The organism is Brevibacillus laterosporus LMG 15441 (assembly GCF_000219535.2).
GTDB lineage: Bacteria > Bacillota > Bacilli > Brevibacillales > Brevibacillaceae > Brevibacillus_B > Brevibacillus_B halotolerans.
Genome location: NZ_CP007806.1, coordinates 30001 through 87671, shown reverse-complemented (window position 1 = coordinate 87671; position 57671 = coordinate 30001). Strand labels below are relative to the sequence as shown.

Below are 57671 nucleotides of genomic sequence, written 5' to 3'. Positions count from 1 at the left end.
CTCGATCTAACTCGTATAATGGTAGACGCTCCACGATCTCTTGACCCTCTATCCCAACCGCTGTAGCAACGATAACCTCATATTCGTCTGGAAGGACTTCCATTAAGGTGAGCTTCGCGTCTGAAGCAGACATTTGATCGTAGACCTGAGCTATAACTGTGTGTAGACCCGGATTTACTTGATCTGCTGTCATACTTGTGGCGTCTAACAAGGTAAATCCTTCGATCGGATCAATAGCCAGACGAGCGAAAAGTGGATCTAAGAAGCTTTGTCCGCCCAATACCTTGACCTCTATCTGCTCCTCTACCGCATGACTTAGTAGCAGTTGCACCGTCCGTTCTGCTACTAAAGGATGTCCCGGAACTGCATAGGTTACTTCACCTTCTGTTTTCACCTTAGATAACAGCTCACGTGCAATCTCTTGATATACCTGTTCAAATGAGTCATGTTTTTCGTAAATAGAATCAAAGGACGTGTAAGTAAGGCCCTCTTCAGCCAATTGATCTAATACTGGATGATCAGCTGTACGGACATACAAATGCGTGGTCTGTTTTAAGCGTTTATACATACCCAGAGGCATTTGATCTAGATTGCCTGCCCCAAGTCCTACGACATAAATGGTGTTCACCATGTAGGAATCCTCCGTTCTTTAATCCCTGACTATTTTCGAATCTGTAAAAGCTTATACCGCTCCAAAAGAGAGACTAGTCTCTTTCCTTTTGGCAAATACAAAATTTCATCGCGTTTCATGCCCCCTGTATATAAAAGGGAAAGCATATATACTACTAGTCCCACAGTAACTGCAAAAACTCCGACGATCGTTTGAGCCAAACGCTCGCTATCGAGCAGAGAACCCACAATTAGATTCATTAGGCCTTGAACGAGTAAAACCATGACTGACATAAGAGCGACACTTATCAAAGGCTTAGTCAGCATTTCCTTTATGTTAAAGGAAAGCCCCAGATAATGGCGAATCGACCTCATGTTTAAGCTCATTGATGTCACATAGGCAAGGACTGTGGCCACTGCCGCCCCCTGTATGCCCCACAAAGGCGTTAATGCAAGATTGGCCAACAATTTTACCAGTACACCAATCAGCAAATGTCGAGCTGGTAATTTAACATGCCCTAAGCCCTGCAAGATTCCAGAGGTAGCAATACTTAATGTCGCAAACACAATGACAAAGGCTTGAATAGCAAGTGACCAGGTACCCTTATCATTTCCATATACCATAATATTGACTGGTTCAGCTAACAAAGCCAGTCCGATTGAGGCTGGTAACCCTAGCATCAGGGTTAGGCGTAGAGCCATCTCGGTACGATTCATGATCATTTTATCCTGTTTTTGTGCTACAGCCTCACTAATAGCAGGAACTAACGCCAAGGAAAGGGATGTGGCAAAAAACGTTCCAAATTGAATGAGTGGTTGTCCACGGTCATAGATTCCTTTTAATTCTTTTGCTATATCAAGTTCATATCCGTTCCATTGCAGCAAATTAGAAACTGTCACCGAATCAATTAATGGAATCATCGGCAACACCAGAGCACCGATACAAATCGGAATTGCGTAATGTAAAATGCTGATCAGCACTTGCTTGTTCGTTACTGTATCGGTAAGCTGTTGGGCACGTAATTTTTTACGATACCCTCTGCGTCGATAATATCGTCTGGATTTCCGATAATAATAGTACAAAACCAAAAAGGCTGCTAATGCCCCTGGAAAGGCAGCAAATACTGCTCCTGTACCGGCAAGGTAAGCATCCTGATAGGCACTCATCATCCAGTAGGCTGAGACTAAAATAACGATTACACGAATAATCTGTTCGACTACCTGTGATACACCCGTAGGCACCATGTCTTGCTGTCCTTGAAAATAACCACGCAATATGGATACCAACGGAACTAATGGTAAAGACCATGCTACGGCTCGTAGCGGCAATGTAAGCTGTTCATCGCCCATAAATCGAGCTAATGCAGGAGCCCCTAGATACAAAAGGAGAAAAAAGAATACTCCTAGTATTCCTAGTGAAACGCTGGCTACACGGAAAGCCTTACGTGCACCTAGATGATCCTCGACTGCTAATCGTTCTGAGACGATTTTAGAAATGGCAATTGGAAAACCTGCTGTTGCCAAAATCAATAAGGCTGTGTACAACGGGTATACCTGCATGTACACATATAACCCAACATCACCTGTGATATTTTGATAAGGTATGCGATAGATCGCTCCGAGAACCTTGGAGAGCAAGCCGGCAATACCTAGAATAGCAGCACCTTTGACAAAATGATTCGCACTTCTCTCTCCTGCCATACAGTATCTATTTCTCCTCTTACAAAAAGTCTACGTTCAGAAACTTTGTCCATTATACCACACAGAGGAAGTGAGTAATCAAGGGGAATGAGACGTGGGTCATTCGTGGTTTACCTGCATGTAGTAGGGAAAGTGAAAAAAAAACAAGCCCCTTGTATAAGGCTTGTTTTTCACTTGCGTTATTTAATCACTATTATTGTTCCATTTGTTTAGCTAGGAATCCAGCGGCTGTTTCTGCCATTTTCAGCTCTAAATCGCCCATTTTGGCTTCTGCTTTGCTGACAAGGATCACTGCGCCAATTGGGTCTCCACCTGCTACGATAGGAGCTACTACATAAGATGAGTACTGCTCCGGCATATCACGACATAATTCATATTGACCGGAATTTTTTTCCACCTTACTCTTGCGTTCTTCCAATGATTTTTCTACTAGATTGCCAATTGGTTTTTCTAGGTATTCCTTCTTGGAAGCGCCAGCTACTGCAATAACCGTATCTCGGTCGGAAATAATGACAATATGATTTAAGCTTTCGTATAAAGAGTCAGCATATTCCTTAGCAAAATCAGCTAATTCTCCAATTGGAGAATATTTTTTAAGGATTACTTCCCCATCACGATCGACAAAAATCTCAAGTGGATCCCCCTCACGAATACGAAGTGTGCGACGGATTTCCTTCGGGATTACAACCCGTCCGAGGTCGTCTATACGACGAACAATTCCAGTTGCCTTCATAATCTTGTTGCCTCGCTTTCTTGAGAAGATTGATTTTGTAGTTTTTTGAGGATTTACTCCTATGATTTCCTATCTTCTCGCTTTTTACTAATATCTTGTATTTGTATTTGTTGCCAATTAACCTTGCTTTGTACTCTCCCCCGGGCGGTAGCGAGTGATAATAGTATTTGCCTTGGCAAGAAGAATATGCGATCAAAACAAAATTAAACCAGCTTTTTTTATTCCAAGATAACCTTTTGATGGCTCTGTCCTGCACTGACATTTTCCCAATAAAAAAGCTCCTCTTGTAATCAACCACAAACTGTAAACACAGTCCGCTTGGTTACAAAAGGAGCTACTTTTATTTATGCTATTTTGTTTCAGGAGTAGCCGCTGGAGCTGGAGCTTTTACCTCTGGAAGAGATTTTTTCGTAATAATCGCGTCCAGATCTTTGGTAGTGTATTGCTCGAAATTCTTCTCCAACACCTGCTGCTTCAACTGAGCTTTTACTTCATCAAAAGTTTTTACTTTACGGTCTTCTACTTTCACAATGTGATAGCCATATTCAGTCTTAACTGCCGGTTCACTGAGGACTCCAATTTTTTGGGTGAGAGCTGCCTTCTTAAATTCTGGCACCCAATTGTTCACGTCAGCATTTGCATATAATCCACCGTTTGCTTTGCTACCTTCGTCCTCAGACACTTGTTTGGCAAGAGTGGCAAAGTCCTCCCCTTTTTTCAAGCGGGCAAGATAGCCTTTTGCCAATTTGTCTGCTTCCTCTGGTTTACGGTTCTCGAACTTAACCAAAATATGACGCACAGAAGCTGTTGTATACGCAGATTTATCTGCTGTATCATAGGCCTTCTTCAAATCAGCATCTTTTACTTCACCTTCCATAACCTTCACAGAAGCGTTAATGTTTGCTAGTTGTTTCACAATCGCTTCTTTTGTGATGTTATGATTCTTCATCAATTGGTTAAATTTATCCTCGCTACCGAGAACTTGGATATACTGACCTTTTAGTGATTCAAAAGATTTATCCGCTTCTGTAGCTGCTGCTTTCTTAATCGCTTCGTCAGCCTTTTCCGCTTTTAGCTTCGTAGCTAGGTATTGACGTGCGTAGTTATCGACCATCTCTTGTGTAGAAACTCCAATAGCATAGGCTTGTGGAGGATTCATGAAGCCAAGTGCACGTAGGAAATCTTCAAACTCCTGGCCTGTTAGCTTCCCGCCCTGATATTCAAAAATAGCAGCATTTGGATCAACCGTAAAAGGCAATTTAACCGGCGGGAATTGCGCAAGCGTATCTTCCTTATCAGCCGGCTGTTCTGCTCCTGGTTTAGCCGGTTGTGCTGTTTCGGCTTTATTAGTCGTTCCGCAGCCACTCAAAATCGCTAGCGTTAATGCCGTGGTGGAAAGTAGGGCCAACATACGTTTACCCTTCGTAAATGTTGTCTTTTTCATAAAACAAAAGCTCCCTTCTCGGCACCTTTAGCACCTAGTGGATTTAGTGTAATGAGGGGTCAGGGCTCTTACTCTTTTCAATCAGATGGAAATCATTAATTAAGTCTACTACCATCTTGACCCCATCCTCAATCTTTAACCCCTTAACTTTAACAGTTACGATGATCTGTTGTCCACCTTGGGTCGTCGAAAGCCCAATCCGGCGATCATATTTGCTAGACAAGCCAAATAAAGCCCCACCATCAATATTGGAGGTTTGATGCTCTGCCAAAATGATTTTAATAACATCAGGATCTTTCTGACTAATCTCAACAATATGATGCTCCATCGCTTGAATACGTAAACGTGAAATCATCAGTAAATTATCTACTGGAGATGGGATATTACCAAAACGGTCGATCAGCTCATCAGCAAGATCATCCAGCTCCTCGATCGTAGAGGTTGCTACAAATTTTTTGTACATCTCGATCTTCTGACGACTATCAGTAATATAATCTGAAGGTAAATACGCATCAATTTGAAGATTAATTTCAACTGGTGGAACAGGAGCAATCTCTTCTGTCCTTACCTCACCACGTAAATCATCAATCGCTTCCTTCAGCATTTGTGTATACAAATCAAATCCGACAGTATTAATGAAGCCGTGTTGCTCTGCTCCCAATAAATTACCTGCTCCACGAATCGATAAATCTCGCATCGCAATTTTAAAGCCGGACCCAAGCTCTGTGAATTCCTTAATAGCCTGTAACCGTTTCTCCGCTACCTCTGTCAGTACCTTGTCACGTTGGTATGTGAAGTATGCATAGGCAATACGATTAGAACGGCCTACGCGCCCACGTAGCTGATAAAGCTGTGACAAGCCCATCCGGTCGGCATTATAGATAATTAGCGTATTTACGTTTGGAATATCGACACCAGTCTCAATGATCGTGGTACTTACCAACACATCATAATTGCCGTCTAAGAAATCGAGAATAATTCGTTCTAGCTCACTTTCATTCATTTGTCCATGAGCAACCGCTACCCTAGCATCAGGAACTAAGGCCGAAATATGCTCCGCCATTTGTTCTATACCTTGTACCTGATTGTACAGGAAGAACACCTGTCCTTCACGGGCCAATTCTCGCTCAATCGCTTCTCGAACCAGAGCCGGGCTATAGTCTAATACATAAGTTTGTACAGGAAAGCGATTTTCCGGCGGTGTCTCAATAACAGATAAATCACGAACTCCTAGCATAGACATATGAAGCGTACGCGGAATAGGAGTAGCTGTAAGCGTTAGTACATCTACATTGGTTTTTAATTGCTTCAGTTTTTCTTTATGGCTTACACCAAAGCGTTGCTCCTCATCGACAATCAGTAGCCCTAGATCACGGAATACAATATCCTTAGACAGCAATCGGTGCGTACCGATCACCACATCTACCGTTCCTTCCTTTAGACCCTTCATTGTTGCATTTTGTTCCTTTCGAGAACGAAAACGGCTCAAAACCTCTACTCTGATCGGAAAATCAGAAAACCGCTCCTTAAACGTTTCAAAGTGCTGTTGAGCTAGAATCGTAGTTGGTACAAGTAAAGCTACCTGCTTTCCGTCCATGACCGATTTAAAAGCAGCACGTATCGCTACTTCTGTTTTTCCATATCCTACATCCCCGCAAACCAAACGATCCATCGGACGCTTGCTTTCCATGTCAGCTTTCACTTCTGTGATGGCACGCAATTGATCCACGGTCTCCTGATACGGGAACATCGCCTCAAATTCTCTTTGCTCCAAGCTGTCCTTGTTAAAACTATAGCCTACAGCTTGCTCTCGTTGTGCATACAGCTTGATTAGATCCTCGGCGATATCTTTTACCGATGTTTCTACCTTGCTCTTTACACGTTTCCACTCATTTCCGCCTAAATTATAAATTTTAGGCTGAGCTTCTTCACTGCCAACATACTTTTGTACATGATCGATTTGATCAATAGGGACAAACAAGCTATCTCCGCCTGCGTATTGTACATGTAAATAATCCTTATGAATACCTAGGATTTCCTTTGTTTCAATTCCTAGATATTTACCAATCCCATGATTAATGTGTACAACAAAGTCACCAGGCTTTAATTCCATGTAGTTCTTGATGCGCTCAGCATTGCTCATGTTTTGATTTACTTTGCGAGCTTTGCGCTGCTTTGCTGTGAAGACTTCTCCTTCTGTAACAACAACCATTTTGCTTAATGGCATTTCAAAACCGCTTTGAATATTTCCAATAATAATAGTAGGTCGGCCTGGAGGAATTGTTCTTACCTCTTCTAGCAGCAAATCAGCTTCCATCTCATAATCATCTAAAACTCGCTCTAAACGCTTGGCGCGCTCCGCATCAGCAGCAGCGAAGATAATTTGATGTTGACCCTTTATCCATCGTTGCAGCTCGCTTTTTAATACGTTCATTTGCCCATGAAAATTTTGCATCGCACGACAGTTCATGTTGACGATATTTTGTGGATGCGTTTTTGGGGTTTGACGTAAAAATAGCGATAAATAAATTATCTGTCTCTTCTGCCCATGAATGAGCTCATCATACGACTGTGACAGAATAAGATTAGACATAAAATCGCCTTGTTCGATACGACTAGTAATCCATTCTGATTCGTCCTTTTGCAATTGTACCGCGGTATCAATGACACGGGACGGTTCATCAATAATCATTAACGTATCAGAAGGCAGGTAGTCTAGGATGGTTTCCATCTCAGGATACAGAACGGATAAATAGCTGTATAGATTAGCTGGTCGGCTACCCTGGCGCATTAATTCAATATCTCGCCCTATCTGCTCCATCAATCTTTCTTTTACAACCTCATCCTTGGTGTTACCTAATGTTTCACCTAGTTTTTTCTCTAAATAAGCAGCACTCTCTACTAGCTTCGACGAAAAAACAATTGTCTCTTTTACCGGGCCAATCACATATTGTTCTAAATGTTCTTGAGAACGCTGTGTACCCATATCAAATGTTCGAATGGAATCAATTTCATCATCAAAGAGTTCAATTCGAATCGGCCAGTCCGAATCAACAGGAAATAAGTCAACGATTCCGCCACGAATACTTAATTCGCCTTTACGTTCAACCATCTCGACTCGTTCGTAGCCTAATTCAACCATTCTCTCTAAAAAGTCTTGTAAATCTAAAGTTCCTCCACGACTTACGGTCATTTGAGCCTCTTTCCATACATTGTGAGGTACGGTCAAGCGGCGAATACCTGCAAAAGGAACAACCAAAATACCCGTGAAGCCATTCGCTAAACGGTTAAATACTTGAATACGTTGTGCTAATGTCTCTGGACTCGCAATGGCCATTTCTGACCCAATCAGCTCATTACCCGGATAAAGCATGACTTCCTCTGGGGAAAGCAGCTCTGCTACATCCTCATACACTTTTTGCGCTTGAAACATATTATGCGTCACGATACACAGGGGGCGTTTACTCTCTTGATAAACGGCAGCCATGAAAATATGACGAGCGGAACCAGATAGTCCGGCCATCAACTGTTCATGTAAGCCCTGTGACAAACCAGCAAGAATGGTTCCGAAATTGGAATCTTCTTTTATACGATTAATGATGACTTGCATCCCTAATCTCCTCTCCAACCTTACTCTCCTATTACTACATAGGTTACAGCACTAAAACTGCGGCGCAGATCAACCTTCCCACATCGCAGTTTGTACGAAAAAGTTATTTATTTATTCAATCGATAAAAATCCACAGGTAGCCTTAGCTTCTAAAAAACTAGGCTACCTTACTTTTCATGCCTTGTCATTTTGAAAGGTAAAAATGGCTTGCTATTGCAACGGATTACCTACAACCGACAAATCAGGATTTTGATCAAGGGCCTCTTTACAATAGTCACAAACAACGCGAACAACTGTATTCCCTATCTCATCCTTGGATATTATATGTTGGCGCTCCTGTTGGGTCAAGAATTGAAAGCCTAGCTGCCATTCGGAGACATTCGATTGCTGAATTTCCCCCACCTTCATGCCACAACACCGACATACATAGCGGTAACTCATATGATTACCCCCTAAGTGAAAATATAGTACTTTCTTCCACTTAGTATGGGCATATTATAGCTATTCGATACTGTACTGCTAGCCACGTGTTGGATTATAACGATTCATAACTGTCAGGAAGCTATCACCTTTGATCCAATCTTCACTGGCTTTTGCTGCTGATTGAATTGCATCTTGGATATGCGGCCACTCGCTTTTTGAAAATGAGTGCAGTACATAGTCACTCACACTTTTGCCCGGTTCTGGACGATCAATACCAATTTTGATGCGACTAAAATCTTGTGTGCCTAAATGAGCAATGATGGATTTAATCCCGTTATGGCCTCCTGCACTGCCCTTTTCCCGCAGTCTCAGCTTGCCTACCGGTAAGTCAAGATCATCATAGATGACAACGATATCCTTTGCTGTCAGTTTATAAAAAGAAACGATTTGCCCTACCGTTTCTCCAGATAGGTTCATGTAGGTTTGTGGTTTTACTAATAAAACCTTCTCGCCTTGTACATTTCCCTCTCCTATAATTCCACGAAATTTCATCGTGCTTAACGGAATTTGTAATTCTTTACTTAATGTATCTATTGCAAGAAACCCTACATTATGTCTGGTATCCTCATATTGTTTACCAGGGTTCCCTAACCCAATGATGACTTTCAATGAAATTACCTCCAAGCAAAATAACCTACTTAATTCCATTGTACATGAATGTAAGCCTTTTAAAAAGCAAGGGAAGTCGACTTCTTCCGTCAAAAAACGGCATGTCCATACATAAAAGAGCCTCCCAAAGGAATTGGGAGGTCACTGGTTATACTTTTTCCGCTTCGGCTACAGGAGCTTTTGCTTGTTCTGCAACTTCCATAGCGCTTTGCTGAGCTTCAATAGATTCATCCGATTTTGCTTTTGGCGGAAGTACGCTAATGACTACTTCCAGCTCGTCAAGATGCACGTCTACGTTTGGAGGTATTTGCAAATCTTTAACAAGTACAACATCTCCTATATGTAGCCCATCTGTATCTACAGTGAGTGTTGCCGGGATATCAGTAGGTAAGCAGGAGATTTCTACACTGTGACGAACCAATGTAGCAGCTCCCAATTCAGGATCTCCCGTCATCGTAATAGGCACAGACGTATGAATTTTTTCCTTCATGTCTATCTGTTTAAAGTCAGCGTGCAAAATCCTACCTTGAACTGGATGTCTCTGAAGCTCATACACCATCACGTCATATACATTTCCATCTACCTGTAGCGTAAAAGGAACGTTGGTGGTTTGCGCACGTAAGGCTTGATCCAGCTCAAGCGCAAGTATCTTGACTTCCTTATTTCCTACATCCGTTCCGTATAACACCGCAGGAACCCAACCCTCACGACGAATCGCTTTAGCTGTTGTTTTATCTTGAGCTGTACGTACCTCTGCTTTAATTGCTACCAATATAAAAACCTCCTCTGACCAAGTAGATCTAAGACAGTTCTAGCTTGTCCAGAGGAGGTAATGATTATCAACTATACTGTAATTTTAATCGAACAATTTACTAATTGACAATTCTTCGTGAACACGGATAATCGCTTCTCCAATTAATGGAGCCACAGATAATACCTTCACCTTATCAATTAATTTGTTCGAATCTAAAGGAAGCGTATTTGTAACAATCAATTCCTTAATCTTAGAGTTTTGGATACGCTCTATGGCAGGACCAGAGAGAACAGGATGTGTGCAACAAGCGTACACTTCACGAGCCCCTGCATCTACCAATGCATTAGCAGCTAAAGTAATCGTTCCGGCTGTGTCAATGATATCGTCAATGATGATAGCTGTTTTACCTTCAATGTTACCAACAATATTCATAACCTCAGCTACGTTTGGTTCAGGACGGCGTTTATCAATGATGGCAATTGGTGCTTCTAATCGTTCAGCCAGCTTACGAGCACGTGTAACTCCTCCGTGGTCTGGTGATACAACAACAACGTCTGAGAGGTTTTTCTCTTGGAAATATTTAGCCAAGATTGGAACTCCCAACAGATGATCTACAGGGATATCAAAGAAGCCTTGGATTTGTGTCGCGTGTAAGTCCATTGTAATCACACGCTGTGCCCCTGCTGTTTCGATAAGATTTGCAACTAATTTCGCTGTGATAGGATCACGAGAACGCGCTTTGCGATCTTGTCTTGCATATCCATAATACGGAATCACAACATTAATGCTTTTGGCAGAAGCACGTTTTAGAGCGTCGACCACAACCAGTAACTCCATTAGGTGTTCGTTAACTGGTGCGCAAGTAGGTTGGATAATGAATACGTCTGATCCACGCACACTCTCATTTAGCTTGATTTGGCACTCACCGTCACTGAATCTTGCTGTCTCCATGTTGCCCACGTTTAAGCCGATATGTTCAGCAATCTCCTGAGCCAATTTAGGATTGGCACTGCAAGTGAAAACCTTCAGCTTCGGGTCACGATAATTAGCCATCTTGTTAAAAGCCTCCCGTTATTCTTATTCGCTTTGTTTACGTGGTAGTTTTACCGCGTAGTCCAGTTTATTGGTTTGGCGTTCGCGCGCAATGGCAAACGCTCCATCTGGTACATCTTGATTAATGGTCGAGCCAGCAGCAACGTAAGCATCATGACCTACCGTCACAGGAGCAACTAAGTTAGAGTTGCATCCGATGAAGGATCGATCGCCTACTACCGTCTTATGCTTTTTCGCCCCATCATAATTCACGGAGATTGTTCCGCATCCAACATTAACACCCTGACCAATCTCAGCATCTCCTAGGTAGCTGAGATGAGGAACTTTACTTCCTGCACCAATTTTAGCATTTTTCAGCTCCACAAAATCTCCAATTTTTACATTTGAGCCAATATGTGTTTGTGGTCGTACATAAGCAAACGGACCAACTGTAGCCTGTTCATCCACTTGGCTGTCCACTAGTACGGAATAAGAAATGCTTACGCCATCCGCCACTTGCATATTGGTTAATTCAGTTTGTGGGCCAATTTTGCAGTCTGTGCCAATAACCGTTTTTCCTCGCAAATAGGAATTCGGTTCAATTATTGTGTCGGCGCCAATCACTACATCTGCTTCAATATAGGTAGAAGCTGGATCAATGATAGTAACACCGTTTTTCATGTGTTCAACAGCAATGCGTTTACGCATATAAGCTTCTGCCTCAGAAAGCTGAACGCGATCGTTAACCCCCATTGTTTCATCTGGGTCTTCGGCAGCATAAGCCAATACTTTCTCGCCCGCTTCTCGTAGAATACCCACACAATCGGTGATATAGTATTCATTCTGAGCATTATCATTCTTCACTTGGGATAATGTTTCCCAAAGCTTCCGATTATCAAAGCAATAAATACCTGTGTTAATTTCTGCAATATTACGTTCCTCGTCTGTTGCATCCTTGTGCTCAACGATGCGTAACACTTCATTTCGTTCATTTCGAACAATGCGACCATATCCGGTTGGATCGGCCATTAAAGCGGTTAAAACGGTAGCAGCCGCGTTCTGCTCTTCATGATAAGCCAATAGCTTGGTAAGCGTTTCCTTTGAGAGCAATGGCACGTCCCCATATAAAAGCAGAGTCGTTCCCTCTTGATCTAGTAAGATATCTTTGGCTTGCAAAGCTGCATGAGCTGTTCCCAATTGTTCTGCTTGCATGGCGTATTGAACACGGTCTTGTAGCGTTTCACGAACTTTATCAGCTCCGTGTCCTACTACTACAACTACATCGTTTACTTGCATGGAAGCCAAAGTATCCACAACATGCTGAACCATTGGCTTGCCGCATACAGGATGCAGTACTTTATATAATTTGGATTTCATACGTGTTCCCTGACCAGCAGCAAGAATTACCGCATGTATAATAGACATGTTAACCCTCCAACATACTGAAGTTCCATCATGACTATATCTTAAAATAGGTGTTCATTTCAAGACATGATGAAACTTTTCCTGTTTGATAACACTTAATAAAACAACTACTATTTAAATAACATACTCTATTTTATTCAAAAAACAAGGAGGATGAAATGAGTACAGATGTATATATATTGACAGGTTATCTAGGAAGTGGAAAAACGACTCTGCTCCAACAGCTCCTGGCTTATCTGCGTGATCAAAGCAGTAATGTCGTTGTTATGATGAACGAAATGGGAGAAGAGGATGTAGATGGGGAGCAAGTGGAGGGATTTGGTTTTCCCGTAAAAAAAATGCTCAATGGTTGCATTTGTTGCTCCATTCGTGGAGAGCTGACAGAAAATGTAAAGGAAATCATGCAAAATATAAAACCGGAGCATCTCATCATTGAAACAACAGGTGTAGCTGACCCCATTGAAGTAGTCGATGCCATGACGCATCCCGAGCTTTACGACAGAATGAATCTAAAAGGAATTATTAGCGTCATAGATGCTTCGAGGTATTTAGAGCTGACTTCTTTCTTTCAAGCTGGCGGGGCGTTGATTAAGACCATTCGCAATCAGGTAAAATATGCAGATCTTTTAATCATAAACAAAGTTGATTTAGTGGATGAAGACATCTTAACAAAAGTAAAAGCAAAGCTTCAGGAAACAAACTCTCATGCTTCTATGCATGTAACGATACGGACAGAGATGGATCTAGAGAAGTTGCTACAGGTAAAACGATTGGCTCAAAGCAAAGAGATGTCAAACACACCCTCTATCCCTGTACAAAAAACGATCGGCCGATTTTCTCCATTAGATAAATTAAAGCAAACACTAGGACTTAAAACAAACCAGCCTTCCCTTTTTCACTCGATTGATACTTTTTCATATCATTTCAAGGGACCCGTTGACGCTGAAGCCTTTGAAGATTTTTTGTATGATCTTCCCAAAACCATCTACCGGGCAAAAGGATACGTGCAATTTATTGGACAAGACGATCTGATTTCTTTCCAGCAAACTCAAACACAGGTACATTTATTTCCCTTTAGCAATTTCGGGCCAAAAATGGTAGCCGTTTTCATTGGAGAAGGAATTGATAAGGACAATATTATAGAAGCTCTCGAAAAATGCTACCGCACTTCATAAATCAACCATTTATGCCGAAAAAAAAATAAAAAAGCACCTAAAAAACAGGCGCCCTTTTATTTCATTTTTCATTAATTTCAGAATTATGACGTTTGTAAAATGCCTAGGCATTCACCGAATACAGGGCGAATGCCAGTTCTTCTTCATCATGCTCCCGCTTCAATTTGCGCTTCTTCTTCAACTCCGACACGCTCATATTCAGATAGAACTGCTGCCTGAATTTTTTCGCGAGTTGTTGAAGAAATTGGGTGGGCAATATCTCGGAATTCACCATCAGGAGTGCGTTTGCTAGGCATAGCCACAAACATTCCGTTGTTCCCATCAATTACGCGGATATCATGAACCACAAACTCGTGGTCAATGGTAATTGAGGCAATCGCTTTCATTCTGCCGTCCGTATTAACACGGCGAAGTCTTACATCAGTTACTTCCATCATGTTCACTCCCTTTATCTATGTCGGATAGCCTATATTTTCAACGTGATGGTTAAATATTCCTGCTTTGTTTTCCGAAAAATTGTAAAAAATATTTTTATCTGCCTTTTCTTTATTTTGATATAGAAAAGGGTCCCATGCATAGCTACGCTATCAGGACCCATTTATCTAGTGTTATTATTCTTCTTTATTGGAAAAATAACTACCTAATTCAATCATTATTTGTTTTTCTTTGACATCTACTTCTTGAAGCTTTGCAAGTGAAATATAATCTTCAATTAAACGATCTGCATCATCTGCTGTTTCTACAAACACACCACAGCCCACAACCGTAGCTTTAAACTCCTGCAATAAGTCCATCATACCCTGAATGGTTCCACCTGCTTTCATGAAATCATCCACTATGAGGACACGAGACTCCTCTGGGAGTGCTCGTCTGGCAAGCGACATCGTCTGAATACGTTTACTGGAGCCAGATACGTAATTGATACTTACTACTGAGCCTTCTGTTACCATATTGTTTCTTCTTACCACCACCACAGGAACATTCAAAAAGCTTGCGGTCGCATAAGCAAGTGGAATACCCTTCGCCTCTACCGTCATTACCACGTCTACATCGCTTTGACGAAAAGCTGAGGCAAGTAGCTTCCCAATATGATTTAAGGTTTTGGGATCGCCAAGAATATCAGACATATACAAATATCCGCCTGGCAGCAAACGCTCAGGTTTAGCCAATTCCATAATCAATGTTTCCATAAACGCTGCGGCATGTTCATGAGTGGTTCGCGGGATGTATTTAACTCCTCCAGCCGCACCTGCTACTGTGCGTAGGTCACCGATTCCCTGAGACTCAAATGCTTCTTTGATAATGGACAAGTCTTCACTGATAGAGGACTTGGCAGAACCATATTCTTCTGAGAAATATGTCAGGGGAATCAATGTGTGTGGATGAGCTAACAAATGCTGCGTCATATCCACTAACCTCGCGCTTCTGCGCAATTTTCTCATCAATTCTTCCTCCAAACAAAAAGCCGTATATTATTACCATAATGTAACATTAATGTACGTGTTTAATCAAGTATTTCCATCTCTGATTCGCCTAACATTCGGACTGCATACACATCTTTGACAAAACCACGTAATGCATTATAGATCCGATGCACTTTAGCTTCTTTTTGTACCAAAGCAAATACAGTGGGACCACTTCCTGACATCAGTACACCATCTGCCCCTGATTCTAGCATAAGCTCTTTAATTTGGCGGACTTGAGGATAACGATTAAGTGTAACCTCTTCCAAGACATTCCCCAAAGATCTTGCCATTAAAGAAAAATCCTGCTCGCTTATAGCTTGTAGCATCTCTTCTGTCTTTGGATGCTTCTTAATTTGATCGACCCGCAAATTTCCATATACATCTGCTGTGGAAACTCCGATCGGTGGTTTGGCCAATATCACCCAGCAGGGGGTGGGACTGATCATGTGTCTGAGTTTTTCTCCTCGGCCTTTAGCCAGGGCTGTACCTCCGTACACACAGAAGGGCACATCAGAACCGATCTCCTCCCCAATCAAAGCCAATTCATCCAGACTTAGCCTCAAATTCCACAAACGATTCAAGCCTCTTAGCGTTGCAGCTGCATCACTGCTTCCTCCTGCTAAACCTGCGGCAACAGGAATTTGTTTATCTATATAGATATGAACTCCTTTATTGACCGAATAACGCTCTTGTAATAGCTTGGCAGCCTTGTATGCATGATTTCGCATATCATTTGGAACAAAGCTTGCGGAACAATCGATTAGGATATCTCTTGACTCCAACAATGTCAGGTCAACGCGATCAGCCAAGTCAACCGTAGTCATAACCATTTCAACTTCATGATAACCATCTGGTCGCTTGGAGAGTACGTCCAGTGTAAGATTTATTTTTGCGGGAGCTTTGATTGAAACTCGCACCGTGTTCACCTCAGCTTATCCTAATCTCTTCTTCTGATTTTATCACAGGCAGAAATAAGCTTGCCACTTGCGAGAGGGAAAGTCAATAAGAAACAAAAAAGCCGGGGGGATTCCCCGCGGCTTTTGGTTGTCAGTAAGTTATTTCATCGATTGTCTAGCTAATGCTTCCTCGGCAATCTGAATTGCTCGTTTCACCATGTTACCAGCATCGCGGGTTGTGATACCACCCCAGCCTTCGCTTTTGACGGTGTCGTAAAAGCCCAGTTCCTTGGCCAATTCATATTTGAACTCCTCGGACATGATGCCTCTTCTTCGACTCATCGTGCTTCAGCCTCCCTTACTTACTGACAAGGTTAGTATGATCAGTAAAGGGTAAAACAAAACAGTAGAACATAGGCTCTACTGTTGAATAAAGGTAATCTTTATATGTGTATCGTCTCGACATACCATTAGTTCTACGGTTTCCGTCAAAATATCAGCATAGCTGTAAGAAACTCGTTCAAATAACTGGTCGTCATCAAGCTTAACTACAAATACTGAGGGGTATGTCTCTTCTAGGATGCCAGTCCTTTCGACGGTCTTACGACGACCGCCATTGGCCTTGAGCATGATACGTTCTCCAATGTGTCCGTCCAAACTGCGTTTAATATCAACTAACGCGTTCCTAGCCATTCCAATTATCCACCTCGCTTATGTACAAGTATAACAGCCTATACTTAGTTTGTCAAACAAACGAAAAATTATATCAACCAAAGGAGCTTTTTGTCAATGAATTTTTTAGGACATTTTTGTCAATTCTCATCGAAAAATATCTCCCCTTACATAAAAATGCCCTATCCTTTTCGTGAGGGATAGGGCATACACTTATTTTATCTGTAGGCGATGAATGGTATTGGCTAATGTCGCAAATTCCTGAATAGAAAGCGTCTCTCCACGTCTGCTCGGTAAAATATCGGCTTCTTCTAGCGCTTGCAGGGCCTGCTCCTTCTTTTCTTTACCGAAGTAGTTGGTAACTAAGTTATTCAGTAAAGTTTTGCGTCTTTGAGCAAAGGAAGCCTTTACAACACGGAAGAAGAGCTTTTCATCTGCTACCTCTACGATTGGTTGTTTGCGAATAGACAGCTTAATGACCGCTGAATCAACATTAGGCCTTGGAATAAATACGCTGGCTGGCACAATCATCTCTATGCTCGTCTCCGCATAGAATTGAGCTGCTACACTCAGCGAGCCATAATCCTTCGTACCAGGTTTAGCAGCAATGCGCTCTGCCACTTCCTTTTGGATCATGACAACAATATGATCAAGCTCGATACCAGATTCTAACAACCCCATGAGAATTGGTGTCGTTACGTAATAAGGCAGGTTAGCTACTACACTGACTCCGCTACACCCAGATAGGTGTTCTGCTATAAGAGCAGCTACGTCCAGCTTCAATACATCTCCATGTACCACTGTGATATTGTCGTAAGGAGAAAGTGTATCCTCTAAAATTGGCAGGAGACGTTGGTCGATCTCAATCGCCATTACTTTGCCTGCTGCCCGACAAAGCTGCTCAGTCAACGCTCCAATGCCCGGCCCTATCTCAATAACAGCTTTATCCTTAGAAAGCTCTGCAGCATCTATGATGTTATGCAAAATGTTAATATCGGTTAAAAAGTTTTGTCCCAGGCTTTTTTTGAGGGAAAAGCCGTACTTCTCAATGATCTCCCGCGTTCTGGTTGGAGTTGCGATATCTTTATATCCAGCCGTCATCTATTAGCTTCCCCCTTGTTCTGAATCAATCTGGTCCACAGCAGCATCAAACTCCGCCTTACTGATTTGAAACATGTTTAACCTTTTACCTAATTGTTTAGCGTTAGAGTAACCGATACCCAATATCTCTCCTAATCGGGTGCGACGATGCTTGGTATCCATTCCAGCTACCATTCCAGCTTGCACGAGGTGCTCCAAGGTAATTTCCCCTTGCCCCTCTAGGAACTCGGTCTTTACATCAGCCAGAGCCTGTCTAATGGCTTCCGGTGTTGCATGCTCCACACCAAGATTACTTCCCTTTTTTCTAGCATCCTCTTTTTTAATAAAAGCATGCTTGCATCCGGGCACAGATTGGCTGACAATTTTTCTAATGCGCTCACCCGGATAATCTGGATCGGTAAACACAATCACACCGCGTTTCTGTTGTGCCATCTTTATTTTTCGAAGGGTTACCTCGTTGATTGCGGAACCACCTGTCTCGATGGTATCAGCATCGACTGCCCGCTTAATTGCGGCCGTATCGTCTCGTCCTTCCACCACGATAACCTCTTTGATCTTCATCCGTTAATCCATCCTTCGTTCTTGTGTACTTGCTTGCAAAAAAACTTTTTTTATTTGTCCCAAAATAGGAAACGAAAGCAAGCTTACTTGCGTATAAGAAGTATAGAGATTCAAACAGCTTACCACATTTATGCCCAAAACAAAAGACAGGAGAAACTCCTGCCTTTTTCTAAAGTAGATGTTACGGCAACTTCGGGCCGATTACATGTACCTTGTATCCTTTTTTACGACCGAATCTCATTGCCTCAGATTCGCTGCCCAAATATACATCCATCTTGTGCCCTTTGATGGCCCCACCGGTATCCTCCGCACGACGATAACCGATGCCCTCAATGTAGACCCACCAGCCTAATGGAACCAATTTGGGATCAACTGCCACTGTTTTTCCGACTGTAGCTTTTACACCCATTGCTGTTCTTCCGTATCCGCCGCCAGCGTTCGGAGCATAGGCTGTAAGAGTTACATTATTCAAGACGCGTTTTGCGCGAATATCTTTTCCACCACGCGAAGGTAGGGAAGCCGCCATAACTTCTTGTTTCTTCGTACCCACTGCCAAAACGCGGTCTTGTTTTTCTGTTACCACGTCGGTTTTGACCAATTTGCGGGATACCTCTTTACCATTCTCAAAGACCACACTATAGTGCAAAATAGCTTTCCCAGCTTGACCTTTTTTTAGTTCACGCACTTCGCCATTGTTGAGGGAAGTGTCTTTTTGGCGTATTTCTCGAAAAGCGATATCTTTATTAACCTGAACTGCTTTTTCTTCTACCCTAATGACAGAAATTTCCGTATCTTTCGTCAGCTTTGAATCTACAGACGGATTTATTTTATCCTTCTTGCTTACTTTGACACCTGCATCCGCCAATGCACCGGCTACTGTACGTTTTATTGTATGAACCACTGTCTTCTGTCCGGCAATTTGGACAGGTATTGCCCAGCTCGTTTGCAAATCAACGGTCATGGCTTTTTCAACAGATGTGTCCAAGCCTGGTTTAATACTATCTTTATCAGTAATTTGAACTTGTTTTTCTTGTAATAATTGTTCAACCGTTTTTGCCGTAGTCGTGATGTCCTGGGATACCCCATCAATGACTAGCGTTACTTGCTTTGGCTGGGTAGATAGGTTAAAGAAGTAGATACCCACTGATAACAACACAAAGGTTGCAGCTCCTAAAATCGAGAGGAGCAATCGATTGTGCGGTACCCAGATTTTACCTAATTCCATTCCCCACACTCCTTTTTTAAGCCTGAGAAGGATATTATATCACTTTTTTTCTTTTGTCAAATTCTCCCCCTTTTCCTCTCCAGATTGTGCGGCTGATTTTTTTACGGAAAATCCAGCTATTTCTGTGTTTCTCAACATGTCTTTTACCTTACCAAATAAGCCACGGAGAATGAAAGCAGTTTTCTGTCGAGCAATTCTGTCGATTCCTCTTTTTCGTTCGACAGGACACTAATTTCGCTTTTAAAAACGAAAGAAAGGGAACCTACGAAAACATGTTATGTCAATATGCAGATTGATAGAACGCATATATAATTTTTACTCATCGCCCAGAGATCATGTGACAATCTTGTAACAAAAAAATAAAAACCCATTAAAAGTTTATATATAGTGATATTTTTTAAAATTTTAATAAAATATGCATTTTATGTATCTGCTTATATTTGATTTCACTACATTTTGTTTACCAATAATGGAAAATACACAGATAAAATTCCTATCATTAGTTTTAAATATATTAAAAATTCACTTCCACTAATCTAGTGAATTTTTATCGCTTTTTTTTACAAAAATAAAAGAATTTTCTTGAAAGCTTTTTCCAAACATTCTATATAAAGTACTTACTAGAAAGCTACTTTTTAATGTCCAAACGACAACTTCCCATAAAAAAACCTGATCAATTTCCAGTTGAAATCGATCAGGCTTACGCGTTTCTTCATTATAATACAGTTTCTCTAATGTTAAACAAACGGCGCGCATTATTAGCTGTAATCTTTGCCAATTCCTCATAAGGCAGTCCATGGATTTGAGCCATCTCTTCAGCAACAAATTTGACATACGCTGACTCATTTCGCTTACCTCTAAATGGATGAGGTGTTAAATATGGACAGTCTGTTTCAATCAAAATACGCTCAAGCGGGATCTTTGCTGCCACTTCTTTTGGACGTTTCGCATTTTTAAAAGTGAGAGGGCCGCCAAACGAGATATAAAAATTCATATCCAGGGCCATTTTAGCCAACTCATAGCTACCAGAGAAGCAATGCATAATACCGCCTACTTCCCCTGCTTTTTCTTCTCGCAGAATCTCGATAATATCCTGATGTGCATCACGATCATGAATAATAATCGGCATTTGTAATTTTCGAGCCAGACGAATCTGTTTACGGAATACCTCTGCTTGTACATCACGTGGTGACGTATCCCAATAATAGTCCAGCCCCATTTCTCCCAGCCCAACAACCTTAGGATGTTTACTCAATTCTTCTAACCATTCCAGGTCTTGTTCCTTCATAGTAATAGCATCTTGTGGATGCCAGCCAACAACCGCGTAAATAAAATCGTACTTCTCAGCCAGCTCCATTGTTGTAGGGATTGTCTCGCGGTTAAAGCCAACGTTTACGATCGTACTTACTCCATTCTCCTTCGCACGAGCAATTACCTCATCGCGATCCTCATCAAATTGTTCCGCATTCAAATGTGCATGTGTATCAAACAGCATAGATTTCCCTCCTTTATTTCATAACCTGTGTTGAGATCATCTGCCGTTAAGATCATAATCAAAAAAGGCAAGCAGCGCGAACGCCACACAAGGCTTCCGCACTGCTTTTAAACAACAATTCCTCTTATTTATTAGCTTGTGCTAGTGTTATTTTACAACAGAACCATTTGGCATGCTGGCATCAACCGTAGAAACAGTCAATTGGTCACCATGAGAAGCTGCTAAAATCATACCCTGAGACATTTCTCCACGTAATTTTACAGGCTTCAGGTTTGTTACTACGATAACCTTTTTACCAACCAATTCCTCTGGCTTGTAATATTTCGCAATACCTGAGACGATTTGGCGTTGTTCATCACCCAAATCAACTTGTAAAACTAGTAGCTTATCTGCATTTGGATGCGCAGCGCATTCTTTTACCTCTGCTACACGTAATTCAACTTTTGCAAAATCATCAATGCCGATCAAATCTTTTGATTCGGAAGTCTTTTCTTTTGCTTCAACTGCTTCTTTTTTCTCTTCGTTCACTTTGCCTTCCCCTTTCAATGCATCCTGTTTCTTTTTATTCTCTTCTGCTTGCTTGCGAGCTTCTGCTGTGCTTGCATCAATAAAAGCTAGCTCCTGTTCAACGTCAAGGCGTGGGAATAACAATTCTCCGCCGCGATTTACCTTGATTCCAACCGGCAATCTTCCCCATTCACCAGCTTGCTCCCAAGTCAAGATAGCCGCTTGTTCTGCAATACCTAGCTGCGCCCAAATTTTAGCTGGAGTCTTGGTCATAAATGGTTGCAACATAATAGAAGTAATGCGAATACTTTCCGCTAAATTATACATAACAGTAGCTAGACGCTCTTTATTTTCTTCTGATTTAGCCAAAGCCCACGGCTGTGTTTCATCAATGTATTTATTCGTGCGGCTAACTAGATCCCACAGGTGGCTTAGTGCATTACTAAAGCGCATTTCGTCTAAATGCTCTTCTACAATCTTTTTCGTTTCAAGCGCCTGCTTAATTAATTGATCATCAAATTCCCCTGATTGACTTGGACTTGGAATAATGCCATCGAAATATTTTTCAATCATGGCAATCGTACGACTTACCAAGTTACCTAGATCGTTTGCCAGGTCGTAATTTAAGCGTTGGATAAAGCTTTCTGGTGTAAACACTCCATCCTGACCAAAGGCGATCTCGCGGAGCAGGAAGTAACGAACACCATCAGAGCTATAGCGCTCAATTAAGAATTTAGGATCGATAACATTTCCTTTTGATTTGGACATCTTGCCATCCGGCATTAATAACCAGCCATGACCAAAAATTTGTTCCGGCAATGGAAGATCCAACGCCATCAGGATGATTGGCCAATAAATCGTATGGAAACGGAGTATATCCTTTCCTACTAAATGAACATTAGCAGGCCAGTAGCGCTGATACTTTTCATCGTTATCGGATAAGTAACCAAGCGCTGTAATATAGTTTGCAAGCGCATCAATCCATACATAAATCACATGTTCTGGATCTGTTGGCACCTTTACGCCCCAATCAAATGTGCTACGAGACACACTCAAATCCTGTAAACCAGGCTTTAAAAAGTTGTTTACCATCTCATTGCGGCGAGATTCAGGCTGGATAAAATCAGGATTTGCCTCAATATGAGCAAGGAGTTTGTCTTGATATTTGGACATACGGAAGAAATAGTTCTTTTCCTTTACCTTCTCAACAGGGCGTCCGCAATCTGGGCAGAAGTAGCCTTTATCGGTTTTTGCCTGAGTTTCAGTCCAAAATGCTTCATCTGGCACACAGTAGTAGCCTTCATATTCACCAAGATAAATGTCACCTTGATTGACTAAGCGTTTAAAAATCTTTTGAACGATCATTTTATGTCGTTCCTCTGTCGTACGGATAAAATCATCAAAAGAAATGTCTAGTTTCTGCCATAGGTCCTTAATCCAATCAACTACAGGATCAATAAACTGCAAAGGAGCTAGGCCTTCTGCGGCAGCTCGTTCCTGTAATTTTTGACCGTGCTCGTCTGTACCCGTCAGATAATATACATCGTAGCCGCGCAATCTTTTGTAACGGGCCATCGCATCTGCAGCAATAGTTGTGTAAGCATTCCCGATATGTAGCTTATTACTTGGATAGTAAATAGGCGTTGTAATATAAAATGTTGGCTTTTTTGTCATGTCATACACCCTCCTAATATGTTTTTACACATAAAAAAAAGACTCCTCCCCTAATTGGGACGAGTCTTGTACTCGCGGTACCACCCAAATGCTCCGTTCCTTCACAGAAACGGACTCGGTAAGTAGTCAACAGCTACTCTCCTATAACGCAGGAATACGTCGCTCCTTATCCGCCATCATTACAATGACCGTTCATGAACGAAACTCAAGGACCATCTTCCACTTCCTTCACTTAACTGGCTTTCACCTACCCCAGCTCTCTACATAAGCTTTTGAAAGTGTACTCTTCCCGTCAACGTTTACTATTAAAATGATACTTCTATTGTATACTAAATTATCTGTTCATAAACGTAATGTCAAGGGATTTACGTTAGGTTTCTTTTTCGCCAAAAAAATGTCGAATCTCGACATATAATTCGACATTTTTCTATATTAATATCCATTATTAGGTTAATTTGTCGTATGACATTTTCCATCTTTTATGAAAAAAGATTTCTGACAGATTCATATATAAAGGGGTTTTTAGCCCCTAATTTCATATAATTATTACTGATATTTCGTGATTATCACGTTTTATTCGTATAAATTGTAATAATTGTAAAAATGCCATTGACACCTTTGGTAATCACTGGTATCATAAGCTATAATAAATTGTCGAATATTGACGATTAATAGATAAATATTCGGTATTCATCGATACAGGATCCACCCACTTTTTTTAAGAGTTTGAGAGGAGCTTGAAGGGTATGAAATCAACTGGTATTGTAAGAAAAGTAGATGAATTAGGACGTGTTGTTATTCCAATTGAACTTCGTCGTACACTTGGAATTGCAGAAAAAGATGCTCTAGAAATCTTTGTTGACGGAGAACGCATCATCCTTAAAAAATATGAACCAGCTTGTATCTTCACAGGAAACGCTGAAGACTTGGTATATTACAAAGGAAAAATGATCAGCAAAGCTTGTATTCAAGAGATGGCATCTTTGCTTGACGAGAGTTCCCAACAGAAATAATAATAAAAGGCTATTGCTCTTGATAATGAGCAGTAGCCTTTTTTAATATTTGCTGTCATTCTTCTCAATTAGTCTTGGTGGTATTCATTATATACTTCTCTACGTGTCAGCTTTCGATCCTCAGCCGTTCTTTTACACGCTTCCTTAACAGACATTCCCTGTTCGATATAATGTTCTACATGTTCTTTTAGACCAAAGTGGCTCCACCAAGCCTCTGTATCTTCTTCCGTTATAGGCTGACCATTATAGCCAGAAACAATTATGCAAAACTCTCCTCGAATCTCTGTTTGCTCTAGCCAGCCTATCAGCTCAGACATCGTGCCTCTGGCGAATTCCTCGTATCTTTTGGTCAGCTCTCTCGCCAGCACCGTCTCACGATCACCTAATACCTCTTGCATAGCCGCTAGTGTTTTCGTAATGCGATGAGGTGCTTCATAGAATAATAACGTTTCTGGATAATGGGCTAAACGATCCAGCTCTACCTTACGTTGCTTTTTATCACGCGGTAAAAAACCGCAGAACACAAATTTTTCTGTCGGTAATCCAGAGGCAATCAAACCTGTTAATGCCGCGTTAGCACCAGGGATGGGAACGACCGTACAGCCAGCATCAATTGCTTCTCGTACCAGATCGGCTCCTGGATCAGAAATGGCGGGCAAGCCTGCATCACTGACTAGAGCAATGTTTTTTCCATCCAACAACCAGTTAATTAATTCCGGTCCACTAGATGCTTTATTGTGTTCATGATAGCTAAGTGTACGTTTCTCTATCTGAAAATGAGTAAGGAGCTTTCTGGTTTGGCGTGTATCCTCACAAGCAATCACGTCCACCTCACGCAATGTCTGCAAGGAACGGACTGTAATATCATCCAAATTTCCGATAGGTGTTGCCACTAGGTATAGGATACCTGTGCTTGTCATTTGAGCAAAACTCTTTTGTATATTCATCTATCGTAACTCCTAAATGGTTATTTCATCAAAGTAGATTGAACCGATGCATTGCCGAATAAAATCAAGCTTTCCTTGGCTGAACGTTGAAGACGTTTAATTTGTTCTTCCCTTTTAAGTCCCCATGAACGATCAGCTCCTTCTTCCCAATACACCAGCTCAATCGGACAACGCCCTCTTGTATATTTGGCACCTTTCCCAATCCTATGCTGCTTAAGTCTACGCTGTATCTCTGTTGTGTATCCCGTATACAACGACCCGTCTGCACATTGTAACATATAGACATAGTGACTTTTATGTGAGGGAATCTCGCTTTCCGTAATAGATTTCATATAGTTCATCGCAGTACTCTTCCCCTTGCTTATACACAATCAGTGGTGGTTGTATCCGAAGCTCTGGTTTCCCTCCGCGTATCCCTTCCACAAGTACCATATTAGGTTCACTATCTTGGCGGGAATGCACGAACCGCATACGCTTAGGCTCGATACCATACATCCTCATGCCTGTAACAATATCTATCAGACGAGTTGCACGATGCACTAATGCTAGCTTCCCGCCTTGCTTCAGCAGTCTGCTTCCAACCCGCAGTACATCATCTAACGTAAGATGAATCTCGTGGCGAGCTATAGCACGATGGTCATTTTTACTTACTTCCCCTGTGATCGAAGGCATATAAGGTGGATTACAAGTGATGAGATCATATTTATTATCTCCAAATCTCTCCACTGCCTTGCGTACGTCGCCATGATGAATAGTAATACGTTCTTGCAATCCATTCATGATCACGTTACGTTCTGCCATATGAAACAATCGTTCTTGTAGTTCAATACCTTCAAATTCAGCAAATGGCGTTCTTGTGCTCATTAATAAAGGAATGACTCCATTACCTGTGCAAAAATCTAATACTTTTCCCCTCTTAGGCACCTGTGCAAAACGAGCAAGTAATACTGCATCCATTGAAAAACAAAACACTTCATGGCTTTGAATGATTTTTAATTCGTAGGTTAACAAATCGTCAATCCGTTCTGTATCATACAAGGGGACTTGCTGTTTTTCTGTCATATTGTATCCTCTCTTACCAATCAGAAGGTAGTTATCCTATCATTTTATCAGTAAAAAGCGACCCGTCTGTGTAAAAGACATCAGGTCGCTTTTGTTTTCTCGTATCACTTGTGTCCACCGCTTAAAAAAGATAAGCAGAACAGGCAATCGCCTTCTTTTCTTATACTACCATAGTGTACGTTGCAAATATGAAATCCTTCCGCATATAGTCGCGCAAGATTATCATATCCTTCGCCCACTATTTTTTGATTGCCTACTATCTTTTGACTGGCTGCTGCCCTTTTTTGTTGGCCAGCACTTTGCTTTTTGGAAGTAGACTGATCGGCTCTTTTCTGGAATCGGTTACGCAAGTGTTCATTTTCAATGAGAAGCTGAGCATTCTCTTCCAAAAGTTTGACGATCACGTCTTTTAGGCTGCCAATCTCCTGATAGAGTTCGCCCACTCTCTCTTCCATGCTCGCGATTTTAGCGAAGATTTCCTGTTTCTCCAACTTCATCACCTCTCGCTACCCGTCCTCTATCCGATCTCTGGTCGACTTGTTACAATTTCATCAAAGGTAAACTCCATGACTCTTCCTACTTCTAGGAGATCAACCTGAGCCACTCTGCCTAAAATATTCAAGCTTACAACTCTGCCATCCCCCATTGGTGTTTTCACCCATGAGCTTAGTTCAGGTATTTCTTCCTTCGTTGTTTCGTAATTATCATTTTCATACTTCAAACAGCACATGAGACGTCCACATAAACCGGAGATTTTAGCCGGATTAAGCGAGAGATTTTGATCTTTCGCCATTTTAATGGATACCGGTTCAAAATCACCTAAAAAGGTGGAACAGCATAGCATACGACCACAAGGCCCTATACCGCCAAGCATCTTAGCTTCATCCCGAACACCAATCTGCCGTAATTCAATGCGCGTACGAAACACCGCTGCTAAATCCTTTACTAATTCACGAAAATCAACGCGGCCGTCCGCTGTAAAATAAAAAATAATTTTATTCCGGTCGAATGTATATTCAACATCTACCAGCTTCATTTCCAGTTGATGTTCTCTAATCTTGGTTTGGCACACCTGAAAAGCATTTTTTGCAGCAGCGCGATTCTCATCGACTTGACTAGCATCCGATTCATCGGCAATTCGAATTACCTTCTTTAAAGGAAGAACTACATCAGAATCTTCCACTGTCTTTTGCCCGATCACAACCTTGCCATACTCAACACCACGTGCTGTTTCAACAATCACGTGACTGTCTTTTTCTATCTGCATTTCGTCAGGATCAAAATAATATATCTTACCCGCTTTTTTAAAGCGGATTCCGACCACCTCGTACAAAATTTATCCCTCCTGGATATGAAGAACAAGTCGCTCTAACGCTAACTGTGGGTTAGCATTACGCTCTATCCGATTTCTTGTCTCCATGGCTACATCAATTCCTCGCAATATCTCGGTTTGAGCCCACTGCAAGGCCTGCTCTTCTAATGCATCCTGTTGGTCTATGTTGATGATGTTGGCCCTACGCCCTACTTGAATATAGAGGATATCTCGCAGCCAAAGGATGAGCAAATCCAGAAAGAGAGGAAGTTCTTCTTTTAATCTATCGTTACGTTGAAATTGATCTTGAATCGTAAACAGCGCTTGGGAATCACGTTGTTTCAAATCCCTTCCCAATTGTATCACCATAGCTTTAAGCTGTGCAAACCATTCTGATTGGCTTAATAGCCGTGCATCGTCCAGATTTGTTGTAATTTGGGAAGCAACCTGGGCAATGCCCCGTGTAATTCCTTCGTTTACAAGCGATTGCACAATCATTTCAACCGGTAGAGGGTTGAATACTATTGTCTGACATCTGGATAAAATTGTGGGTAAAATGGCATGACTGTTTTCAGATAGCAACAAAGCAAGCACACCCGCTGGTGGTTCTTCTAAAAATTTCAGCAAGCTATTTGCCGCTTGGGTTGTCATTTTATCTACATGCTCTAGAATATAAACCTTATTCTTCGATTCAACAGCACGCATCTTCATTTCTTTTTGTAAGGCTCTAATTTGCTCTATTTTGACAGATGCACCATCTGGAGAGATTTGATACACATCGGGATGGTTCCCTGATTGAATACGTTGGCAGTTCAGGCATGTCCCACAAGCGTCACCGGGCTGATCTAAGCAAAAAATGGATTTAGTCACATGCTGAGCCACTTCCATTTTGCCTACTCCTTTTGGTCCCGTAAATAGGTATGCATGAGCCAAACGATCGTACTTCATACTATTAGCTAAGACTTCTGCCACACGCTCTTGTTTTTTTGCTACATTACTCCAGCTCATTTATTGTCACCTAAAAATATAAATTGATTAGCATGCCTCTGATTTCACCAATTCGAGCAAGCATATCTATCAGAGGAGCCTGCTCGCTCAATAGATCGTCTGCCAATGCTAATAATTCGGCATCGATCTCTTTGATAATTTTATGAATGCGGCCTCTTCCTCGGCGATTGGTTCCTTTACGCTCATCGAGAGTAATCCCAAACCGAACAGCTTCCTCCATAAATCGCTTGATAAGATTACGATACGAATAGTAATCTCGTACATTGCGGGAGCGAGCCAAAATATCTCCGTGTTTATCTATTTCTGTAAGCAGTAGCTGAAGTCTTTCCTCGTTCAATCTCTGCCCTTCACCTTTAACCATATCTCGAAAGTTCATCTTTTCCACAGATACATCCCTGCGTTGACCTATCCCTTTTACTTCAAATGTAGGTCTGATGCCATTATCAATTTTCACTAGGTCCTCACTCCCGCTCACCTTTACCCGAAACTAAAAAGAATGGAAATGCTCTACGTCCATCACAAAAACGGCTGCGCCCCCCACTTGTACTTCCAGCGGATATGACAAAAATGAATCAACTCCACTTCCAAGCGGCGACACAGGAGTCACCATCTGTTTGCGGGATTGGCAGTTCTGCTCAATGATGGTGATAAGCTCTGTTACACGACCATCATCGGTCCCTACAAGAAACGTTGTATTCCCAGCGCGGAGAAAGCTTCCTGTACTGGCCAATTTTGTAGCACGGAATCCTTTTTTCACAAGGGCTTGTGACAAACGCCCACTGTCTTTATCCTGCACAACAGCGATGACCATTTTCATAGTGATTTCATCCTTTCTGCTTCGCAATTGTAGTGCTTAGCTCTCTTACCAGTAACATATAAATTACTCTGGCTATAATTCGATTGAAGGGTACCACTTTCCTTTAGAAAAGGGCATTGCTTAATCGGAAAAATCAAATAAAATTTGGTATTATCATTCTTTTTAAGGGGCTTACCTTATTGTTATGTCAAAGTAGCTACTTGGTGTAATTTTTCTAGCTTTCGCACAAGGAAATCTTCCTCAGTGCTTTTTCCTATTATACAGCATGTACGACCTATTTTTCATTCAAACATATTTTTCTTGCTAAAGAGTTTTGTTGAAAAAAAAGAGCATCTCATCATTGCTGCCTTCACCGTATCGACGGGGAAAACACGAATCATGCGTCTGCTCTTTTTTTAGGCTATCCCTCTATGCTTTTTTTATTTTTTCTTGGACGATAGCAAGCATTTCATCGACTACCTGCTCTATTGGCTGGTCAGCGTTAATACGAACAATCCGTTCCGGGAATTTATGAATCAATAGCTCATATCCTTCACGCACCCGATTATGAAATGATACTTTTTCCAAATCAAGGCGATTTTTTTCTCGAGTAGAATTAGCCTCAATCCTAGCTAGTCCCACTTCTGGGGATACATCAAGATAAAAGGTAAGATCGGGCATACGATCCTCAATAGCAAATTGATTAATAGCAAATATTTCGTCGGTAGGTAGACCCCGCGCTACACCCTGATAAGCTAGACTACTATCAATGAATCGATCACAAAGTACAATTTTCCCCTGTTCCAACGCAGGTATTACTTTTTCCACAAGATGCTGGCGCCTTGCTGCTGCATATAATAGCGCCTCTGTTCGCCCATCCATTTTTGTATTTGCTCGATTCAATATTACCTCACGAATTTGTTCAGCGATATCCACCCCACCTGGTTCACGTGTGACTAAGACCGGAAGCCCCTGTTCTGTTATTCTCTTTTCTAAAAGTGTAATTGCAGTGGATTTTCCCGCACCGTCTCCACCTTCTAATGAAATAAACATGCCTGTGTTCACCATACCCTCTCGTTTAACAATGTTTACCTTTTATGACTTGAATGGTTTTTACCGTGGCATCCTTCACACCATGAAAACGAGCCTCTTTTCTTTGTAATTCCTGCAAAAGAGCAATTACCTGCTCGTCTAGGACTTCACCTGGAACAATCATAGGTATACCTGGCGGATATGGAATCACCATCTCGGCGCAGATACGTCCCTGTGCTTCTTCTAATAATATAGACTCTGCTTCCTCTTCTGCCGCTATATGCATACTCATAGCTACTTTACGTAAAAAGCAGGAGGAGACTAACCCTGTTTCAAAAGCACGCAGTTCTTCTCCTCGCACTTGCTTTGACAGCTCCTCCATAACCGTAAGTAACTTTTTACAATCCAGCTCTGTCGTACCTGTTGACCCTAGTAGCAAAAGATGATGCAATCCAGCTAACTCTGTATAAATATAAGCTTCTTCTAGCTTTGTTTGCAATTCAAAGCCTGATAGCAAAGAGGAATGTAAATTGATTACAATTCGCAGCGGATCTAGTGTTTGATACCCTGTCTGCTTCTTCCAGCCGGCTACTGAAAACCAATCGAATTGGCTAAGGCGTTCTTTCGTTTTTTCGATAAGCCCAATCGCCTTCTGTAGCTCTTGTTGCCCCTCTAGCACCATATGTCGACGGGCTAAATCAAGAGACGCCATTAACGGATATGAAGGGCTAGAGGACTGTAGCATCGCCAAATAACGATACAATCGGCTGCGATCAATAAGCTCTCCTTGAACATGCAGCATTGACCCCATTGTAAAAGCAGTTCCCATCTTATGTGTAGACTGAATGGAAATATCGGCCCCACTCTGCATAGCTGAGGCAGGCAGGTCTGGATGGAAACCATAGTGCGCGCCATGCGCCTCGTCAATGATTAATGGAATGTGATAACGATGAACAACTGTAGCCATCTTTTCTAAATCAATGCCCATCCCATAATAGGTCGGGTTGGTAAGAAAGACAGCCTTGCAATCAGGGTGCTCCATTAAAAGCCGCTCTACATCCTCACGCCGTACACCTGCGGCAATACCAGTCTCTGCATCTACAGCAGGAACGACAAAGATCGGCTCCGCTTTCGCAAGCATCAGTCCATGATAAACGGATTTATGACAATTACGCTGAACAATAATTTTATCTCCAGGTCGGCAAATCGACATGATCGCAGCCAAATTCCCTACTGTTGTTCCACCGACTAAAAATTTGGTTTCTTCAGCTCCGTATGCCTCTGCGGCCAACTGTTGAGCTTGAGCAATAATATCTTCCGGCTGATGCAAGTCATCCAAGCCTGTAATCTCTGTTAAATCAATTGACAGGTATTTTTCAAAAAAAGACCTTGCTTCCTTATCGAAGCTTCTCCCCATCTTATGCCCAGGTACATGAAAAGGATGGGGGTTTTGTCGTACATGCCTTTGTAGTGCATCAAACAACGGAGCTTTGCGCTGTCTCTCCCAAAAATCTTCCTGATTTTGCATCATCTTTCTCACGTCCTTTTGTTTCGGTATCCCCTATTGTACCATGTTCAAAAGTCTAAAAGCCCATAAGAAAAGAGGCATCGCCCGTTGACATGCCTCTTTTACATGTTATTATGCATTCTTTTTAAACCAGATTTGCCGCATCTGTTTAATATAAAAGGGATAACGTTCATCACGTACGTCGGTCTTGACCATTTCTTGCTCACATGTATAACAAATAAATTGGTTACAAATGGATATACCAACGGCTTGTTCCCTGTTGCAGATAATGCAGCGATGAGAGTGGTCTTCCATATGGGACACCTACCTTTTCGCTAAGCTTATCAACCATTATATCCCATTATAATCCGTTCCATTCCAAACGTTCGGCTTTTGACCAAGTGTTCGATAGTATATTTTCTCAAGCTTTGCCTCATTTGACGGAAAGCAATCCACTACGTCTAAAATATACGGCTTAGCCATACTTTCGTATAAGTTGTCTAAACGTATACTGAGAATATCCTGATCATGTCTTACAATGAGTAGAACATCAGCCAGTTTTGCTGCTTCCAGCGGAGTATGGCAATAGCGCCAGTCCCGAGGTAGATTGTTCGTTTTTTGCTGATACGCTCGTACGTAACATGAGACTTCCAAGTCGACACGTTGTGCAAGCATATCAAGAGGAAGGCTAGGGGAAAATCCCCAAATAGCGACTCGCTTGATGCTTACTTGCTGCAACAGATCATGCCACTCTCGCTCAAGCCATTCTTGTTCTAGCTGTAGAATCCCCTCGTCATAAACATTGGGAAACAGCCAGCCTTGTCCAATTCGTCTGTCCATGCCCAAACCTTGCCCTACAATATATGCTCTAGCCCCCAGCTCGTCACATCGAGTGGCTAGCCTATGATAAAATCTCGTTTTCTGATTCAAAAATATTTGACGTGCCCAAGCCATTTCAACTGCTTCTTCATATCTGCATAAAAACGAAATGTACCCATGCATGGCAAGCCCTCTTCGGAAACGGTCATGCCAATTACGTACTGCAAAAGCATCTTCGGAAAAGCATTCGCAAGCCTCGCTACCGATTATGGCCTTTTTTTGCTCCGTCCAGCAGAGTAAGCGTATGATTTCAACAGAATCCTGTAAGGGCTGTAGCCGTTTTATAAACTCATACGCTGCCGTATCAGAAACATGATCTCCTGCTAGAAGCACAAGATAGCGCTGATTGTTTAACCGATTATTCCCAACATACTTTGTTATATCACGCATAAACCTTTGCCACTCTACAGGAGACAGACCTTCAGTAAAAAGCCAGCCGGATATTTCCACTTTTGTCTGCTCCCATTCCTTTGCAGAAATGATGTCGATCTCACATGTGGCAAATGCATCAAGGCATTCCCGCGGTAACGATAGGGGGGCTACCGAGTGCAAGTACACAAGCGTTGCCTGGCTCACCTATGATCTGCTCCTTCCGCTTGCCTATCATATAATCTGCTCAAATTTATCTTTCCCAGAAATGGGGAATTGATGATCCTCGTTTTGACACGTGATCATCCCTTCTAACAAAACAGGCCCCTTTGCTTGCTTTGGATACGGAACTGCTAAAAGATAAGCGATTGTGGCAGCTACTGACACGATGGCAGGCCGTGTAGTCACAACCTTTCCTCGATGGATCGACGTTCCTTGCATGAGAAGTGAAATGTAGCGTTCTTTATGACTCAAATGTACACGCCCTCCCATGCCTGTCGCTTCTCCATGATCAGAACAAACCATAAATACGGCTTGATTGAGCTTGCCGAGCTTGTCTAATTGGTGATAGAACTGCGCGATCATTTGATCAGCCTGATTTATTTTTGCAAGATATTCATCGCAATAGACTCCACATGTCATTCCTGTTCGATAAATATCTGTCATTTGTACAAGCAAAAAGTCTGGATTGTCTTGCTCTGCAATTTGAATAGCTTGCTCTATTCGGCAGTTATCAGTCTGTTGATTTTCCCGTACATATGCCTGGCGAGCTTCCTTATCAAATAGACAGCTTATCTCCTCTTCAGCCAATATCATCCCTGCCTTCCCTGCTTGGTGCAGGACATCAAGGATTGTCTCGTGCTGTATTGTTTTTCGATTACCAAGATGGCTATTTATCTGATGTTCAGACGGATAGGTTCCTGTCAAAAGAGAGCAAAAACAGGACTTTGTATCTGCGGGATATACACTCTCTGCCTTTTCCCAGCTAGTTCCTGTTCGTTGTAACCAATCAAGAAAAGGAGTGTGAGCTTCGACCAACTGTTCCTTATTGCAGCCATTCAACACCACCAAGTAAACTCGTTCAACGGGAAAAACATACTGTGTAGTAATCTTTTTCGCATTATCTATATTCTCATCAGGCTTCCATGTAAAAAACAGTTGATGGATGGTATAGCTATAAAAAAATAATACAAATGCAAATACAAAGTGAGATAAAATACTCTCACTCACTGTCCATTCCTGCCATGACACAGAAGCTTCCTGCATCGCTATCAGTAAAATCAAAGCCTTGGGCAATTGCTCAAATATATTAGCACTGCTTGAATCACTAGCCCTAGTAAGCCTTTTAATAAAGTGCATCAATTGGGAAGAGAAGCTGATATGCCCAGCTCCAGAGAAATGATAAATGCCCCATAACACGGTAACCGCAAGGAGATAGAGACAGATCGTATATACAGCCATACTAAGTAACAGGCATTTATACCACAGTATGCCTGCAAAACAGAGGGGTCCTAGTAAAAACCAGCGAATATGCAAGGGATAATCATAGAAAAACAATAAGAGGAAAATAGGGAAGCATAATAGTAGAGATATAAAAAAGCTTTCCCAAAACACTATATCTAACCATTCTGAAAAGTGAAACAATAAAAAGCCAACCACCACGAATAGGAGAGTAAATATGTTTCCCTGTCGGAAAATACTCCAGCAGCCCATGGCAATCTTTTCACGGTTGAAAGCTGTACTCATGGCATTCCCCTCTCCTTCCCACTACCAATTAATTCCTATGATAATAACCCTATATTTACCTGTCAATTGAAGGATACAATTATCTATATAACCTACCGATAATACTATAGAACGAACAAAAAGGAGGCCTGTTGATGAAAGAACAGACCATTTACAGCTACCGCTTACTATATCGTTTTCGTTGGGGAATGGGTGGTTATCTGTTACAACTAATCGGGATCATTACGGCCGCTTTTATTTTGGGCCTCTGGCAAGCTCTAACTTGGAATTCTTTCATTCTTTTCCTTTGTTATCTTATTTTTATCCCACTATTACATATGACTGCCGTTTGGGTGTATACCTCTATTCTAGCTCAGCCATTTCAACTATCCAAATTGTCTTGGCTGTCTCCATGGTGGGGCACTACCCATTCGCTTATGGTATCACTCTCAAGGTACAGAAGACTGGAGACAGTAACTTGCCTAGGTGTATTCTTCACATGTTTAGCTATTTTTCCATGGTCTTCTTTTCCTTCTGGTCACTTTTTAGTAATCATCACCATATTTAGTTTACTTCCGCGTTTGATTCCGTTGCTTGTTTCCTTCCGACACCCACAGGAAGCCTATGTGAAATACGAAAAAGCAAGCCTTGCATTTCTAATGACTGATGGAAAGAGTTAATGCTTAGCCTAGCAGAAAGAGTCGAATAACGATCAGTGCAAGTAAGCCCGGAATCCGTAGAAAGCCTGCTATAATAGCTGTTACGGGATTAATCGGTACATAGAATCCCGCCATCTCACCAAAGAAATTAGAGAAATACAAAAGGATCGCACCAATAATGACATTTAGAGCAATCGTTCCCGTCCAACGCAATGGACGGGAAACTGATCTGCTAAGCGCCACCAAAACAAGGAACCCAATGATCATTCCAGCTATCATAATCTCCGTGTTCATTTCGCCATCCTCTCCCTCTACGCTTCTCTTTGTTTCTCATTTCGACGGCGTATTTGTTTGAGCAGATACATGTATCGCTTTTCAGCCAGACGGTATTGGTAAATAAAATGGTCAATCTGTTGAAATCCTTCCGAGACATCCACATGCCGCTGAGCATTTTGCCAATACTGTAGGGCACTAGCAATCGCTTCCTGTAAATGATAAGGCTGCACCTGCGGCTCTTTCAAACCCGTGTTCCTCTTCAACCATTTCATACAAGTTCCCCTTCCCTCTATTCATCAGGTTTATGATTGATAAGAAAGAATGACACTAACTACATTGTTGATTGAATGCAAAATAATCGAGGCCCACAGTGAGTGAAAGCGATGACGGACAATTCCAAGGGACAACCCAATTATAAATAAAGGTAGAAATAAGGCTATATCAATATGAATAATAGCAAACCAAAAGCTCGCGATCAGGATTCCCCAGAAAGCTCCCCACTTTTTCACAAGATAAGTCTGAAGAACCCCGCGAAACATCATTTCCTCTGCGATCGGGACAAATAAGCCTGTCATAAAAAAGGACAAAAGAATCGTTAGCAAGCTGTTTTGCTTGGCATCCCTTATTTCACGGCTGATTCCTTCCTCACGTGCAGAGCTTAACGATATGTGAAAAAGGTCAGCCAAAGGGGCCACCACATAGCTCAGCAGGAATGTAATCCCCAAATAACAGCCGATGATAAAGAAAAACATTTTCCCGACATCAGTTGGACTTTGAAAGCCTATTGATTCTAACCGACCTCGAAACCAAATGAAACAAAACATACACAAGAAAATTTGCAAGGAAGCAGATTCAAATAATCCTCCTATACTTCCTGTTGTAAAAAGCGGATAGCTCAAAAGCCCCGTCCCATATAAGAAAATGGAGGCATTATAAAAGATTTGCATAAATGCGATTGCATGTATAAAATCCGTACCGTTTACCTCTGTATGACCAGTCCAAGTAGAGACGCGCCGATCTCGAATCAAAGCAATAAAAAACAAAACACTCGTAAGCAATGTAAGGAATATATTCCCCCATAACAATAAAACTTGTATTGTTTCCATATTGGCTAGCATATGGATTTCCCAGGTACCGTCTGCCTTTCGCAAGATTGACGTTGCTGATAGTTGAACGCCTATATACAGAACATATTGAAAGGTTAATACCCAAGCCCATTTTACAGAGCGCCTTCTTACCGTTGGCAGAAATGGCATGTAAGGTTGCATTCATTCACTCTCCTACTCTTTAGGTTATGCCTCGTCCTAGTAAAAAAGCACTTTCTTTCCCTATAAAAAATACTTCCTGACCAAATGTAGTTTTTTGTACTAGGAACTTACTTTCTCTATTAATAAATGTGGGTCTGTCCAAGCTATAACCCCATTGAAGCATAAAATATCTTTTATTACCTCATATAACAAAAAGGCGCATGATTTCTCATGCACCTCTTATCCCTATTATTATAATTCCCGGCGACCTTCTAAGGCTTTAGTCAATGTTACTTCATCGGCATACTCTAAATCCCCACCGACAGGTAGACCATGAGCAATACGGGTGACACGAATGCCAAAGGGTTTTACTAAACGAGAAATATACATAGCTGTAGCTTCCCCTTCAATATTAGGGTTTGTAGCTAAAATAAGCTCTTGTACTTGTTCATCACCTAAGCGTTTGAGCAGATCGGGAATATGAATATCTTCAGGACCAATCCCATCCATAGGTGAAATGGCACCATGCAGAACGTGATAATACCCCACAAATTCTCTGGTCCGTTCCATGGCAACCAAGTCTTTTGGTTCTTGAACGACACAGATGATAGAGCCATCACGGCTTTTATCGCGGCAAATCTGACAGGGATCCGAATCGGTGATATTATTACAAACCGAGCAATAGTGCAGTTGCCGTTTGGCGTTAACCAATGCTTTTGCTAAATCAAGTACGTCATCTTCCTTCATGCTTAACACATGAAAAGCTAACCGACTTGCTGTTTTTGGTCCAATGCCCGGCAATTTCATAAATCCTTCTATTAATTTCGAGACGGGCTCTGGATAAAACACAATGACCTACTCCTTTACGGGAGCTTATGCTGGCAAATTAGAACAATCCAGGAATGTTCATGCCGCCAGTAAAGCGTCCCATTTCTTTTCCAACTACTTCATCAACATTTTTCATAGCATCGTTAATTGCAGCAAGAACTAGATCCTGCAACATTTCCACGTCTTCTGGGTCAACTACTTCTGGATTGATTGTTACATCAATAACCTGCTTATGTCCATTCGCTTTTACAACTACAGCGCCACCGCCAGCTTTACCTTCTACTACTCTTTCCTTCAATTGTTCTTGTGCTTTTTGCATCTCATCCTGCATTTTTTTAACTTGTTTCATCATTTGCTGCATGTTTTTCATTCGTAATTCCTCCTTTAAATGTATGTGTTCGTGCTTTATTCCTTAATGTGTGTCAATCGTTCTCCAGCGACCCGAATCGCTTCAGCTATAAATGGGTCTTCTGGGGGCTCATCTGACCCTGAGAGATTGGAATGCGTTTGTTCTCCCCGGACATTTTCCCACTCGTCTTCTGTTATGGATAGAAGCTGAAGTGGTTTACCTGTTACAGTAAGAAACGCACGCTCGACAATACCTCTTAGCTCTGGTTCCATTGTTTTTTCACAATGAATCGATCCTTTAAAAGTAACGATTACGGCATCAGAGCTAGCAACGGTTGGCTGACCGCTTACAACCCATGCATGATATTTATAGTGGACCTTTTTCACTTCGGATAAAATTTGGCCCCACGCACCACGGATTTTTTGGGAAAGTCCCTCATCCACTTGGCGAACAGCTTCACGTACCTTCGTCATAGAAGTCTTCGAACCGCCTGTAGCCGGCATAGCTCGTCGGACCTCTCGTTGTTTTCCTTCTTCTGAAGCCGCTTTTCCTCCTGCTACAAGATTTCCCTGTAGAATTTGGGTTAGTTTCTCTTCTAGCATTTTTACACGCTCGAAAAGAGGAGCCACATCCGGACTAGACACCGCCTGAGTCCCTCCAGAAGCAGTGTTTGGTACAGCGCGCACACCTGCTCCATTACCAGCCTCCATTGCTTCTTGCCCTACAGATATAGAACCGGCTGTGGAGGACGAGGCAGATAGGTGGCATAAGCGAACCAATGTCATCTCTACCAAAACTCGTGCGAACGTTGACCATTTCAGTTGGGTCAAGGCCTGATTAAGCTGTTCTATTACTTCATATAAAACAGGCAGAGCAAAGCGGTTGGCTACCTCTGGGAATTTTTCATCAATTAGTGTACGCTCCATGATTTCTTCCAGATTAGGGGCTGTTTTATATAACAACATATCCCTAAAATAAAACAGCAGGTCTTGTAAGAACTGTTCAGGGTCTTTTCCCTGAGACATAATCTTCTCCAGTTCTTCCATTACCCCCGTTACATTTTGTTCAGAAATCATACGACCAAGTGTGGAAAAATAAGCTTGGGACACAGCCCCTGTAATCTTTAACACGTCAGATGCGCTTACTTGATTCCCGCTATAACTAATAGCCTGATCTAGCAAACTAAGTGCATCACGCATTCCACCCTCAGCCATTTTCGCAACTAGCTTGAGTGCTTGTTCCTCAGCTTCAATTTGTTGAGCATCACATATATGCTGTAAACGCTGAGTCATTTCAGCTAGCGAAATGCGATGGAAATCAAAGCGCTGGCAACGTGAAATAATGGTTGCTGGCAGCTTATGCGGCTCGGTCGTCGCTAATATAAATAGTACGTGCCCGGGCGGTTCTTCTAATGTTTTTAACAGTGCGTTAAACGCCTCTGTTGTCAGCATGTGTACCTCATCAATGATGTACACTTTATATTTTACTTCGCTTGGTGCAAATTTGACCTTATCACGTATATCTCGGATTTCTTCGACACCACGATTGGATGCAGCATCAATCTCCAAGACATCGGTCACTGAACCTTCTGTTATTGCTATACATGCTGGACATTGGTTACAAGGTTCACCATCCTGTGGATTTTGACAGTTTACTGCTTTTGCCATAATCTTAGCGGCACTGGTCTTCCCTGTACCCCTTGGTCCATTAAACAGGTAAGCATGCGAAAGTCGCCCCTCGCGAAGAGCATTTTGCAAGGTTGTTGTGACATGAGTTTGTCCAATCACATCACCAAAGGTTTGCGGTCTATATACCCGATATAGCGCTGTATAAGCCATCCTTGCTCACTCCTTCTCACCTGTTGTCAAACCTTTTGCATCTTATTTATTATACTATAAGCAATAGCCTTTTTCCAAAGTTGGTTACACCAAACCATATTTCCGCTCAAATAATATAGCGCCCGGCCCCATCTCTCATACCTGAAGATGCCCCGAACGCTATGTTTTTTTAGATATATGATAATAAAATGTGAAAGGTTGTTCCAAATCCTTTAGAGGAGACACGAATTTGTCCTCCAATATCATGAATGATTTTTTGGCAAACAGATAATCCTAGCCCAGTTCCTTCATCCTTTGTTGTGAAAAAAGGATCGAAAATCTTATCGATTAAATATCCAGGTATCCCAGGACCTGTATCTTGAATATTTAGACTAATCTTATTGCACTCCTCTTCATAATGGTATGATACCGTCAGAGTTCCTTCATTCCCCATTGCTTCCATTCCATTTTTACAGATATTTAAGAAAACCTGCTTTAATAATTCAGCATCACCGACAACCATTGGTAAGGCCTCTGTCCCTGTATAACGAACCTCAATTCCATGCAACAGTGCTTCATTTTCAACGATGGGCATGATTTCTTCAAAGACAGTATGTAAACTGATCATTTGATATTGAACATCGCGAGGTTTACTCAGAAGCAGAAATTCACTTACTAATGAATTAATCCGGTGTAGCTCCGTTAACATAATATCAGTAAAGGTCTTTTCTTTATCCATCCCATTTTCCTTGAATGATTGCTGAAACATTTGTAAAAAACCTTTGATTGAGGTTAACGGATTTCTTATTTCATGGGCAGTCCCTGCCGCTATCTGACCGATCATCGCCAGCCGGTCACTCCGTTCAATCTTTTGTTCTAATGAACGCATATTGGTCACATCTTTGAAGATAACATAAGCTCCAACAATTTGACCTACTTCATTATGCAAGGTATTAGAGTCTACTAAAAGCTCGTAACGTTGCTTTTGATTTGTCCAGGACATCGCTTTATTTTGGAATTTTACTCCTTCTAAAAGCTCTCGCTGTACTAGTCGCTGCTCCTCAGGAATCCCCGCAAAAACCTGATCAATATGCTGGTTTAATACAAGCACTCGATCTACACCTAATATTTTACAGGCTACTTGACTTATATCGACCAATCGAGCCTGAACATCTAGAACGACGACACCCAGGTTAATTTCAGAGGTGAGCTGGTTAGCCATGCGTTGAGATAGGGATATGGATAAATCCTTGGTAAGCTGGAAGAAATGAAGAAAATAGATCGGCTCCCCATTTTTATAAGAAATTGTAATCATAACAGGTGTTTTTGATTTTTTCCCCTGAACATCCTGATAAATCATTTCTGTTGGCTTTAATGACTGTTTTTCTTTTTCTAATAAACTATCATAAAGATGTCTAACAGAATTCATATACGGTACTACTTTTTGAAATGGTGCAGCGATGATCTGTTCGTAGCTAAACCCTGTTGCCTGCATTAATGCTTCACTCACTTCTAAAATGAGACCCTGTCCATCAACTATGAGCAAGGCGTGTTTGATATGCTGTGAGTATTGTTTTAGTCTTGAGAAAGCATGGCACTTCTGTGACGTTATGATTTTCTCCAACTGTTGCCTCTCCCCTTCCCCATTACTTACAATAAGCGTTTATGACTTTTCGTAGACTTCAAATAGAGATTCGGCAACAAAATGGTAAGCCCCTGCTTGTATGGAATAGTTTTCCTCCAAAATATATCGCTACTCTTCGCCAGGTAACAACAAAAAACGCCACTTATTAAAAGTGACGTTCTAGTTATATGTATAGATGCCGTGCACCTATCATTGATACATTCCATCCGAGCGTTACTTATACAATTGACTCAGACCAGGCTACCCTACGGCACACGCAAGGTCCTACTTATGGCTGCTTCCTTCCGGACCTGACCAGGTTCATAGGTTCACGTTGCATAGGACCCAATCCTCAACACCAACGGTATAAGGCAGACCTCACATAAAATGACCGCTGATAGGAATTCAATCCTGCTATTGCGGATTGCAGGTTACAGGGCACCGCAACCTCCCCATCTAGCACGGCAAACTTTATAAACAAAGTACTGAAAACCTTTTGCTTACATAGCATACCATAATAGAATTGGGATAAGCAAGCGATAAACAAATCCAGCACAGGAAAAAGCAAGCAAGTATATTTCCAGAGCGTCTCCTTGATTTTCGTTATCAGATCAGCCAATATAGGGAGAAAGGAAGAACAAAGTGAGGCTGAATGAATGAAACGTGAACGTCTAGATAAGATATTAGCTAACACAGGAAAAGGAACTCGTAAGGAAGTAAAACAACTGATTAAACAGCGCATCGTTACCGTTGATGGTGTCGTGGCTACCGATCCTGGCATGCACGTCATTCCAGAGCAACAGCATATAGAAATTGATGGTGTACCTCTTCAATTCAAACGTTGGGTATTCGTCATGCTTAATAAACCAGCCGGTGTCATTTCAGCAACTGAGGATGCTCTACATGAAACAGTTGTCGATTTGTTGCCAGATGAATGGAGACATAAGGTACACCCTGTAGGTCGTCTCGATATCGACACAGAAGGACTTCTCCTTCTAACCAACGATGGACAACTCTCCCATAGCCTGCTTTCTCCGAAAAAGAAAGTAGACAAAGAGTATTTTGCCCAGATTCAGGGACGTGTTACAGAGGAGCATATCGCTGCTTTCAAGCAAGGTGTAACGTTGGATGACGGTTATGAAACCATGCCAGCTACTCTCGAAATTCTTCATTCAGGGGACATTTCAGAGATTCACGTGACCATCATGGAAGGAAAATATCATCAGGTAAAGCGTATGTTTGCCGCTTTCGACCTTAAAGTGATTTATTTGAAACGTGTTCGTATGGGTCCTCTCCTACTCGATGAATCACTTGAGCTAGGTGAATTCCGTGAACTGACCGAAGAAGAATTGAACTCCTTGCGAAAAGGACAAGAAGCCGAGTAAGCGAAGAGCAGAATTTAATCAGTTTGTGTGAGGGAGATGTTCTTTGCATCTTCCTTCTTCTTTTTTCGCAGTTGTCGGAAAAAATCCTTAAGCATCATCTGACATTCTTCTTGTAATATCCCTGCCCATACAGGCACCTGATGGTTAAATCTTGGTTCAGCGCATAAATTCATCAAGGTTCCTGCACAGCCGGCTTTTGGATCAGTTGCCCCGTAATAAACCTGTTCAATGCGACTTTGCACAATTGCGCCTGCACACATCGGACATGGCTCTAGAGTCACATACAGGTCACAGCCGATTAAACGCCATCCTCCTAGTTTTTGACTCGCTTCCCGGATCGCAATCATTTCGGCATGTAAAGTCGGGTCTTTTTGCGTTTCACGCAGATTGTATCCTCTGCCGACAATCTCTCCCTTTCGTACGATAACCGCACCGATCGGAACCTCTCCTAACGCTGCTGCCTTTTTTGCTTCATTCATCGCTTCTCTCATAAATCTCTCGTGTTGTGGTTCCATCTATCATCACTACTTTCCGTACCCATTTTCTATTATTCTTCAGTATAGCTCGCGAGTTATTGAACTTCAAACTCTTCACTCTGATCGATCACCATCTACAATCCCCTGCTTATTTGTTAGTAATCCTTGTAAGATCATACTCATTGACAAACAAAAAGTGGGCGAGTACCTTGACTCACCCACGTGTCTTCTCTATTTTTTTGAAGCAATATGACCCGTCGATAATAGATCGCGTAGCTTTTTAACCGCTCTTTTTTGGATACGGCATACACTCATCTGTGAAATCCCCAATTCATTAGCAATCGTTCGCTGTGATAGACCATCTATGTATGCAGAATATATGACTTTTTGTTCCTCTTCTTTTAATTGCTCTAATGCCTCTCTTAAATCTAACTGATTTTCGAGCGCTCCAAAATCGTCCACTGGTGAACTGACTAAATCTCCAATTGTCGACCCGCCCTCGTCTGTATTTAGAGGAGCATCAAGAGAAGTTAGTTGGTAATACTCACGACCAGCTAATACCTCAATTGCTTCTTCTACAGACATTTCCATTTTATCAGCAATCTCTCCAACGTCTGGAGATCGCTCCAATGTAATGGTTAACTCATCAATAACCTGTTGAATACGTGCGCCTTTTTCCTTAATGCGACGTGGCACCTGAACATACCAAGATTTATCTCTTAAATAATTTTTCATATGCCCAATTAAACTTTTCATCGCATAAGGCTCAAAAGCAAATCCTAAACTAGCATCAAATTGCTCTAATGAGCGGAGTAATGATATCTGCCCAATCTGATATAAATCCTCATAAAAATCCCGACAGTTACGAGAGATCTTTTTAGCCGCCATTTTAATCATAGAATCATAATGCATTAATAAATCTGTAGCCAGTTCTTGGCAGCCTGTATCCTGATACCTTCGTATCTTTTCCAGATCACTCTCTACTATCCCGGGAGATGACGCTAACATTGGATTCTGCTGCATGCGTATTCCCTCCTAGACTTCCGCCAAGCCATTTAGTAAGTACCACCTCTGTACCATGATCGTTTGATACCTCTACCTCATCCATCAGTGCCTGCATCATGTAAATTCCTAATCCGCCAGCCTTAATATCCGCTATTTCTTTATCGTGTAAAGAGTCCGCCTTTTCAGACACCGTTTGATAATCAAAGCTCTCTCCATAGTCTTTAATAACAATGCGCAGGCTATCAGGAGCGGTCTCGAATGCCACGTCAATAAAACCTTCTTCCATTCCTGCATAGGCATGAACAATAACATTATTACAAGCCTCTGATACAGCTACTTTCATATCCTCAATTTCTTCAAAAGAAAAGCCCATTCTGGTTGCTAATCCATATAAAGAAAGCCGAACTACATCGATAAAGTCAGCATGAGCAGGTATGGTCATACGGACTAATTTATTTTGAGCAATCATGCCGTTCCTCCTGTCTTATCCATACGTGATTCCTTTTGTGGCATTAAAAACTTCGTAATTCCAATCATATCGAATAGACGCTGGGTCTTAGGAGAAACTTCCTCTACATTCAAAGTTGTTCCCATTTCATTTCGCATTTTGAGAAAGGAAATAATAATTCCTATCCCTGTGCTATCGATATATCGTAAATCTCGTAGATTTAAGGTTAATGTTTTGTCTTTTTGTATAACGAGGGGCTCTACAACCGTTCGAAAATAAGGAGCCATCGATAAATCAAGCTGGCCCTGTAGGAATACAATTGTCCCTGACTCGGTTTCCTGCTGCGTCACTTCAAAAATATTCGTTGGGTTCATTCTCTTTATCACCTCTGCATTAATAACTAATCTGTTATCATGTAACCACATTTATCTGCTATTGAATCAGTCGAAAAGCATTTCATCCATCTCTTTGACGATAGGAAAGATTGGGAGAATCCCACTTAATGAGATTCCCCCATGCGCATAAAAAGACAATCGACATTACTGATGTAAATCGTGAAGAGTCATCTTCGAAAAAGAAGAGCAAAATTCGCCGCAGAAACAACCAAAACCCGTTTACTATACTTTTCATAAAACATAACCGCATCGTTTTGCTACTGCATGAAAAAGAGCAGGGTAACTTTTAAAAAGGAACCTGCTCTTTTTTGTATTCATATCGTCTGGTTGTATCATCTTTATGCCAGCTTATCGCTAAACTCCCGATCCTATCTACTGCCTGAAAATTGCTCTTCTTCTGTTGAGCCATGCAGGGCTGTCGTGGAAGAAGTACCGCCTGAGATGACTTGAGCGACTTCATCGAAATAGCCTGTGCCCACCTCACGTTGATGTCTTGTTGCGGTATATCCCTTCTGCTCACTAGCAAACTCTGCTTGCTGTAACTCTGAGTATGCTGCCATACCTCGATCCCGATAGCCGTTAGCTAGCTCAAACATGCTGTGGTTAAGCGCATGGAACCCAGCTAGAGTAACAAATTGGAACTTATACCCCATCTTTCCGATTTCCTGCTGGAAGGAAGCGATGGTCTCCTCATCTAGTTTCTTTTCCCAATTGAAGGATGGAGAACAATTATAGGCTAATAACTTATTGGGATATTTCTCACGAATCGCTTCGGCAAAACGTCTAGCTTCTTCTAAATTAGGTTCAGATGTCTCGCACCAAATAAGATCTGCATAAGGCGCATATGCCAGCCCTCTGGCAATCGCTGCATCTAGTCCTCCACGTATTTGATAGAATCCTTCTGCTGTACGATCCCCTGTCAAAAATTCCTGATCGCGCGGATCAACATCGCTGGTTAACAGGTAGGCCCCATTGGCATCGGTACGAGCTATCACGATGGTTGGCACACCCATCACATCCGCAGCAAATCGTGCAGCTATTAAATTTCTAACGGCTGCCTGAGTAGGAATTAAGACCTTTCCCCCCATATGACCACATTTTTTCTCAGAGGCTAATTGATCCTCAAAATGAACACCTGCTGCGCCAGCTTCAATCATCGCTTTCATTAATTCAAATACATTAAGTGGTCCACCAAACCCTGCTTCCGCATCCGCTATGATTGGTGCGAACCAATTGACATCTTCCTTTCCTTCTGAATGAGAAATTTGATCGGCCCGCTGGAACGCTTGATTAATTCTTTTTACCACTTGTGGGACACTGTTAGCTGGATATAAGCTTTGATCGGGGTACATGTGGCCAGAAAGGTTGGCATCAGCAGCGACTTGCCACCCGCTTAAATAAATAGCTTTTAACCCCGCCTTCACTTGCTGGATTGCTTGATTCCCCGTTAAAGCTCCCAAAGCATGAACATAATCCTCTGTATGCAGCAGATTCCAAAATCGATCTGCCCCTAGCTTTGCCAAGGTATGCTCGACTTGAATGGAACCGCGTAAGCGAACTACTTCCTCAGCCGAATATGGTCTTGTAATCCCTTCCCAACGTTTAGACTCCCAAGACTGCTCCAAATCCTTTATCTGCTTCATTTTAGTCATTTTTCTCCACTCCTCTTCCTTTTTTAGATGTACTCATACGCTGGTATCGTAATGAAAGGCATAAATTCTTCTGCCTGAACAACCTCTTTAAACAAAGTAATCGCTCGGGAAAACTCTCCCGCCTCAAAACGTTCGGGGCCAATTTTCTGCTTTAAAACAGCGATTTCCTCTTGGATCAATTCCTCTACCAATTCCCATGTAATTTTAGGGCCATCTATTAATTTTCCATTTGGATGCCGAATCCACTGCCAGACTTGAGCACGAGATATTTCCGCCGTAGCCGCATCCTCCATGAGGTTATTAATTGGTACTGCCCCCATTCCCCTCAGCCATGCCTCTATATATTGAATCGCGACGCTAATATTTGTCCGTAACCCCTGCTCTGTAATCGTCCCCTCTGGAACAGCAAGTAGGTCTGCCGCACATACCTGTACATCGGTTCTCTTTTGATGCAATTGGTTAGCTGAAGGCATGATTTGATCAAATACACTCATAGCAACTGGGACCAGACCAGGATGCGCAACCCATGTGCCATCGTGACCGGCCAGTGCCTCCCTTTCTTTGTCGAGCCTTACCTTCTCAAAAGCTGCTTCATTCGCTAACACATCATTGCGAACAGGAATTTGTGCTGCCATTCCTCCCATCGCATGAGCATTACGTTTATGACACGTCTGAATAGTTAGATCGCAATAAGCTTTCATAAAAGGAACAGACATGGTTACTTGAGCGCGGTCAGGGAAGATAATATTGCTGTTTTTGCAGAATTTTTTGATAAAACTAAAAATATAATCCCATCGTCCACAGTTAAGTCCAGCACTGTGATCCCGCAGTTCATACAAAATTTCATCCATTTCAAAGCTTGCAAGAATTGTTTCTATAAGCACTGTCGCTTTAATCGTTCCTTGTTCAATCCCTAGTCTTTGCTGAGCAAATATAAAAACATCGTTCCATAGCCTTGCTTCTTCGTGGCTTTCTATTTTCGGAAGATAAAAATACGGGCCGGACCCTATTTCCAAAAGCTTTTTAGCATTGTGATAAAAATAGAGCCCAAAATCCACAAGACCAGCTGACATAGGTTGACCATCTACATAAATATGCTTCTCCTGTAAATGCCAGCCGCGCGGTCTCACTAACAACGTAGTGATTTGCTCCTTTAATTGATATACTTTTCCTTCGTTACTAGTAAAAGAAATCGTGCGGTTAATGGCATCCCTCATGTTGATTTGACCTTCTATCGTATTTCGCCAAGAAGGGGAATTGGCATCCTCAAAATCGGCCATAAAAGCTTTAGCACCTGAATTGCAAGCATTGATGACCATTTTCCGATCTGAGGTAGGACCAGTAATTTCAACCCGACGATCCTGTAAATCAGCGGGAACAGGAGCAATCGTCCAATCCGCTTCCCGAATGTCTTTGGTTTCCTCTAAAAAGTGAGGCATTTTCCCTTGGTCAAATTCCTGTTGTCGTTCTTCTCTTTTTACCAAAAGTTCCTGTCGTCTCGCTTCAAACAATCTTGACAGCTCAGCTAGAAAAGCTACTGCATCTGGTGTCAATATTTCTAGATAACGTTCATTCATCTCTCCGGTAATTTGAACGTCAGTTGGATACGGTTGAATTTCAGTTAAAATTCTTTCCATTTTCAACACTCCCCTCCGTATAACTGCCTCAATTATTCAACTAATCCTGATCCACTACATGTACAACAACTGATGAAACCATGTCCCTGGCATGAGACACAGTAACCTCCCTCGTGTGAATGACCTTTCCCCTTGCAATGTGGGCAATCGTTTTCGCCATTTCCATTACATTTGTAGCAGTCCATCTTGCATCCTCCTTATCCTGTGTAAATCTGTATTATAACAATCAAAGTTTATATAAATTAATATATAACAGTTAATTCCGAATTGGCAATCTTTTTTACATGAATTTTCCAATAAATTGTTTTTTATCATAAAAAACCCTTAATCCAATAGCTTTTTTTACACTCAAAATCACAAAAAAACTGGTAGCCGCCTTTTAAATAGACAACTACCAGTTATGCTTTTACCTATGAAGTTTATTGCTACCACTCAAACTGTACTTATACAGTTATTTCTTAGCTATAATCCGATCCATTCCACCCATGTAAGGACGCAATGCTTCTGGAATTACAACAGAACCATCTTCCTGTTGGTAGTTTTCCAGTATAGCTGCTACTGTACGACCCAATGCCAAGCCAGAGCCATTCATTGTATGCACGAATTCAGGCTTGCTTTTTGCATCGCGACGGAAGCGAATATTGGCACGGCGAGCTTGGAAATCTTCAAAATTAGAGCAAGAAGAAATCTCACGGTACGTGCTATAGCTTGGAAGCCATACTTCCAAATCGTATTTTTTCGCAGCTGTAAATCCAAGATCACCTGTACACATGCTCATGACACGATATGGCAGGCCAAGCATTTGCAACACGGTTTCCGCATTGTTTACCAGCTTTTCTAGCTCTTCATATGAATCCTCAGGCTTCACGAACTTCACAAGTTCAACCTTATTAAACTGATGCTGGCGAATCAATCCACGTGTATCACGTCCAGCTGACCCAGCCTCAGAACGGAAGCATGCACTAAATGCATTATACTTAATCGGAAGTTGAGCCACATCAAGAATCTCATCACGATGCATATTTGTAACAGGTACCTCAGAGGTTGGGATCAAGAAATAATCTACCCCATCAATCTTAAATGCATCCTCTTCAAACTTAGGCAATTGCCCTGTCCCTGTCATGCTAGCGCGATTAACCATATATGGCGGCAATACTTCTTCGTATCCATGCTTGTCTGCATGAAGATCCATCATGAAGTTGATTAGGGCACGTTCTAAGCGAGCACCCATGCCTTTATAGAAAACAAAACGGCTTCCCGTTACTTTAGAGGCTGTTTCAAAATCAAGAATACCTAACGCATCGGCTACCTCCCAATGCGGCTTTGGTTCAAAGCTGAAGGTCGAAGCATCTCCCCACACACGATGCACTACATTGTCATCTTCAGTTGTACCTATTGGCGTGCTTTCATGCGGCAAATTAGGAAGGCTTAATAGAATGACAGTGAGCTGTTCATCTAACTCGCGCAGCTCTTCATCCAATGCCTTAATGCGTTCATTCACTTGCTTCATCTCAGAAATCAAATGATCTGCATTCTCTTTATTACGCTTTAATACAGCTACCTGTTCTGATACTGTATTACGTTTATTTTTTAGCGTATCGCCTTCTTGAATAAGCTGTCTACGTTTTTCATCCACTTCAGCAAACTGATCCAGTGCGGAGATATCCTCATTACGGTGCGCCAATCGACGTCTTACTTCTTCAAGATCCTGACGCAGTATTTTTACGTCTAACATGTAAAACCCCTCCAAATTTTAGACAAAATAAAAAACACCCATCCCACTTACCAGGGACGAATGTTAACTCCGCGTTGCCACCCTCATTGATAAGCCATATTGCTCTGCCGTAGGTAAGCAAGCTGGTCTTATCCTCTTCATTCCACGTAAATAACGGTACGCGAGACCGGGCAAAGTTATGTCCTTTACCACTCAAAGATGGATTCTTCTGCCCATTGGGTCGATTCGCACCAACCATCGACTCTCTTAACCAATTAAAACAGAGTACTATTTCTTATCAACATGTTTTTTATGGGTGTTTTTCTTGTTATTAAATGTACTACATGATGTAAGCAATTGCAAACAATGCTCTATGTCCATTTTACACGCTCTGTTTTATTTTGAAAAGAAGAAAGCACCCTATACGGATGCTTTCCCTGTTGTTTGATATTCATTCACCATGTCTAAAAAATATTTATGCAATCGATAATCATCTGTTAGTTCTGGATGAAAGGATGCCGCCAAAAATTGCCCTTGGCGAGCCGCTACGATATTGTCTTCATGCTTCGCCAGCACTTCACCCTTATTGCCGATTTTCAGGATAAGAGGCGCACGGATAAAGACCGCTGGAAAGTCGGAAGCTACGCCAGCAATTGGCATCTTGATTTCAAAGCTTTCCTTTTGCCGCCCAAAAGCATTTCTCGCTACCTTCATATCCATTAAACCTAGATGGGCTTCTGGTGCATGTTCAATTTCATTTGCAATTAAGATAGCGCCTGCGCATGTTCCAAAGACAGGCTTCTTCTCATTCGCAAACTGACGAATCGCATCCATAAAGCCGTATTTATGCATGAGCTTACTAATTGTTGTACTCTCGCCACCGGGAATGATCAAGCCATCTATCTCAGATAGCTCGTCCACCTTTTTAATTGCGATTGCTTCTGCACCTGCCAACTCAAGCATGCGCATATGCTCTGCAACCGCACCTTGTAGGGCGAGAACACCGATTCTTGTCTTACTCATATTACCAGCCGCGCTCCTGCATGCGCTCAGCCTGCGGCAACTTGGAAATTTCGATTCCGGTCATCGCAGAACCAAGGTCTTTCGAAACGCGTGCAATCAATTCGTAATCTGTATAGTGTGTAGTCGCTTCTACAATAGCACGTGCGAATTTTTCAGGATTCTCGGACTTAAAGATACCGGAACCTACAAATACGCCATCTGCGCCTAATTGCATCATCAAAGCAGCATCAGAAGGTGTAGCAACACCACCAGCCGCGAAGTTTACAACAGGAAGCTTTCCTGTTTTGTGAATTTGCTCTAACAATTCATACGGAGCTCCAAGATTTTTCGCTTCAGCCATTAATTCATCATAAGACATGCTTTGCACTTTACGGATTTGTGATTGCATCGTACGCATATGGCGAACAGCCTCAACAATGTTTCCTGTTCCTGGCTCCCCTTTTGTACGAATCATAGATGCACCTTCTCCGATACGACGAAGAGCTTCACCCAAATCACGCGCTCCACAAACAAATGGCACTGTGAAATCTTTTTTATTAATATGGTACAAGTCATCAGCAGGAGTAAGTACTTCGCTTTCATCAAGATAATCTACTCCCATAGATTCAAGGACACGTGCTTCTACAAAATGACCAATACGTGCTTTTGCCATTACAGGAATCGTAACCGCTTTTAATACTTCCTCTACAATTCCTAGATCAGCCATGCGCGCTACGCCACCGGCCGCACGAATATCAGATGGAACGCGTTCCAGTGCCATAACGGCTACTGCACCCGCAGCTTCCGCAATTTTAGCTTGCTCGGCGTTAACAACGTCCATAATTACGCCGCCTTTTTGCATTTCTGCCATTCCACGTTTAACACGATCTGTACCTACCTGTACCATCAGTGAGCCTCCCCTATAAGTGAACATCCCTACAAAAGGATTAGATTTGCAACATTGTTTTTATTGTAAACCAATCAGAAAAAGTAGACAACATATCTTGACAGAATATTTGCCTTCTTTTAAAGTTCTGCCCTCCGCAGCACTACCCCTGCTTGATTAGCCAACAATACTTTTAAACAGATTAGCGATAAATTCGAAGATACTTCTAAAGAATAGGCGAATCCAGCTACCTTCTTCTACATCCTCAGCAGCTATTAAATCTACTCCGCCCTTTTGATTGCTTGGCATCAAATAATCGCTTTTTCCTTCTGTATCAAGGTAGACTGTTCCAATCACGTCACCTTTTTTAATAGGCGCGGTCAAAGGTTTATATTCTACACGCGGCGTTACTTTCGCTTCTTCTCCGATTTTACCCACAACATTAACTGATTTAGCAGTAATAGCCGGAACCTCTAGAGATACACCCTTTTTAAGTGGCGCATTTTCAAATCCTGGAACAGGAACGCCTTTTCCCAGTTTTTCCGTAGCTTTGTAGGTGCTATAGCCATAATTTAATAACTTTTTGGTTTCTTCAAAACGGCTTGTTTTTGTTTTAGCTCCCATGACAACTGTGATCAGGCGCATTCCATCACGATAAGCCGTTCCCGTAAAACAAAATTGTGCTGCATCGGTATAACCAGTTTTAAGACCATCTACTCCAAGCGTTTCATTCGGCAAGCCTGGAAGCATCCAGTTATTGTTTGCTAGCTTGATTTCTTCTTTTTGACCTTCACGGAACACCCAGCGCGGGATTTTAGAAATTTCTAATGCCTCAGGATAATCACTCACTAAACGATCCGCCAAGATAGCTGCATCACGTGCAGACATCACATTATCCTTGCTCGTATCCGCTGGTTTATAAGGTCCTAATTCATTAGCAGGCAATCCAGTGGATGTAACAAAAAACGTATTTTTCATCCCAATCTCTTGGGCTTTTTTATTCATCATGTCTACAAAGTTGGCTTCAGTTCCACCAATCTTTTCTGCTAACAGGGCTGTAGCATCGTTAGCTGAGGCAATCGCCATAGCTTTATATAGTTCACTCACCTTGTGACTTTCCCCAGCATTTAAGTACACGCCTGAGGAATCCTTCTTTTTGGCAATAAAGAAAGCATAGTCACTAACAGGTACAAGTTCATCTTGTTTAATTTTACCTTTTTTAATAGCCTCTAATACCAGATACTCTGTCATCATTTTAGTCATACTAGCTGGTGGTAATGGCTGATCTGGGTTTTTACTGTACAAAACCTTTCCCGTTGATGCCTCGACTAAAATTGCTGAACTCGCCACTAGATCAAGATTGGCAGCCGTCTCAGCAGCAGAAGCCTGCATTGCTCCTCCCACAATGGATAGCATACCAATTGCACCAGCCAATAAAAGTTTGCTTACTCTTGCTGTCCATTTGTGCATCATGTCTACAATCACTCCCCCTACTTTTAAAAATATCCTTTTTTCTTTTTTCCTGTTGAACACAGTCTTTAGTCTATCATACTAAAAGCCGTTGTTTGAAGAGCACCAGACGCATCTCCATGAGAAAAAGAACTGGTAATCGTATCCATGCGGAAAACCCTTCTTTTAACCTGACGTTCTAAAAGGATATTTGGATTCAGATTTTCTTTTTTTATTTAGGACATCGTTTCGAGCTGCAATCCTATATGGTAATGAACTACTCTACGACTTATATTCTAGTCTTTTGGATTATATAAAAAACAAAAGGACTCCCAAATGGAAAGCCCTTTTGTCTTACCTTGCTTGTTAGCTTGGTAAAGCGATCGTTGCCCTATCCTTATGAAATAGAGTAGTTCGGAGATTCTTTTGTAATTTGAACATCATGCGGATGGCTTTCGCGCAAGCCTGCACCAGTAATACGAACGAAAGTAGACTTGTCACGTAGATCAGCAATGGTTGCCGCTCCACAATAGCCCATACCAGCTCTTAGACCACCAACAAGCTGATACACAACATCAGCCAAAGGCCCTTTATAAGCTACGCGTCCTTCAATACCTTCAGGAACAAGCTTCTGAGCATTCTCCTGGAAGTAACGATCTTTACTTCCCGCTTTCATAGCGCCAATGGAGCCCATTCCACGATACACTTTAAAACGGCGTCCTTGATAAATCTCAAATTCACCTGGAGATTCATCTGTACCTGCAAACAAACTACCAATCATGATAACAGATGCACCAGCACCTATAGCTTTTGCTAGGTCACCAGAGTATTTAATACCACCATCAGCGATAACTGGAATATTATATTGACGCGCTGCGGTCGCACATTCATAAATCGCTGTGATTTGTGGAACCCCAATACCGGCAACAACACGAGTCGTACAAATGGAACCAGGACCAATTCCCACTTTAATAACAGAAGCTCCTGCTTCAATTAGGTCCTTCGTAGCTTGTCCAGTAGCGACGTTACCAGCAATAATCGTTAAATCAGGGTAAAGACTGCGGACCTTCTTAACGGTCTCTAGAACCCCTTTAGAATGGCCGTGAGCTGTATCAATAACTAGTACATCAATTCCTGCTTGTACTAAAGCTTCTGTACGCTCAAATGTATCATTGGATACCCCTACTGCTGCCCCGCAAAGCAATCGTCCTTGCTCATCCTTCGCTGCATTCGGATATTGAATAAGCTTTTCGATATCCTTAATCGTAATAAGCCCTTTTAAGACATTATTTTCATCTACCAAAGGTAGCTTTTCGATTTTATGCTTCTGTAAAATTTGTTCAGCTTCTGGCAATGTAGTGCCTACAGGTGCTGTAACTAGATTTTCTTTAGTCATTACATCTTTGACCATGATGGAGAAGTCATGTACAAAACGTAGATCACGATTTGTTAAAATACCAATCAATTGGTTTTGATCGTTAACGATTGGTACACCGGAAATACGATATTTACCCATGAGGGCATCTGCATCTGCAACAGTGTGGTTTTCAGTTAACGAAAATGGGTTTGTTATAACACCACTTTCAGAGCGCTTTACGCGATCTACCTCACTTGCTTGCTGTTCAATGGTCATATTTTTATGAATGATACCTAGACCGCCTTGACGAGCCATTGCAATAGCAAGTGCAGATTCGGTTACTGTATCCATACCGGCGCTGATTAATGGTATGTTGAGTTTCACCTTTTTGCTTAATACTGTGGATACATTAACGTCTTTTGGAAGCACTTCTGATTTAGCTGGTACCAATAATACGTCATCAAAAGTTAAGCCTTCCTTAGCAAACTTATTTTCCCACACGGTTCAAGGACCCCTTTCAGCCGAAAATCTTTTCATCAGTGTAGCAAACGGCTCAATTTAATGTCAAGGAATGCTTATATTGTTCGCTTTTATAGGAGAAAATATAAATGTTTCTTAGATTCCATAAGAATATCATTTATAAAAGTGAATATTCGGAAAATAAAGGGGTAATTTTCTCCATGTCTCTTCAAGATGTCTGGCAACAGCTTTCTATTATGGAAACAGAGCCTACTTCACGATCTTTTCTTACAGCCTCTTATCATAGAATGGGCTTACAAAATCCTGAAAAGCATGCCTTTCAAAACAGTACTCGTTTTTTATATACCTGGATGCAGGCTAGACATTATTATGAAATGGCTGCGAAAAGCTCTTTATTAATTAAGCCTCTCTTATTATTTTACGGATGCGTTCATTTACTTAAGGGTCTAATCCTTGCCAAAGATCCAGATTATCCCCAGAACAGTCGCATGCTACAGCATGGTGTTACAGCACGAAAAGTTAAGAAAAATCCCTACCATTTACTAGATGATGAAATGAAACCCCAAAAGGAAGGCTTCTTTCCACATCTATGTCGACTCCTTTCGATCCATCCCATATCGGATCGTTATCGAGTAAGTGATCTTTTCTTATCAATACCTGAGCTTCGTGAGGAAATGGACCATTTTCAAAAACCAAGTCCTTGGGTAGCTGTGTCAATCATGACAGAGCGACCCTTTGTGTTTGCTCTGCCTCATGCTAGCCAAGGGGCACTTTCTTATTCAGACGAAACCTTGCAGCATTATTTAAATCGTCTATTTACTGCTACTAATAATCAAGGAACCTCCGGAAGCTTTCCTTTATTCTGTACCCTTAGACAAAACACCGATAAAGTTAGGTTCGCTCCCCCTTCAACTTCATCTATTTCGAATCAGGGACGACTTTTTGAGTGTGATGACCGAGTGTCTCTGTTTGAGCATCCCCTCTTTTCAATAGATCAGAATAGAAATATTTATCTTTGGAATGATATCGAGAATCATCCTGTTCCCCAATTTGCAAATCATTATTTACTGCTCTATGGTCTAAGCATGCTTTGTCGTTATGAAAGCGAATTATGGGGAGATCTAGTGTTGTCACATCAGTATGCAGAAAAATTATTAATAGATAGGTTCTGCAAGCATCATATGGGAATTTTCCCCTATATGGTAGAACAGCAATTACAACTCCTTAAATAATCTGTTCACACACCAAAAAAGCTAGTTACCATGAATGGTAGCTAGCTTCTATCTTTATTCCCTGAAAACTGGATAATGAAAGTCAGCATAAAGGCAATGTGGATAAGTCCTCGACCGATTAGTATTCGTCAGCTCCATGCATTACTGCACTTCCACACCGAACCTATCAACCTCATCGTCTATAAGGGGTCTTACTAGCTTGCGCTATGGGAAGTCTCATCTTGAAGGGGGCTTCACGCTTAGATGCTTTCAGCGCTTATCCCGTCCGCACATAGCTACCCAGCTGTGCCACTGGCGTGACAACTGGTGCACCAGAGGTGCGTCCATCCCGGTCCTCTCGTACTAAGGACAGCTCTCCTCAAACTTCCTACGCCCGCGACAGATAGGGACCGAACTGTCTCACGACGTTCTGAACCCAGCTCGCGTACCGCTTTAATGGGCGAACAGCCCAACCCTTGGGACCTACTTCAGCCCCAGGATGCGATGAGCCGACATCGAGGTGCCAAACCTCCCCGTCGATGTGGACTCTTGGGGGAGATAAGCCTGTTATCCCCAGGGTAGCTTTTATCCGTTGAGCGATGGCCCTTCCATGCGGAACCACCGGATCACTAAGCCCGACTTTCGTCCCTGCTCGACTTGTAGGTCTCGCAGTCAAGCTCCCTTGTGCCTTTACACTCTACGAATGATTTCCGACCATTCTGAGGGAACCTTTGGGCGCCTCCGTTACTCTTTAGGAGGCGACCGCCCCAGTCAAACTGCCCACCTGGCATGGTCCTTCCACCCGATAAGGGCGGCAAGTTAGAAACTCCGTACATCAAGGGTGGTATCCCAACGACAGCTCCACGAAGGCTGGCGCCCTCGCTTCACAGCTTCCCACCTATTCTGTACATGATGCACAAAGTTTCAATACCAGGCTACAGTAAAGCTCCAT

56 protein-coding genes, 1 rRNA gene, 1 other RNA gene and 2 other annotated features (2 of these 60 only partly in view) are annotated in these 57671 nt (G+C 42.0%); of the genes, 5 read left to right on the top strand and 53 right to left on the bottom strand.

The genetic code is table 11. The features are described 5' to 3' along the window. From mazG to glmU, 10 genes are all read right to left on the bottom strand, one after another. A protein-coding gene (mazG, locus tag BRLA_RS00415) for a bifunctional methyltransferase/pyrophosphohydrolase YabN (protein ID WP_003333897.1) crosses the window boundary here: on the bottom strand, positions 1-631 show its 5' portion. Its footprint begins 836 nt before the window's first position; 631 of the gene's 1467 nt are visible here — the first part of the coding sequence; it begins with the start codon at positions 629-631; its stop codon lies beyond the left edge, outside the window. 29 nt (positions 632-660) lie between these two features. Then, on the bottom strand, positions 661-2310 hold the full coding sequence (locus BRLA_RS00410; protein ID WP_003333898.1) for a putative polysaccharide biosynthesis protein: 1650 nt from the start codon (positions 2308-2310) through the stop codon (positions 661-663). 193 nt (positions 2311-2503) lie between these two features. After that, complete coding sequence (gene spoVT, locus BRLA_RS00405; protein ID WP_003333899.1) at positions 2504-3043, bottom strand: stage V sporulation protein T; 540 nt, start codon at positions 3041-3043, stop codon at positions 2504-2506. Between the two features lie 349 nt (positions 3044-3392). Then, complete coding sequence (locus tag BRLA_RS00400; protein WP_003333900.1) at positions 3393-4487, bottom strand: peptidylprolyl isomerase; 1095 nt, start codon at positions 4485-4487, stop codon at positions 3393-3395. A 43-nt stretch (positions 4488-4530) separates the two neighbouring features. Further along, positions 4531-8097 (bottom strand): transcription-repair coupling factor, encoded by a 3567-nt coding sequence (gene mfd / locus BRLA_RS00395; protein ID WP_003333901.1) that lies wholly within the window; start codon positions 8095-8097, stop codon positions 4531-4533. A 210-nt stretch (positions 8098-8307) separates the two neighbouring features. Beyond that, positions 8308-8538 (bottom strand): anti-sigma-F factor Fin family protein, encoded by a 231-nt coding sequence (locus BRLA_RS00390; protein WP_022586599.1) that lies wholly within the window; start codon positions 8536-8538, stop codon positions 8308-8310. Positions 8539-8616: 78 nt separating this feature from the next. After that, positions 8617-9189 (bottom strand): aminoacyl-tRNA hydrolase, encoded by a 573-nt coding sequence (gene pth / locus BRLA_RS00385; RefSeq protein WP_003333903.1) that lies wholly within the window; start codon positions 9187-9189, stop codon positions 8617-8619. Positions 9190-9337: 148 nt separating this feature from the next. Further along, positions 9338-9961 (bottom strand): 50S ribosomal protein L25, encoded by a 624-nt coding sequence (locus tag BRLA_RS00380; RefSeq protein ID WP_003333905.1) that lies wholly within the window; start codon positions 9959-9961, stop codon positions 9338-9340. An 84-nt stretch (positions 9962-10045) separates the two neighbouring features. Then, positions 10046-10996: a ribose-phosphate diphosphokinase gene (locus BRLA_RS00375; protein ID WP_003333906.1), complete on the bottom strand. Its 951-nt coding sequence runs from the start codon at positions 10994-10996 to the stop codon at positions 10046-10048. A gap of 24 nt (positions 10997-11020) precedes the next feature. Beyond that, positions 11021-12400, bottom strand: a complete 1380-nt coding sequence (gene glmU, locus BRLA_RS00370; protein ID WP_003333907.1) for a bifunctional UDP-N-acetylglucosamine diphosphorylase/glucosamine-1-phosphate N-acetyltransferase GlmU — start codon at positions 12398-12400, stop codon at positions 11021-11023. 158 nt (positions 12401-12558) lie between these two features. On the opposite strand from glmU, the gene BRLA_RS00365 reads away from it, so the two are divergent. Continuing rightward, entirely contained in the window at positions 12559-13575 is a 1017-nt protein-coding gene (locus tag BRLA_RS00365) for a CobW family GTP-binding protein (RefSeq protein ID WP_003333908.1), read from the top strand. A gap of 146 nt (positions 13576-13721) precedes the next feature. Here the strand turns inward: BRLA_RS00365 and spoVG are convergent, their stop codons facing one another. The 10 genes from spoVG to metG form a co-directional block, all read right to left on the bottom strand. Further along, complete coding sequence (gene spoVG / locus BRLA_RS00360; RefSeq protein WP_003343428.1) at positions 13722-14009, bottom strand: septation regulator SpoVG; 288 nt, start codon at positions 14007-14009, stop codon at positions 13722-13724. 177 nt (positions 14010-14186) lie between these two features. Continuing rightward, a complete protein-coding gene (gene purR, locus BRLA_RS00355; protein WP_003333910.1) occupies positions 14187-15017 on the bottom strand; it encodes a pur operon repressor in 831 nt (276 codons plus the stop codon). A gap of 62 nt (positions 15018-15079) precedes the next feature. After that, the gene (ispE, locus tag BRLA_RS00350) at positions 15080-15958 is read right to left on the bottom strand and encodes a 4-(cytidine 5'-diphospho)-2-C-methyl-D-erythritol kinase (protein ID WP_003333911.1); all 879 of its coding nucleotides are present in this window, start codon (positions 15956-15958) and stop codon (positions 15080-15082) included. Positions 15959-16096: 138 nt separating this feature from the next. Next, a complete protein-coding gene (locus tag BRLA_RS00345) occupies positions 16097-16279 on the bottom strand; it encodes a small, acid-soluble spore protein, alpha/beta type (RefSeq protein WP_035318803.1) in 183 nt (60 codons plus the stop codon). 78 nt (positions 16280-16357) lie between these two features. Further along, positions 16358-16630: a biofilm formation stimulator Veg gene (veg, locus tag BRLA_RS00340; protein ID WP_003333913.1), complete on the bottom strand. Its 273-nt coding sequence runs from the start codon at positions 16628-16630 to the stop codon at positions 16358-16360. A gap of 192 nt (positions 16631-16822) precedes the next feature. Next, positions 16823-17710 carry a 16S rRNA (adenine(1518)-N(6)/adenine(1519)-N(6))-dimethyltransferase RsmA gene (gene rsmA / locus BRLA_RS00335; protein WP_003333914.1) on the bottom strand — a complete coding sequence of 296 codons (888 nt, stop codon included), beginning with the start codon at positions 17708-17710 and terminating at the stop codon, positions 16823-16825. Positions 17711-17713: 3 nt separating this feature from the next. Then, on the bottom strand, positions 17714-18271 hold the full coding sequence (gene rnmV / locus BRLA_RS00330) for a ribonuclease M5 (protein ID WP_003333915.1): 558 nt from the start codon (positions 18269-18271) through the stop codon (positions 17714-17716). A gap of 181 nt (positions 18272-18452) precedes the next feature. Beyond that, a complete protein-coding gene (locus tag BRLA_RS00325) occupies positions 18453-19496 on the bottom strand; it encodes a resuscitation-promoting factor (protein WP_003333917.1) in 1044 nt (347 codons plus the stop codon). Positions 19497-20211: 715 nt separating this feature from the next. Further along, entirely contained in the window at positions 20212-20991 is a 780-nt protein-coding gene (locus BRLA_RS00315) for a TatD family hydrolase (protein WP_003333918.1), read from the bottom strand. Positions 20992-21138: 147 nt separating this feature from the next. Continuing rightward, the gene (gene metG, locus BRLA_RS00310) at positions 21139-23172 is read right to left on the bottom strand and encodes a methionine--tRNA ligase (RefSeq protein ID WP_003333919.1); all 2034 of its coding nucleotides are present in this window, start codon (positions 23170-23172) and stop codon (positions 21139-21141) included. Between the two features lie 52 nt (positions 23173-23224). Beyond that, positions 23225-23477: a binding site (T-box leader), on the bottom strand. A 441-nt stretch (positions 23478-23918) separates the two neighbouring features. Between metG and BRLA_RS00305 the strand changes: the two genes are divergently transcribed. Next, positions 23919-24185 carry an AbrB/MazE/SpoVT family DNA-binding domain-containing protein gene (locus BRLA_RS00305; protein WP_003333920.1) on the top strand — a complete coding sequence of 89 codons (267 nt, stop codon included), beginning with the start codon at positions 23919-23921 and terminating at the stop codon, positions 24183-24185. A 68-nt stretch (positions 24186-24253) separates the two neighbouring features. On the opposite strand, the gene rsmI is transcribed toward BRLA_RS00305, so the two are convergent. The 13 genes from rsmI to BRLA_RS00245 all read right to left on the bottom strand — a co-directional run bounded on the left by rsmI (position 24254) and on the right by BRLA_RS00245 (position 34843). Further along, entirely contained in the window at positions 24254-25132 is an 879-nt protein-coding gene (gene rsmI, locus BRLA_RS00300; protein ID WP_003333921.1) for a 16S rRNA (cytidine(1402)-2'-O)-methyltransferase, read from the bottom strand. Between the two features lie 20 nt (positions 25133-25152). Beyond that, positions 25153-25473, bottom strand: a complete 321-nt coding sequence (locus tag BRLA_RS00295; protein WP_003343412.1) for a GIY-YIG nuclease family protein — start codon at positions 25471-25473, stop codon at positions 25153-25155. After that, complete coding sequence (locus BRLA_RS00290) at positions 25427-26194, bottom strand: tRNA1(Val) (adenine(37)-N6)-methyltransferase (protein ID WP_003333923.1); 768 nt, start codon at positions 26192-26194, stop codon at positions 25427-25429. Before BRLA_RS00290 ends, BRLA_RS00295 begins: the two co-directional genes overlap by 47 nt. Before the next feature lie 104 nt (positions 26195-26298). After that, positions 26299-26685, bottom strand: a complete 387-nt coding sequence (gene yabA / locus BRLA_RS00285) for a DNA replication initiation control protein YabA (protein ID WP_041751879.1) — start codon at positions 26683-26685, stop codon at positions 26299-26301. A gap of 26 nt (positions 26686-26711) precedes the next feature. Continuing rightward, positions 26712-27527, bottom strand: coding sequence for a PSP1 domain-containing protein (locus BRLA_RS00280; protein WP_003333926.1), 816 nt, complete (start codon positions 27525-27527; stop codon positions 26712-26714). Positions 27528-27530: 3 nt separating this feature from the next. Further along, a complete protein-coding gene (gene holB, locus BRLA_RS00275) occupies positions 27531-28514 on the bottom strand; it encodes a DNA polymerase III subunit delta' (protein WP_003333927.1) in 984 nt (327 codons plus the stop codon). A 10-nt stretch (positions 28515-28524) separates the two neighbouring features. After that, positions 28525-28968, bottom strand: a complete 444-nt coding sequence (locus tag BRLA_RS00270; protein WP_022586612.1) for a YaaR family protein — start codon at positions 28966-28968, stop codon at positions 28525-28527. Positions 28969-29001: 33 nt separating this feature from the next. Beyond that, positions 29002-29331 (bottom strand): cyclic-di-AMP receptor, encoded by a 330-nt coding sequence (locus tag BRLA_RS00265; RefSeq protein ID WP_003333929.1) that lies wholly within the window; start codon positions 29329-29331, stop codon positions 29002-29004. Between the two features lie 408 nt (positions 29332-29739). Next, positions 29740-30363, bottom strand: a complete 624-nt coding sequence (gene tmk, locus BRLA_RS00260; protein WP_187349316.1) for a dTMP kinase — start codon at positions 30361-30363, stop codon at positions 29740-29742. A 25-nt stretch (positions 30364-30388) separates the two neighbouring features. Then, on the bottom strand, positions 30389-31873 hold the full coding sequence (locus BRLA_RS00255; RefSeq protein ID WP_003333932.1) for an aminotransferase class I/II-fold pyridoxal phosphate-dependent enzyme: 1485 nt from the start codon (positions 31871-31873) through the stop codon (positions 30389-30391). Positions 31874-31981: 108 nt separating this feature from the next. Further along, entirely contained in the window at positions 31982-32164 is a 183-nt protein-coding gene (locus tag BRLA_RS22915) for a sigma factor G inhibitor Gin (protein WP_003343399.1), read from the bottom strand. A 36-nt stretch (positions 32165-32200) separates the two neighbouring features. Further along, positions 32201-33304 carry a hypothetical protein gene (locus BRLA_RS00250; protein ID WP_003333933.1) on the bottom strand — a complete coding sequence of 368 codons (1104 nt, stop codon included), beginning with the start codon at positions 33302-33304 and terminating at the stop codon, positions 32201-32203. A 27-nt stretch (positions 33305-33331) separates the two neighbouring features. After that, entirely contained in the window at positions 33332-34843 is a 1512-nt protein-coding gene (locus tag BRLA_RS00245) for an alkaline phosphatase family protein (RefSeq protein ID WP_003333934.1), read from the bottom strand. 134 nt (positions 34844-34977) lie between these two features. On the opposite strand from BRLA_RS00245, the gene BRLA_RS00240 reads away from it, so the two are divergent. Then, on the top strand, positions 34978-35502 hold the full coding sequence (locus BRLA_RS00240) for a hypothetical protein (protein WP_003333936.1): 525 nt from the start codon (positions 34978-34980) through the stop codon (positions 35500-35502). Positions 35503-35505: 3 nt separating this feature from the next. Here the strand turns inward: BRLA_RS00240 and BRLA_RS00235 are convergent, their stop codons facing one another. From BRLA_RS00235 to ffs, 8 genes are all read right to left on the bottom strand, one after another. Continuing rightward, entirely contained in the window at positions 35506-35775 is a 270-nt protein-coding gene (locus tag BRLA_RS00235) for a pro-sigmaK processing inhibitor BofA family protein (RefSeq protein WP_003333937.1), read from the bottom strand. A 17-nt stretch (positions 35776-35792) separates the two neighbouring features. Beyond that, positions 35793-36029, bottom strand: coding sequence for a DUF2508 family protein (locus BRLA_RS00230; protein WP_003343392.1), 237 nt, complete (start codon positions 36027-36029; stop codon positions 35793-35795). Positions 36030-36059: 30 nt separating this feature from the next. Next, complete coding sequence (locus BRLA_RS00225) at positions 36060-37025, bottom strand: CPBP family intramembrane glutamic endopeptidase (RefSeq protein WP_003333939.1); 966 nt, start codon at positions 37023-37025, stop codon at positions 36060-36062. A gap of 231 nt (positions 37026-37256) precedes the next feature. Further along, a complete protein-coding gene (gene recR / locus BRLA_RS00220) occupies positions 37257-37853 on the bottom strand; it encodes a recombination mediator RecR (protein ID WP_003333940.1) in 597 nt (198 codons plus the stop codon). 37 nt (positions 37854-37890) lie between these two features. Further along, entirely contained in the window at positions 37891-38202 is a 312-nt protein-coding gene (locus tag BRLA_RS00215; protein WP_003333941.1) for a YbaB/EbfC family nucleoid-associated protein, read from the bottom strand. Between the two features lie 35 nt (positions 38203-38237). Beyond that, positions 38238-40019: a DNA polymerase III subunit gamma/tau gene (dnaX, locus tag BRLA_RS00210; protein WP_003333942.1), complete on the bottom strand. Its 1782-nt coding sequence runs from the start codon at positions 40017-40019 to the stop codon at positions 38238-38240. A gap of 169 nt (positions 40020-40188) precedes the next feature. Continuing rightward, positions 40189-41622 (bottom strand): PAS domain-containing sensor histidine kinase, encoded by a 1434-nt coding sequence (locus BRLA_RS00205; RefSeq protein ID WP_003333943.1) that lies wholly within the window; start codon positions 41620-41622, stop codon positions 40189-40191. Positions 41623-41821: 199 nt separating this feature from the next. Continuing rightward, an RNA gene (gene ffs / locus BRLA_RS22910) (signal recognition particle sRNA large type) lies at positions 41822-42087 on the bottom strand. A gap of 191 nt (positions 42088-42278) precedes the next feature. Between ffs and BRLA_RS00200 the strand changes: the two genes are divergently transcribed. Further along, the gene (locus BRLA_RS00200; protein ID WP_003333944.1) at positions 42279-43007 is read left to right on the top strand and encodes a pseudouridine synthase; all 729 of its coding nucleotides are present in this window, start codon (positions 42279-42281) and stop codon (positions 43005-43007) included. A gap of 14 nt (positions 43008-43021) precedes the next feature. On the opposite strand, the gene tadA is transcribed toward BRLA_RS00200, so the two are convergent. The 11 genes from tadA to guaB all read right to left on the bottom strand — a co-directional run bounded on the left by tadA (position 43022) and on the right by guaB (position 55529). Next, complete coding sequence (tadA, locus tag BRLA_RS00195) at positions 43022-43522, bottom strand: tRNA adenosine(34) deaminase TadA (protein ID WP_003333946.1); 501 nt, start codon at positions 43520-43522, stop codon at positions 43022-43024. Positions 43523-43714: 192 nt separating this feature from the next. After that, positions 43715-44506, bottom strand: a complete 792-nt coding sequence (locus BRLA_RS00190; protein WP_003333947.1) for a sigma-70 family RNA polymerase sigma factor — start codon at positions 44504-44506, stop codon at positions 43715-43717. Beyond that, complete coding sequence (gene rsbW, locus BRLA_RS00185) at positions 44457-44957, bottom strand: anti-sigma B factor RsbW (RefSeq protein ID WP_003333948.1); 501 nt, start codon at positions 44955-44957, stop codon at positions 44457-44459. The genes BRLA_RS00190 and rsbW overlap by 50 nt, the downstream gene beginning before the upstream one ends. Further along, complete coding sequence (locus BRLA_RS00180; protein ID WP_003333949.1) at positions 44954-45310, bottom strand: STAS domain-containing protein; 357 nt, start codon at positions 45308-45310, stop codon at positions 44954-44956. The genes rsbW and BRLA_RS00180 overlap by 4 nt, the downstream gene beginning before the upstream one ends. 389 nt (positions 45311-45699) lie before the next feature. Beyond that, positions 45700-46983, bottom strand: a complete 1284-nt coding sequence (aceA, locus tag BRLA_RS00170) for an isocitrate lyase (protein WP_003333950.1) — start codon at positions 46981-46983, stop codon at positions 45700-45702. 23 nt (positions 46984-47006) lie between these two features. Then, positions 47007-48620, bottom strand: coding sequence for a malate synthase A (gene aceB / locus BRLA_RS00165; protein ID WP_003333951.1), 1614 nt, complete (start codon positions 48618-48620; stop codon positions 47007-47009). Positions 48621-49071: 451 nt separating this feature from the next. Further along, the gene (serS, locus tag BRLA_RS00160) at positions 49072-50355 is read right to left on the bottom strand and encodes a serine--tRNA ligase (RefSeq protein ID WP_003333953.1); all 1284 of its coding nucleotides are present in this window, start codon (positions 50353-50355) and stop codon (positions 49072-49074) included. A gap of 49 nt (positions 50356-50404) precedes the next feature. Further along, positions 50405-50645, bottom strand: a binding site (T-box leader). A 109-nt stretch (positions 50646-50754) separates the two neighbouring features. Next, complete coding sequence (gene pdxT, locus BRLA_RS00150) at positions 50755-51357, bottom strand: pyridoxal 5'-phosphate synthase glutaminase subunit PdxT (protein WP_003333954.1); 603 nt, start codon at positions 51355-51357, stop codon at positions 50755-50757. Between the two features lies 1 nt (position 51358). Continuing rightward, positions 51359-52243, bottom strand: a complete 885-nt coding sequence (pdxS, locus tag BRLA_RS00145; RefSeq protein WP_003333956.1) for a pyridoxal 5'-phosphate synthase lyase subunit PdxS — start codon at positions 52241-52243, stop codon at positions 51359-51361. Between the two features lie 156 nt (positions 52244-52399). Beyond that, on the bottom strand, positions 52400-53695 hold the full coding sequence (locus BRLA_RS00140; protein WP_003333957.1) for a D-alanyl-D-alanine carboxypeptidase family protein: 1296 nt from the start codon (positions 53693-53695) through the stop codon (positions 52400-52402). Positions 53696-54068: 373 nt separating this feature from the next. Then, entirely contained in the window at positions 54069-55529 is a 1461-nt protein-coding gene (guaB, locus tag BRLA_RS00135; RefSeq protein ID WP_003333958.1) for an IMP dehydrogenase, read from the bottom strand. Positions 55530-55636: 107 nt separating this feature from the next. Here guaB and BRLA_RS00130 point away from each other — a divergent pair, with 107 nt between their 5' ends. Continuing rightward, positions 55637-56740 (top strand): YaaC family protein, encoded by a 1104-nt coding sequence (locus BRLA_RS00130; RefSeq protein WP_003333959.1) that lies wholly within the window; start codon positions 55637-55639, stop codon positions 56738-56740. A gap of 98 nt (positions 56741-56838) precedes the next feature. Here the strand turns inward: BRLA_RS00130 and BRLA_RS00125 are convergent. Next, positions 56839-57671 (bottom strand): 23S ribosomal RNA (locus BRLA_RS00125) (it continues 2097 nt past the right edge of the window).

Bases quoted from the DNA above. Each gene is read 5' to 3' on its own strand.
- BRLA_RS00390 (WP_022586599.1), bottom strand. From the start codon at position 8,538: ATGAGTTACCGCTATGTATGTCGGTGTTGTGGCATGAAGGTGGGGGAA.
- purR (WP_003333910.1), bottom strand. From the start codon at position 15,017: ATGAGAAAATTGCGCAGAAGCGCGAGGTTAGTGGATATGACGCAGCAT.
- BRLA_RS00315 (WP_003333918.1), bottom strand. From the start codon at position 20,991: ATGCTGTTTGATACACATGCACATTTGAATGCGGAACAATTTGATGAG.
- BRLA_RS00180 (WP_003333949.1), bottom strand. From the start codon at position 45,310: ATGAACCCAACGAATATTTTTGAAGTGACGCAGCAGGAAACCGAGTCA.
- BRLA_RS00130 (WP_003333959.1), top strand. From the start codon at position 55,637: ATGTTTCTTAGATTCCATAAGAATATCATTTATAAAAGTGAATATTCG.
- BRLA_RS00295 (WP_003343412.1), bottom strand. From the start codon at position 25,473: ATGAACTATATGAAATCTATTACGGAAAGCGAGATTCCCTCACATAAA.
- BRLA_RS00230 (WP_003343392.1), bottom strand. From the start codon at position 36,029: ATGAAATGGTTGAAGAGGAACACGGGTTTGAAAGAGCCGCAGGTGCAG.
- rsmI (WP_003333921.1), bottom strand. From the start codon at position 25,132: ATGAATATACAAAAGAGTTTTGCTCAAATGACAAGCACAGGTATCCTA.
- dnaX (WP_003333942.1), bottom strand. From the start codon at position 40,019: ATGGCTTATACAGCGCTATATCGGGTATATAGACCGCAAACCTTTGGT.
- tadA (WP_003333946.1), bottom strand. From the start codon at position 43,522: ATGGAACCACAACACGAGAGATTTATGAGAGAAGCGATGAATGAAGCA.
- aceA (WP_003333950.1), bottom strand. From the start codon at position 46,983: ATGACTAAAATGAAGCAGATAAAGGATTTGGAGCAGTCTTGGGAGTCT.
- BRLA_RS00235 (WP_003333937.1), bottom strand. From the start codon at position 35,775: ATGAACACGGAGATTATGATAGCTGGAATGATCATTGGGTTCCTTGTT.
- BRLA_RS00400 (WP_003333900.1), bottom strand. From the start codon at position 4,487: ATGAAAAAGACAACATTTACGAAGGGTAAACGTATGTTGGCCCTACTT.
- spoVT (WP_003333899.1), bottom strand. From the start codon at position 3,043: ATGAAGGCAACTGGAATTGTTCGTCGTATAGACGACCTCGGACGGGTT.
- BRLA_RS00215 (WP_003333941.1), bottom strand. From the start codon at position 38,202: ATGAAAAACATGCAGCAAATGATGAAACAAGTTAAAAAAATGCAGGAT.
- BRLA_RS00325 (WP_003333917.1), bottom strand. From the start codon at position 19,496: ATGGAATTAGGTAAAATCTGGGTACCGCACAATCGATTGCTCCTCTCG.
- BRLA_RS00140 (WP_003333957.1), bottom strand. From the start codon at position 53,695: ATGATGCACAAATGGACAGCAAGAGTAAGCAAACTTTTATTGGCTGGT.
- aceB (WP_003333951.1), bottom strand. From the start codon at position 48,620: ATGGAAAGAATTTTAACTGAAATTCAACCGTATCCAACTGACGTTCAA.
- BRLA_RS00240 (WP_003333936.1), top strand. From the start codon at position 34,978: ATGAAAGAACAGACCATTTACAGCTACCGCTTACTATATCGTTTTCGT.
- BRLA_RS00190 (WP_003333947.1), bottom strand. From the start codon at position 44,506: ATGCAGCAGAATCCAATGTTAGCGTCATCTCCCGGGATAGTAGAGAGT.
- BRLA_RS00245 (WP_003333934.1), bottom strand. From the start codon at position 34,843: ATGAGTACAGCTTTCAACCGTGAAAAGATTGCCATGGGCTGCTGGAGT.
- serS (WP_003333953.1), bottom strand. From the start codon at position 50,355: ATGTTAGACGTAAAAATACTGCGTCAGGATCTTGAAGAAGTAAGACGT.
- pdxT (WP_003333954.1), bottom strand. From the start codon at position 51,357: ATGAGTAAGACAAGAATCGGTGTTCTCGCCCTACAAGGTGCGGTTGCA.
- BRLA_RS00375 (WP_003333906.1), bottom strand. From the start codon at position 10,996: ATGGCTAATTATCGTGACCCGAAGCTGAAGGTTTTCACTTGCAGTGCC.
- rnmV (WP_003333915.1), bottom strand. From the start codon at position 18,271: ATGAAGATCAAAGAGGTTATCGTGGTGGAAGGACGAGACGATACGGCC.
- holB (WP_003333927.1), bottom strand. From the start codon at position 28,514: ATGAGCTGGAGTAATGTAGCAAAAAAACAAGAGCGTGTGGCAGAAGTC.
- veg (WP_003333913.1), bottom strand. From the start codon at position 16,630: ATGGCTAGGAACGCGTTAGTTGATATTAAACGCAGTTTGGACGGACAC.
- BRLA_RS00290 (WP_003333923.1), bottom strand. From the start codon at position 26,194: ATGACAGAAAAACAGCAAGTCCCCTTGTATGATACAGAACGGATTGAC.
- BRLA_RS00410 (WP_003333898.1), bottom strand. From the start codon at position 2,310: ATGGCAGGAGAGAGAAGTGCGAATCATTTTGTCAAAGGTGCTGCTATT.
- rsbW (WP_003333948.1), bottom strand. From the start codon at position 44,957: ATGATTGCTCAAAATAAATTAGTCCGTATGACCATACCTGCTCATGCT.
- BRLA_RS00305 (WP_003333920.1), top strand. From the start codon at position 23,919: ATGAAATCAACTGGTATTGTAAGAAAAGTAGATGAATTAGGACGTGTT.
- rsmA (WP_003333914.1), bottom strand. From the start codon at position 17,710: ATGACGGCTGGATATAAAGATATCGCAACTCCAACCAGAACGCGGGAG.
- BRLA_RS00265 (WP_003333929.1), bottom strand. From the start codon at position 29,331: ATGAAAATGGTCATCGCTGTTGTGCAGGATAAAGACAGTGGGCGTTTG.
- BRLA_RS22915 (WP_003343399.1), bottom strand. From the start codon at position 32,164: ATGGAAGACCACTCTCATCGCTGCATTATCTGCAACAGGGAACAAGCC.
- mfd (WP_003333901.1), bottom strand. From the start codon at position 8,097: ATGCAAGTCATCATTAATCGTATAAAAGAAGATTCCAATTTCGGAACC.
- tmk (WP_187349316.1), bottom strand. From the start codon at position 30,363: ATGTTTATTTCATTAGAAGGTGGAGACGGTGCGGGAAAATCCACTGCA.
- BRLA_RS00365 (WP_003333908.1), top strand. From the start codon at position 12,559: ATGAGTACAGATGTATATATATTGACAGGTTATCTAGGAAGTGGAAAA.
- glmU (WP_003333907.1), bottom strand. From the start codon at position 12,400: ATGTCTATTATACATGCGGTAATTCTTGCTGCTGGTCAGGGAACACGT.
- BRLA_RS00255 (WP_003333932.1), bottom strand. From the start codon at position 31,873: ATGATGCAAAATCAGGAAGATTTTTGGGAGAGACAGCGCAAAGCTCCG.
- spoVG (WP_003343428.1), bottom strand. From the start codon at position 14,009: ATGGAAGTAACTGATGTAAGACTTCGCCGTGTTAATACGGACGGCAGA.
- BRLA_RS00225 (WP_003333939.1), bottom strand. From the start codon at position 37,025: ATGCAACCTTACATGCCATTTCTGCCAACGGTAAGAAGGCGCTCTGTA.
- pdxS (WP_003333956.1), bottom strand. From the start codon at position 52,243: ATGGTACAGGTAGGTACAGATCGTGTTAAACGTGGAATGGCAGAAATG.
- metG (WP_003333919.1), bottom strand. From the start codon at position 23,172: ATGACAAAAAAGCCAACATTTTATATTACAACGCCTATTTACTATCCA.
- BRLA_RS00200 (WP_003333944.1), top strand. From the start codon at position 42,279: ATGAAACGTGAACGTCTAGATAAGATATTAGCTAACACAGGAAAAGGA.
- BRLA_RS00345 (WP_035318803.1), bottom strand. From the start codon at position 16,279: ATGAGTCGAAGAAGAGGCATCATGTCCGAGGAGTTCAAATATGAATTG.